The sequence below is a fragment of the Pseudidiomarina insulisalsae genome, from assembly GCF_003987065.1.
Taxonomy (GTDB): Bacteria; Pseudomonadota; Gammaproteobacteria; order Enterobacterales; family Alteromonadaceae; genus Pseudidiomarina; species Pseudidiomarina insulisalsae.
The window spans coordinates 1-57,671 of the sequence record NZ_PIPY01000005.1; the positions used below are offsets into that span (position 1 = coordinate 1).

Annotated in this window: 41 protein-coding genes and 1 pseudogene (1 of these 42 running past the window's edge); 22 read left to right on the forward strand and 20 right to left on the reverse strand. The window is 52.6% G+C overall.

The genetic code is table 11. The features are described from left to right. Window positions 1-176 precede the first annotated feature (176 nt). On the forward strand, window positions 177-470 hold the full coding sequence (locus tag CWI71_RS05345) for a hypothetical protein (RefSeq protein WP_126754247.1): 294 nt from the start codon (window positions 177-179) through the stop codon (window positions 468-470). A 340-nt stretch (window positions 471-810) separates the two neighbouring features. Continuing rightward, window positions 811-1,047: a hypothetical protein gene (locus CWI71_RS05350; protein ID WP_126754248.1), complete on the forward strand. Its 237-nt coding sequence runs from the start codon at window positions 811-813 to the stop codon at window positions 1,045-1,047. A 1-nt stretch (window position 1,048) separates the two neighbouring features. On the opposite strand, the pseudogene CWI71_RS05355 reads toward CWI71_RS05350, so the two are convergent. Continuing rightward, window positions 1,049-1,480 (reverse strand): annotated as a pseudogene (locus tag CWI71_RS05355) (integrase core domain-containing protein); the annotation flags it as partial. Beyond that, window positions 1,429-1,665, reverse strand: a complete 237-nt coding sequence (locus tag CWI71_RS12070) for a hypothetical protein (protein ID WP_198678747.1) — start codon at window positions 1,663-1,665, stop codon at window positions 1,429-1,431. The gene CWI71_RS12070 and the pseudogene CWI71_RS05355, both read right to left, overlap by 52 nt. Before the next feature lie 22 nt (window positions 1,666-1,687). Between CWI71_RS12070 and CWI71_RS05360 the strand changes: the two genes are divergently transcribed. The 3 genes from CWI71_RS05360 to CWI71_RS05370 all read left to right on the forward strand — a co-directional run bounded on the left by CWI71_RS05360 (window position 1,688) and on the right by CWI71_RS05370 (window position 5,032). Next, a complete protein-coding gene (locus CWI71_RS05360) occupies window positions 1,688-1,939 on the forward strand; it encodes a hypothetical protein (RefSeq protein WP_126754249.1) in 252 nt (83 codons plus the stop codon). 301 nt (window positions 1,940-2,240) lie between these two features. Beyond that, window positions 2,241-4,373 carry a DEAD/DEAH box helicase gene (locus CWI71_RS05365; protein ID WP_126754250.1) on the forward strand — a complete coding sequence of 711 codons (2,133 nt, stop codon included), beginning with the start codon at window positions 2,241-2,243 and terminating at the stop codon, window positions 4,371-4,373. A 32-nt stretch (window positions 4,374-4,405) separates the two neighbouring features. Beyond that, window positions 4,406-5,032 carry a DUF2290 domain-containing protein gene (locus CWI71_RS05370; RefSeq protein WP_157981068.1) on the forward strand — a complete coding sequence of 209 codons (627 nt, stop codon included), beginning with the start codon at window positions 4,406-4,408 and terminating at the stop codon, window positions 5,030-5,032. A 71-nt stretch (window positions 5,033-5,103) separates the two neighbouring features. On the opposite strand, the gene cysN is transcribed toward CWI71_RS05370, so the two are convergent. Together cysN and cysD are read right to left on the reverse strand one after the other, a co-directional pair. Continuing rightward, window positions 5,104-6,996, reverse strand: coding sequence for a sulfate adenylyltransferase subunit CysN (gene cysN / locus CWI71_RS05375; protein WP_126754252.1), 1,893 nt, complete (start codon window positions 6,994-6,996; stop codon window positions 5,104-5,106). Further along, complete coding sequence (cysD, locus tag CWI71_RS05380; RefSeq protein ID WP_275069789.1) at window positions 6,996-7,949, reverse strand: sulfate adenylyltransferase subunit CysD; 954 nt, start codon at window positions 7,947-7,949, stop codon at window positions 6,996-6,998. The genes cysN and cysD overlap by 1 nt, the downstream gene beginning before the upstream one ends. A gap of 255 nt (window positions 7,950-8,204) precedes the next feature. Between cysD and galE the strand changes: the two genes are divergently transcribed. Together galE and CWI71_RS05390 are read left to right on the forward strand one after the other, a co-directional pair. Continuing rightward, window positions 8,205-9,212 carry a UDP-glucose 4-epimerase GalE gene (gene galE / locus CWI71_RS05385; RefSeq protein WP_126754253.1) on the forward strand — a complete coding sequence of 336 codons (1,008 nt, stop codon included), beginning with the start codon at window positions 8,205-8,207 and terminating at the stop codon, window positions 9,210-9,212. A gap of 361 nt (window positions 9,213-9,573) precedes the next feature. Then, a complete protein-coding gene (locus tag CWI71_RS05390) occupies window positions 9,574-12,354 on the forward strand; it encodes a sensor domain-containing phosphodiesterase (protein WP_126754254.1) in 2,781 nt (926 codons plus the stop codon). 237 nt (window positions 12,355-12,591) lie between these two features. On the opposite strand, the gene CWI71_RS05395 is transcribed toward CWI71_RS05390, so the two are convergent. Then, complete coding sequence (locus CWI71_RS05395; RefSeq protein ID WP_126754255.1) at window positions 12,592-13,416, reverse strand: Clp protease/crotonase-like domain-containing protein; 825 nt, start codon at window positions 13,414-13,416, stop codon at window positions 12,592-12,594. Window positions 13,417-13,640: 224 nt separating this feature from the next. Between CWI71_RS05395 and CWI71_RS05400 the strand changes: the two genes are divergently transcribed. The 3 genes from CWI71_RS05400 to CWI71_RS05410 are packed head-to-tail and all read left to right on the forward strand — an operon-like array spanning window position 13,641 to window position 16,382. Further along, window positions 13,641-14,360, forward strand: a complete 720-nt coding sequence (locus tag CWI71_RS05400) for a hypothetical protein (RefSeq protein WP_126754256.1) — start codon at window positions 13,641-13,643, stop codon at window positions 14,358-14,360. Beyond that, window positions 14,360-15,298: a hypothetical protein gene (locus CWI71_RS05405; RefSeq protein WP_126754257.1), complete on the forward strand. Its 939-nt coding sequence runs from the start codon at window positions 14,360-14,362 to the stop codon at window positions 15,296-15,298. The genes CWI71_RS05400 and CWI71_RS05405 overlap by 1 nt, the downstream gene beginning before the upstream one ends. Further along, the gene (locus CWI71_RS05410; RefSeq protein WP_126754258.1) at window positions 15,285-16,382 is read left to right on the forward strand and encodes a hypothetical protein; all 1,098 of its coding nucleotides are present in this window, start codon (window positions 15,285-15,287) and stop codon (window positions 16,380-16,382) included. Before CWI71_RS05405 ends, CWI71_RS05410 begins: the two co-directional genes overlap by 14 nt. Here CWI71_RS05410 and CWI71_RS05415 read toward each other — a convergent pair. Next, window positions 16,379-16,993 carry a hypothetical protein gene (locus tag CWI71_RS05415; RefSeq protein WP_126754259.1) on the reverse strand — a complete coding sequence of 205 codons (615 nt, stop codon included), beginning with the start codon at window positions 16,991-16,993 and terminating at the stop codon, window positions 16,379-16,381. The genes CWI71_RS05410 and CWI71_RS05415 overlap by 4 nt on opposite strands. A 276-nt stretch (window positions 16,994-17,269) precedes the next feature. Between CWI71_RS05415 and CWI71_RS05420 the strand changes: the two genes are divergently transcribed. Beyond that, the gene (locus CWI71_RS05420; protein ID WP_126754260.1) at window positions 17,270-19,675 is read left to right on the forward strand and encodes a DUF748 domain-containing protein; all 2,406 of its coding nucleotides are present in this window, start codon (window positions 17,270-17,272) and stop codon (window positions 19,673-19,675) included. 2 nt (window positions 19,676-19,677) lie between these two features. On the opposite strand, the gene cysQ is transcribed toward CWI71_RS05420, so the two are convergent. Then, window positions 19,678-20,454, reverse strand: coding sequence for a 3'(2'),5'-bisphosphate nucleotidase CysQ (cysQ, locus tag CWI71_RS05425; protein ID WP_126754261.1), 777 nt, complete (start codon window positions 20,452-20,454; stop codon window positions 19,678-19,680). A gap of 255 nt (window positions 20,455-20,709) precedes the next feature. Here cysQ and CWI71_RS05430 point away from each other — a divergent pair, with 255 nt between their 5' ends. Continuing rightward, on the forward strand, window positions 20,710-21,411 hold the full coding sequence (locus CWI71_RS05430; protein WP_126754262.1) for a ZIP family metal transporter: 702 nt from the start codon (window positions 20,710-20,712) through the stop codon (window positions 21,409-21,411). A gap of 107 nt (window positions 21,412-21,518) precedes the next feature. Here CWI71_RS05430 and CWI71_RS05435 read toward each other — a convergent pair whose 3' ends face one another. The 7 genes from CWI71_RS05435 to CWI71_RS05465 form a co-directional block, all read right to left on the reverse strand. Continuing rightward, a complete protein-coding gene (locus CWI71_RS05435; RefSeq protein WP_126754263.1) occupies window positions 21,519-22,682 on the reverse strand; it encodes a cytochrome-c peroxidase in 1,164 nt (387 codons plus the stop codon). Beyond that, window positions 22,669-25,365 (reverse strand): TonB-dependent receptor, encoded by a 2,697-nt coding sequence (locus CWI71_RS05440; RefSeq protein ID WP_126754264.1) that lies wholly within the window; start codon window positions 25,363-25,365, stop codon window positions 22,669-22,671. The genes CWI71_RS05435 and CWI71_RS05440 overlap by 14 nt, the downstream gene beginning before the upstream one ends. Beyond that, a complete protein-coding gene (locus CWI71_RS05445) occupies window positions 25,337-28,078 on the reverse strand; it encodes an Ig-like domain-containing protein (RefSeq protein ID WP_126754265.1) in 2,742 nt (913 codons plus the stop codon). Before CWI71_RS05445 ends, CWI71_RS05440 begins: the two co-directional genes overlap by 29 nt. Before the next feature lie 219 nt (window positions 28,079-28,297). After that, complete coding sequence (locus CWI71_RS05450; RefSeq protein WP_126754266.1) at window positions 28,298-30,211, reverse strand: ATP-binding protein; 1,914 nt, start codon at window positions 30,209-30,211, stop codon at window positions 28,298-28,300. Next, window positions 30,204-30,944 (reverse strand): class I SAM-dependent methyltransferase, encoded by a 741-nt coding sequence (locus CWI71_RS05455; RefSeq protein WP_198678735.1) that lies wholly within the window; start codon window positions 30,942-30,944, stop codon window positions 30,204-30,206. Before CWI71_RS05455 ends, CWI71_RS05450 begins: the two co-directional genes overlap by 8 nt. A 75-nt stretch (window positions 30,945-31,019) precedes the next feature. Beyond that, window positions 31,020-32,378, reverse strand: a complete 1,359-nt coding sequence (locus CWI71_RS05460) for a sensor domain-containing diguanylate cyclase (protein WP_126754268.1) — start codon at window positions 32,376-32,378, stop codon at window positions 31,020-31,022. A 255-nt stretch (window positions 32,379-32,633) separates the two neighbouring features. After that, a complete protein-coding gene (locus CWI71_RS05465) occupies window positions 32,634-34,031 on the reverse strand; it encodes a serine hydrolase domain-containing protein (RefSeq protein ID WP_126754269.1) in 1,398 nt (465 codons plus the stop codon). An 818-nt stretch (window positions 34,032-34,849) separates the two neighbouring features. Between CWI71_RS05465 and CWI71_RS05470 the strand changes: the two genes are divergently transcribed. After that, a complete protein-coding gene (locus CWI71_RS05470) occupies window positions 34,850-35,536 on the forward strand; it encodes a transposase (protein WP_126754270.1) in 687 nt (228 codons plus the stop codon). 66 nt (window positions 35,537-35,602) lie between these two features. On the opposite strand, the gene CWI71_RS05475 is transcribed toward CWI71_RS05470, so the two are convergent. The 3 genes from CWI71_RS05475 to CWI71_RS05485 are packed head-to-tail and all read right to left on the reverse strand — an operon-like array spanning window position 35,603 to window position 38,763. Continuing rightward, entirely contained in the window at window positions 35,603-36,949 is a 1,347-nt protein-coding gene (locus CWI71_RS05475; RefSeq protein WP_126754271.1) for a diguanylate cyclase domain-containing protein, read from the reverse strand. 57 nt (window positions 36,950-37,006) lie between these two features. Then, window positions 37,007-38,380, reverse strand: a complete 1,374-nt coding sequence (locus CWI71_RS05480) for an MBL fold metallo-hydrolase RNA specificity domain-containing protein (protein ID WP_126754272.1) — start codon at window positions 38,378-38,380, stop codon at window positions 37,007-37,009. Beyond that, window positions 38,377-38,763: a hypothetical protein gene (locus CWI71_RS05485; RefSeq protein WP_126754273.1), complete on the reverse strand. Its 387-nt coding sequence runs from the start codon at window positions 38,761-38,763 to the stop codon at window positions 38,377-38,379. Before CWI71_RS05485 ends, CWI71_RS05480 begins: the two co-directional genes overlap by 4 nt. A gap of 213 nt (window positions 38,764-38,976) precedes the next feature. Here CWI71_RS05485 and CWI71_RS05490 point away from each other — a divergent pair, with 213 nt between their 5' ends. Beyond that, window positions 38,977-40,881 (forward strand): nucleoside-diphosphate sugar epimerase/dehydratase, encoded by a 1,905-nt coding sequence (locus CWI71_RS05490; RefSeq protein WP_241967638.1) that lies wholly within the window; start codon window positions 38,977-38,979, stop codon window positions 40,879-40,881. A gap of 28 nt (window positions 40,882-40,909) precedes the next feature. Here the strand turns inward: CWI71_RS05490 and csrA are convergent, their stop codons facing one another. Next, entirely contained in the window at window positions 40,910-41,098 is a 189-nt protein-coding gene (gene csrA / locus CWI71_RS05495) for a carbon storage regulator CsrA (protein WP_126754274.1), read from the reverse strand. Between the two features lie 363 nt (window positions 41,099-41,461). Between csrA and CWI71_RS05500 the strand changes: the two genes are divergently transcribed. Together CWI71_RS05500 and CWI71_RS05505 are read left to right on the forward strand one after the other, a co-directional pair. Then, entirely contained in the window at window positions 41,462-41,701 is a 240-nt protein-coding gene (locus CWI71_RS05500) for a hypothetical protein (RefSeq protein ID WP_126754275.1), read from the forward strand. A 72-nt stretch (window positions 41,702-41,773) separates the two neighbouring features. After that, the gene (locus tag CWI71_RS05505; RefSeq protein ID WP_126754276.1) at window positions 41,774-44,506 is read left to right on the forward strand and encodes a putative bifunctional diguanylate cyclase/phosphodiesterase; all 2,733 of its coding nucleotides are present in this window, start codon (window positions 41,774-41,776) and stop codon (window positions 44,504-44,506) included. A 94-nt stretch (window positions 44,507-44,600) separates the two neighbouring features. Here the strand turns inward: CWI71_RS05505 and CWI71_RS05510 are convergent, their stop codons facing one another. After that, complete coding sequence (locus CWI71_RS05510) at window positions 44,601-45,761, reverse strand: DcaP family trimeric outer membrane transporter (RefSeq protein WP_126754277.1); 1,161 nt, start codon at window positions 45,759-45,761, stop codon at window positions 44,601-44,603. A 285-nt stretch (window positions 45,762-46,046) separates the two neighbouring features. Here CWI71_RS05510 and acs point away from each other — a divergent pair, with 285 nt between their 5' ends. The 4 genes from acs to CWI71_RS05530 all read left to right on the forward strand — a co-directional run bounded on the left by acs (window position 46,047) and on the right by CWI71_RS05530 (window position 53,446). Further along, window positions 46,047-47,990, forward strand: a complete 1,944-nt coding sequence (gene acs, locus CWI71_RS05515; RefSeq protein WP_126754278.1) for an acetate--CoA ligase — start codon at window positions 46,047-46,049, stop codon at window positions 47,988-47,990. 5 nt (window positions 47,991-47,995) lie between these two features. After that, entirely contained in the window at window positions 47,996-48,646 is a 651-nt protein-coding gene (locus CWI71_RS05520) for a response regulator (protein ID WP_126754279.1), read from the forward strand. Window positions 48,647-48,756: 110 nt separating this feature from the next. Continuing rightward, window positions 48,757-52,983, forward strand: a complete 4,227-nt coding sequence (locus CWI71_RS05525) for a S8 family serine peptidase (protein WP_126754280.1) — start codon at window positions 48,757-48,759, stop codon at window positions 52,981-52,983. A gap of 19 nt (window positions 52,984-53,002) precedes the next feature. Continuing rightward, on the forward strand, window positions 53,003-53,446 hold the full coding sequence (locus CWI71_RS05530) for a hypothetical protein (RefSeq protein WP_126754281.1): 444 nt from the start codon (window positions 53,003-53,005) through the stop codon (window positions 53,444-53,446). Here CWI71_RS05530 and CWI71_RS05535 read toward each other — a convergent pair. Beyond that, complete coding sequence (locus tag CWI71_RS05535) at window positions 53,435-56,923, reverse strand: hybrid sensor histidine kinase/response regulator (protein ID WP_126754282.1); 3,489 nt, start codon at window positions 56,921-56,923, stop codon at window positions 53,435-53,437. The two genes, CWI71_RS05530 and CWI71_RS05535, sit on opposite strands and share 12 nt — an antisense overlap. A gap of 184 nt (window positions 56,924-57,107) precedes the next feature. On the opposite strand from CWI71_RS05535, the gene CWI71_RS05540 reads away from it, so the two are divergent. Further along, on the forward strand, window positions 57,108-57,374 hold the full coding sequence (locus CWI71_RS05540; RefSeq protein ID WP_126754283.1) for a DUF4212 domain-containing protein: 267 nt from the start codon (window positions 57,108-57,110) through the stop codon (window positions 57,372-57,374). A gap of 11 nt (window positions 57,375-57,385) precedes the next feature. Beyond that, window positions 57,386-57,671 carry the 5' portion of a sodium:solute symporter family protein gene (locus tag CWI71_RS05545; RefSeq protein ID WP_126754284.1) on the forward strand. 1,430 nt of this gene lie beyond the right edge of the window, so the window shows 286 of its 1,716 coding nt (coding positions 1-286); the start codon lies at window positions 57,386-57,388; the stop codon falls past the right edge of the window.

Here is a 57,671-nt window from a genome sequence, read left to right on the forward strand (position 1 = left end):
TCATGGCAACAAACTTGGCTTTCTCTTGCGGAGTATAACGACGACGACGTTGTTCGCCAGTAAAAATTTCAATGCGCTCCATAGACACTCCTTAAAGATAGGTCTAAGCCTATCGCTTAACTAATGAATGTCCGTTTTAAATGGGGGCTATTACAAAAAACAAGATGGAGAAATGAATGGAAGAGAAAGAGTTAAATCAGTCCCAGTCAGTTGAAAATGGCATTGCTGATGGCCCTAAAGTCTTGGCGTTTCTTTTTTACTTAATTTCCATATGTACTTTGGCATATGCTTTTGTTCTGGGATACCAAGACCCTAGTTATAGCACAGAGATTGTGGGCGGAGACGCATACAACTACATAATATTCACCAACCGGGCATTAATTTTTGCTACGTGTGGCGTCGCATCAGCGATTATCGGTTTGGGAGGTCAGCTTGCCGGGATAATGTCGATTCTAAATAGTCAAAAATGACGTTACATCAGTCTTAGTTAACTGGCTGTGTGCTCGCTGACACTTATTAATTGGTCAACTATGCAAGTTTCAGAATAAAGCGGTTCTACCCCGTTTCTACGGACGGCTTACAGGGGTAGAACCCATTACACCTCTGAAAATCAGTGCCTAGGTGTAGTTTTTGCTACGCATACTCTTATATGCCGATCCGCATATCGGAAATTGCATTACTGAAGCTGGTCGCAAATTAGACACCTTCTCATTGTTTTTGTTAGAAAGTATTGCCATCTTTGCTATGTATAGATTTTAAGTTTCTGATTTTTCCATGCGAGATAAGGTTTAGGTACTTAAGGACAAGAACATGATCATGACGAGCGTCAGGTTAAAATTGCTCAATTATGTGCAAAAGAAATCCCCAGAGAGGTTGCTTTGGACATTAGCTTTCGTCGCCGGAGCGGCATATGGGCTGGCGTACCTTATCGATATCGCGGGTAATCTTTCAATTTCCAGCCTCGCCAAAGTGCTGAACCCTCTCGCTGGTTTTATTCTTCTTGTTGGCCTGCTGCAATACATTGTGCGTGATATCAACCGCGAGTGACCTAAATGTTCACATGAGCTTGAGCTGGTTCAAATGAACTTGCCACTTTGATAGCGCGATACTCTCGTGGTGACATCATTTTTAATCCGCTGTGCGGATGGTAATTATTGTAATCCTCGAACCAGTCAGCCAACTGAGCCATTACCGTTGCTGCGTCTGGTCGGTCATTCATGTAGACATAATCACGTTTAAAGGTCTTTACGAACGCTTCAGCCATGCCATTACTCTGTGGGCTGCGAACCGGCGTCGTACATACCTTAAAGCCCAGTGCTCTGGCGAACTGCCGGGTTTCATCGGCAATATAGCAACTGCCGTTATCGGTCAGCCACTCCAGCTCTCTTGGTAAGACAGAAGTATCGCCAAAGCGCTTTTCAATGCTTTCTAAGAGTACATCCTGCACCATTGTGGCGCTAATGTCTTTGGTGGTGGCAACAGTAATTCCATCTCGGCTTCAGCAATCGCGCTCAGACCGTTGGTGCTTTTGCGAAAATCAACCGGCTGTTTATATAAATTAATGGCCGAAAGCTCGACGAACATCTTCATGCCGCAAGCGACTTCACCAGTTGAGCCAGCCAGTGCGGTTCGACATGCGGTAGCAATATCAGCTCCAGGCCCCACAGTTTAGCGTCCGAGCATCCTGGTGGCCTTACAGGACCTGCTGCGCCTGAACAAAACCGATCGGGTGCTCTTCGAGCAATTCGCGACGCTGTTTGGTAAAGTACGCCGGGTTAAATTAACGCTCAGCGCAAAATGCTTCCTGGGTTTGGCCGCCTTGTTCAAACGCCTCAAAAAGCTCAAATCATTGTGTGTGGCTGCTATGGGTACGATTCGTAAATCGGCTCGTTGCCTGGAGCGTGGTGACAAATTAGGCCATCTACAATATGCTGTCTAGGTGTGGTTGTAGCTACGTTTACGAAAGAACGATCTCTGATGATGCAGGGCGTTGTTCCCGGCTTGGCGGAGTGCGTGAAAGACTTTGTATTACTCTAAACGTAGCTTTCGATTAAATATTGGTAGAGTGCTGTTGAAAATCTTTATTTCGACTGTTTTTGCATATAATCTAAAATCCGGTAGCACACAGTTAACTCCGGATAGTCCCGGGGCCATACTTTTTCAGAGTATTAACATGTATATCGCTTAAGAAGATCATAGTGCGTTGGTTGCTAATCAAAGACTTCTAGTAAGGGTGCAAATTGATAAAAGTTATATGGGGCTCCAATAGAGATGCCCCACAAACATCGAAAATTCTAGCTGATAAAGTTGCCGGTCTAGGTGATATTGAAGGTTATTTGTATATAGGTTACCCGATAATTGGTACCCCCTCAGGAGCGATGAAATGCGACGCGCTTTTGGTGACAAAGACTCACGGCCTCGTTGCTTTTGACTTAGTCGAAGGTAGTGAACTGGGAGATTATGTTGGGCGCCAAGATGCATTGGCGACGATGCTTGAAGTCAAACTTAAGCCATTTCCAGAATTAAAAAATAGAAGGGAGCTAAAGTTTAGCGTTAATACCGTGACTTTTGCTCCCATTGCTAGAGGGCTGCCTGAAAATAGCGACCTTGATACTCATATCGCATCGGAAGATAAACTTCTTGAAGTTTTAGACAACTTTCAATGGAATTGTGATAGCGATGTTTTTTCACATTTAATCGCAGCTATCCAGCTTGTAACAAGCCTTCGAGGAGGGGCTTCCAAGCGCCACGTCGAGAAAGAAAATTCTTTAGGAGCAAGGCTGAAAAAGCTTGAAGAGACCATCGCTAATTTAGATCAGCACCAATCTGAAGCGGTAATTGAAAGTGTCGATGGTGTACAAAGAATAAGAGGACTGGCGGGCTCGGGAAAGACAATCGTACTTGCATTAAAAGCATCTTATCTGCACGCACAAAACCCAGACTGGAAGATTGCTGTAACATTTAATACTCGCTCACTCAAAGAGCAGTTTAAGCAGTTAATTAATAACTTTACAATTGAACAAACGGGTACTGAACCAGACTGGGAGCGCTTATATGTTATGAATGCTTGGGGAGCTCCAGGCATCCCAGATAATGACGGAATGTATCATAGGTTTTGTCTTGAAAACGAATGCACTTATTTCGATTATCAATCAGCGAAGTATAAGTTTGGAAACGACAGAGCGTTTGAGCGAGTCTGTGAACTTGCACTTACAGAAAGTAATGAACATCAGAGCCCAACTTTTGATGCGATTTTAGTTGATGAAGCGCAGGACTTTCCTTCTACGTTCTTGCGCTTATGTTATGAATCCCTGAAGAAACCAAAACGCTTAGTATATGCATACGATGAGCTTCAAAATTTAAATGGAACGTCAATGGCTCCACCCGAAGACATCTTCGGAACTGATAAGGATGGTAATCCAAAAGTCACTTTAGATACTGTAGCAGAGGGAATGGGCAAGCAAGATATAATACTTGATAAGTGTTACCGAAACTCTCGACCAGTCTTAACATCGGCGCACGCTCTGGGGTTTGGAATCTATAGAAATGAAGGGCTAATTCAGCTTTTTGACCAAGATAAGTTGTGGGAGGATGTTGGGTACACCGTGACTGATGGAGTCCTTGCTGGAGGTGAGGAGCTTACATTGGAGAGACATGAGAGTGCAAGTCCGGCATTCCTTGAAACCCATTCAAAATTAGACGAGTTGATTGATATAAGAGTTTTCGAAGACAAAAAGCAGATGAACTCAGCACTTGTTTCTGCTGTACGTAAAAATGTAGAAAACGATGAGTTAAGACCACAGGACATATTGGTTATAAATCCCGATCCATTTACGACGAAAAAGAACGTTGGCCCAATAAGAGGAAGACTAGCAGAGCTTGGAATCTCATCTGAACTTGCTGGAGTCAGTACATCTCGCGATGTCTTCAAACGTGATGGAGCGATAACCTTTACTGGAATATATCGAGCAAAGGGAAACGAGGCCGGAATGGTTTATGTTATAAACGCTCAGGATTGTAACAGTGCGTATACGCCGTCTCAACTTGCTTTGGCACGGAATCGTCTTTTCACCGCGATCACAAGAAGTAAGGCATGGGTGCGAGTTTGGGGTTTTGGGCCCAAAATGGAACAGTTAAAAGAAGAATGGCTCAAACTAAAAGACAATTCGTTTCGTCTCCGCTTCCGCTACCCAACTATTGAAGAGAAATCAAAATTAAGGTTGATAAATAAAGATATTAGTAACAAAAGTAAAGAGCCCCCCCATAAATATAAAAAGATTCTGGAAGAATTGAGTGTTGCGCTAGAGCGCGGCGATGTTTCTATCGACGAAGTTCCAGAGGCTTTAGTTAAGCAAATAAAGCTGTTCGAATGAACCTTCGGCAGGTTACGGAACAGTGTACTACGATGATTACTAGACTTACTACTGGTAGTCTTAGTGTACAATTCAAGTTTCCGTCAGAGAAACGTAGCGGTGATCTTATTGAGTATGGGGGATTAAAAGCACTGCGAGAATCTGCAGTGATGAAGTCAATACCTTACAAGGACATCTATGATAGCCTTATTGAAAACGATGCGTTTCACGTCAAGTTGATTGATGGTTCGTTGATGAGCTTTCAATACGCTTTTTTTGCAAATAGTGGAAAGCTAGCAAAACATAGACTTTTATTTTTTCCTAGCCCGAAACTCCCAGAGTATGACAGTAATTACAAAGATTACCTCGAAAATGATTTGTATATTGACGCAATGGAGCCGTCTCTGGTCAAATTTCCAGTTAGGTTTGACTTCGATCCCAAATACCAAAAATCACCATTTCACCCAGCATCACATCTTACTCTAGGTCAATATAAAAACTGCCGCATACCTGTATCAATGCCTGTGAGCCCTAGAAAGTTTACGCTTTTCATCATTAGGAATTTTTACCATACAAACTACCGACAATATAAAAATATGTACGATAAAAAAGATAAGTTTGTTACTCCAGTGGGTACGATTACAAGTTTAGAGCGAGATATTAGCCATTTTATTTTGTGATTTCCCCCATTCGACATTTGTCTCCTGAAGGTTATTATCTCAAAAAAAACTCTAATTAACTCTGTGTCAGTTTAGGGGGAGTGGACATACCCCCGCTCCCGCAAATACCCAACTACAAGCTCAACCGCATCCTCCACACGCATCTCACTCATATCCACCCGCAGCTCTGGCTGCTCAGGCGGCTCATAAGGCGAGCTAATGCCGGTAAAGTTAGCAATCTCTCCCCGTCGCGCCTTGGCATACAGTCCCTTACTGTCGCGCTGCTCGCAAACCGCAAGCGGCGTATCGACAAAAATCTCCACAAACTCGCCCTCTTGCACTAACTCGCGCACATAGTCACGGTTGCTGCGCAGCGGCGAGATAAACGCCGAAAGCACAATGGTGCCGGCGTCGACAAACAGCTTGGCCACCTCGCCAATGCGGCGGATGTTCTCAATGCGATCGGCCTCGGTAAAGCCTAAGCCGCGGTTTAAGCCGTGACGAATGTTATCGCCATCAAGCAGGTAGGTATGTTTTTCTAAAGCCAGCAGGCGCTCCTCGACCGCGTTGGCAAGGGTCGACTTGCCCGCGCCCGACAAACCGGTAAACCACAAAATAACCGGCTTTTGTTGCTTAATGGCCGCGCGCTGCGCTTTGCTAACGCTCGGCTCCTGCCAGGTCACCGGGCCTTTTCGCGGGGGCGTTGCCAGCTCGTTATCCGCCAGCGGCTTTTCGATTATGCCGGCGGCGACGGTGGCGTTGGTCTGCTTATCTATCAGAATAAAAGCGCCGGTCTGACGGTTTTGCTTGTAGCTGTCAAACACCAGCGGGCGCTGCGCCTGCAAATCCACCAGGCCAATTTCATTGAGCCCCAGTTGCTGCGCCTCCTGCTCTTTTAAGGTATTCATGTCAATGCGATAACGCACCCGCTCTGGGGTGACGGTAGCGCTCTGACTGCCCATTTTCAGCAGGTAATCGCGCTCGGTTTGCAGCGCGTCTTCGTGCATCCACACCAGCTTGGCGCGCAATCGGGCGCTGGTGTAGGGCAGGGCGTCTTTCTCGACCAGCATGTCGCCGCGGCTGATATCCAGCTCGTCGTTGAGCGTCAGCGTGACCGCCTGCGGTGCCTGCGCGCTTTGCAGCTCGCCGTCGAAGGTCAGAATGCGCGAAATGCTGCTCAGCTGACCTGAGGGCAGCACGCGCACAGTGTCGCCCACCTTTACCTCGCCCGAGGCCAGACTACCGGCATAACCGCGAAAGCCTGGGCCATCACCAAAGTTCGCGCGGTTCACCCATTGCACCGGAAAGCGCATGGCATTGCTTTTCGGCCGTTGAATGGGCAGCGTCTCAAGATACTCCAGCAGGGTGCGACCGCGAAACCAGGGCGTATTCGCACTCTTTTGCACCACGTTGTCGCCGTGCAGGGCGGCTACCGGCACAAAGTGAATGTCGGGAATGTCTAACAGCCCGGCAATTTTCAAATAGTCCTGCTGAATGTCTTTGTAGCGCGCCTGTGAAAAGCCCACCTGATCCATTTTATTGACCGCCACAATAATGTGCTTAATGCCGAGCGAGCTGACAATAAAGCTGTGGCGCTTGGTTTGCGCTTGCACGCCTTTTTCGGCGTCAATCAGAATAACGGCCAGATCAGAGGTGCTGGCGCCGGTGGCCATGTTACGGGTGTACTGCGCATGACCGGGGGTGTCGGCAATAATAAATTTGCGCTTGTCGGTGGCGAAATAGCGGTAGGCCACGTCAATGGTAATCCCTTGCTCGCGCTCGGCCTGTAAGCCGTCGAGCAGACTGGCGAAGTCGAGGTCGTCGGTAATTTGATCATCATACAAGGCCTGCGCGTCGTGCAGCAGACGGCCGATGAGGGTGCTTTTGCCGTCGTCGACATTGCCACAGGTAATAAAGCGCAGCAGCTCTTTTTGTTCGTGCTGGCGCAGGTAGTCGTCGATGCCAGGCCCGTGTGTTGTACTCATCAAAAGTAGCCCTCCTGCTTTTTCTTCTCCATAGAGCCGGCGCTGTCGCGGTCTATCACGCGTCCCTGACGCTCGGAGGTGGTGGCCTTGAGGGTTTCTTCAATAATTTCAGGCAAGCTGGTGGCGCTCGACTCGATGGCGCCGGTCAGCGGATAGCAGCCTAAGGTGCGAAAGCGCACCATTTTGGTTTGTGGCTGCTCGTTTGGACGCAGCGGCATGCGCGCGTCGTCGACCATAATTAAGGTGCCGTCGCGCTCGACCACCGGGCGTGGTTTGGCAAAGTAGAGCGCGGGAATTTCAATGTTCTCGGCGTAGATGTATTGCCAGATATCCAGCTCGGTCCAGTTGCTGAGCGGAAACACGCGGATGCTTTGTTGGGGCTTAATGCGGGTGTTGTAGATGTTCCATAGCTCGGGGCGCTGGTTGCGCGGGTCCCAGCGTTGCTGGGCATCGCGAAAGCTGAAAATGCGCTCTTTGGCCCGTGACTTTTCTTCGTCACGGCGCGCGCCACCGAACACGGCGTCGAACTGATGTTTCGTTAGCGCTTGTTTCAGCGCCTGGGTCTTCATAATGTCGGTGTGTGTTGCGCTACCGTGCGTGAACGGGCCGACGTTCTGCTTGATGCCTTCCGGATTGGTGTGCGTGAGCAACTGAAAGCCGTGTTTTGCCGCCATGCGATCGCGAAAGGCGATCATTTCTTTGAACTTCCAGGTGGTGTCGACATGCAGCAGCGGAAACGGAATTTTCGCCGGCGCGAAGGCTTTGCGCGCCAGATGCAGCATGACCGAGCTGTCTTTGCCCACTGAGTAGAGCATGACCGGCCGCGCAAACTCCGCCACCACCTCTCGCATAATGTGAATGGCTTCGGCTTCAAGCTGCTGTAAATGAGTCAGGCTGGCGGTCATAACGTGCTGCGCTGGTTGTTGTTTTGGTTTGCCGACATCATACCCCAGCGTTGGCGTGCGCGGCAATTGTGTTGATGCCCCCGCGCCATTTTTGGCGGCGCTGCGGATGCGGGTTGTGGATTGTGGGGGAAGCTGTGGGGCTCACTCGGGTGGTTGGTACATACACCGAGCGGGTGGCGGGTTGGGCCCGTAGTAGAACTACGGGCTACATTGAGAATGAGGTGACGTTTAAGAAGTGCGCAATTCTAAAATTTTGTGTTAAGTTGTTGGAATGTTATTTGTTTTCAGCAGCAAGGAACGTAAATGATCTTGGTGACGGGCGGTGCAGGCTACATCGGTTCTCATACCGTTGTGGAGCTAGTTCAGGCTGGTAATGATGTGCTGGTCATCGATGATTTGTCGAACGGTTCACGCACCAGCTTAAAGCGCGTTGAGCAAATCACGCAGAAGCCGGTGAACTTTGTTCAGGGTGATAGCGGCGATAAGGCTTTGCTGCGCAAGATTTTCTCGAATCACTCAATTGACGCGGTTATTCATTTCGCCGGTTTTAAGGTGTTAAACGAAAGCGTTGATGAACCGCTTAGCTACTACCGCAATAACTTCTGTGGCACGGTTGCCTTGTGCGAAGTGATGCAGGAATTTGGCGTGAAAAAGATGGTGTTTTCATCATCGGCAGCCGTGTATGGAACACCTAATAGCGTGCCTATTCGCGAAGACTTTCCCACCGGTGGCACTACCAATCCCTACGGCACCTCAAAATACATGGTCGAGCGTTTGCTTGCTGATATTTGCACAGCGTACCCAGAGTGGTCAGTAACTGCCTTGCGCTATTTCAACCCCGTCGGTGCGCATGAATCGGGCCTCATTGGTGAAGACCCTAACGGTATTCCCAACAATTTGGTTCCTTATATTGCTCAGGTTGCGGTGGGTAAGCTGCAAGAGCTTAGCGTTTTTGGCAACGACTACCCAACAGCTGATGGCACCGGCGTGCGTGATTATATTCATGTGGTTGATCTGGCGCGTGGGCATCTGGCTGCATTGGACCATATGACCCGCGGCTTCGACGCGGTGAACCTTGGTACCGGGCAGGGCGTGTCTGTGCTTGATATGGTCAAAGCCTTCGAGGCCGCGTCTGGCCGCTCCGTTCCCTGCAAACTAGTCGACCGCCGCCCCGGCGACGTCGGCGAGTGCTACGCCGACCCCAGCTACGCCTACGAGCGTCTAGGCTGGCGCGCCGAACTCACCCTCGACGACATGCTGCGCGACACCTGGCGCTGGCAGTCGCAAAACCCGGATGGTTATGGCTTGTAGCCCGCAGTTCTATTGCGGGGGAAGCTATGGGGCACACTTGGGTGGTTGTAATGTACACCGAGCGTGTGGCGGGTTGGGCCCGTAGTAGAACTACGGGCTACTCCTTGGGGCAGCGGCACTGAACCTGCAACTAGCGCTTTGATCTTATTCTTTTTTGATCAAAAGAATCAATAACCCCGTAAGCAAAGTGGATACTATGCTGTTCATCGGAAATAAGCAGAACGCAGCCGCTTATTTGTTTGGTTTGAAGCAGTAAAGTCTAATTTAGATATAGCTAATGAGCCGGTGCACCGAACCCTGACGTAGGCAACTACAACCAACGTGCTCGGTAGTCTTAGTCAGACAACAGAGGGGAGTATCTGTGCAGCAACACTCGCATGTATTCAAGGATGAGAACGAACTCAAAGTCTTTATTGAAGCCAATGCTTTGGATAGCTGCGATGGCTTATTGCAGATCCTGTCGGGGCTTGGGCGTACGGAGGTCGCGCCATTACTGGGAATGATCAAAAGCCATCTGCCGGGTTTCTCGATATTCGGCGCCTCGACCGCCGGCGAGATTATTGAGGGAAGCACGACTGAAAAAACATTGCTGCTAAACTTCATCGTATTTGAGAAAGGGACATCAGCCAGCCTCATCCGGCTGGAAAACCACACTCAGGAGCAGTTCTCTGTCCTCAAAGAACAGCTACGTGGCCTCAGTCCCAAGGCTATGATTATGTATACGAACCCCCTCGAAGATAGCCCGGAGCGATTTTTAACGGAACTCAAACAGTGCCTGCCGACAACGATTATTGCTGGCGCGAATGCTGCTGATAACTTTGCGTTTACTGAAACCTACACTATTTACCATGAACAAACCTTTACGACTGGCTCAGTTATCGCTGTTTTGTCGGGTGAACACTTAATGGCCAGACAAGAGTTTATGAACGGTTGGAGTGGTATTGGTCCGCAGTTCACCGTCACCAAGGCTGAGGATAATGTGCTTTATGAGTTAGACAACATGCCTTTGCTCACGGTTTATGAAAACTATCTGGGGCCACGAAGCAGAGAAAGCTTACCCGAGAGCGTGATGGAGTTTCCGTTTCTGGTGATACGGAACAAGATGAATGTTCTACGCGCCGCTATCGGCTTTGATGGTGAGGATATTATTTTTGGGGGGAAGTTTGAGGTTGGCGATAAAGTCATGCTTTCTTTTGCTGATCCTCACGAGCTGTTAGCCAGTACGCCAGAATTTGAGGCGACACCGAATGTGGCTACGCTAATATTTTCATGTGCTGCCAGAAAGTCATATCTCGATAAAGATATCGATCTGGAAATGGCTAAGATTGGGTCCAAATTAAAGGCTAGCGGCGGTTTTTTCTACGGTGAGTTTTATACCGATGACAGCGAATTTTCCTTACTAAACCAAAGCACGACCTTACTGTTCTTATCTGAGGGACATGAGCTGCCCGTCGCCCGTTCAGCGGGTATGAAGAAAAATTTAGAACCCAGCAAATTAAAGTCATTGGCGCACTTGGCCCGGACCACGGGGCAGGAGCTGGGGGAGACGGTCTATTTTCTCGAGCAGCAACAAAAAGCCCTGAACTATAACTCCATTGTGTCTATTACTGATCCGCACGGCGTTATCACCTATGTAAACCCTAGGTTCGAAGAGGTAAGTGGTTACAGCCGCAGCGAGTTAATTGGCAGTACTCACGCAATGGTGCGCCATCCGGAGACGAGTGGTAAATTATTCGCTGACCTGTGGCGCACCATTAAGAATAAGAAACCCTGGAAAGGGCTTATAAAAAATAAATGTAAAAGTGGTCGTTCCTATTATGTTCAGACGGTGATTGTTCCCATTCTTGATGAAAATGACGTTATTAAGGAATTTCTGAGTATAAGAAATGATGTCACCAATATTGTTGAAGCGCGACGCACCATTAAAGAGCAAACGCACGATCCCCTGACCGGGCTGCCAAACCGCGTCAAGCTAGTGATGGATTTGAAAAAGAAAGATACTAGTAAGGTTGGCGTTTTTGATGCGCGGAACTTCAAAACTATTAATGAGTATTGGGGCATCAGCCACGGTGACCAGTTAATTAAAAGCATTGCTGCAGAGCTGACAAAAGCTGCTGAAAAATACGAGCTTCGGGTGTATCAGTTATCCGGCGCGTCGTTTAGTGTCAGAATGAACGCTGGCAGTGATGAGTCGCAGTTTGATGCGATCTGCGAGAAGCTAAAAGCCGAGCTTGAAGAAATTGTTTACCAGGTTGAAGATGACCTTCACGAAGTTTTCTTTTGTGTGGGCATCGGCGACTCTTACGCCAAGTCAATGATATTGGCTGAAAGTGCGCTCGATGACGCCAAGGCCAATTATTACGGCTCATGGGTTGTTTCAAAAACGGAACAAGATAACGTGAAGTCCTCGTATTTTTGGATTGAAGAGGTCAAGTCGGCTTTAAAAGAGGATCGACTGCTACCTTTTTTCCAGGAAATTAGCTCGGTCAATCAGTCTGGCTCAATACGCAAATTCGAGGCCTTAGCGCGCATTAAAACGCAAAGCGGCGAAATTATTAGTCCGGGGGCCTTTCTTGATTCGCTTAAAAAAACGCCTTACTACGGAGAGCTTACGCGCAAAATCTTTAGCAAGGCGATGGCGATGGTAGCTGATTATGATTGCAAGATATCAATTAACTTGTCGCTTCGCGATATCCTGAACCACGCTACCACGGAGTTTATATTAGAGGAGCTACGCCGCAAGGGCGGCGAGCGGGTAGTTTTTGAAATAACCGAAACTGAAGCCATTCAGGAATTCGCGGCCGTCAAAGAGTTTTTCGAGAGTATCCGCGAGGCGGGCGCCGCGATTGCAATTGATGACTTTGGCAGCGGCTATTCTAACTTTGCTTACCTGGTCGAGCTTAAACCTGAGTTTATAAAAATTGACGGTTCAATTATTAAACTAATTGCCGCGGACGACAGCAGCCGAAAAGTTACTAAGAGTATTATCGAAATGGCGCACAGTCTTGGCATTAAGACCGTCGCCGAGTTCGTCAGCGACGCCGAGATCTACAAAATACTGGAATGGCTCAATATCGACTTTGTGCAAGGCTTCCACATATCCAAACCCCAGGAAACCCTTGCCGGCGTGAAGCGCCGGTAGCCGTAGCCCGCAGTTCTACTGCGGGGGGAGCTGTGGGGCACACCCGGGTGGTTGTAATGTACACCGCGCGTGTGGCGGCTTGGGCCCGTAGTAGAACTACGGGCTACGTTTGTTGATAAGTTCGCGGGCGACGGTTTTGTTGATTGTGCCTTGGTTCTGTACGCCCAGCGCGCCGGCTTGTGTCCATATGGTTTCATGCACGACGCCAGCCTGGAGCAGCAGTGACAGCGGCGGGTACTACATGTCGTCGGCACCGGCCTGATACATGACGTCGGTGAAACTCTTATCGGCACCTTGCTGCAAGAAGTAGTGCGCCATTTTGTTCTGTAGCCGCATGATCTCCTGTTCGTCATCAGGTTGCTGCACGTAGAGTTGAAACTGATGGAAGCCAAGCAGGGCATTGTCGCCCACTATTCTGCGGTCACCGCGCATAAACACGAACGTACAGGCTGAGGCGCAAAGATTGCTGACATAGGTGGTGAGTGGGCGCGTTGAGGTGCGCTCTGTATCCAGTATGGTGATAATACGCAGCGCCTCGTCGATGTCGCCGCCAATGCTGTCGAGCTTTAACACGTCGATGTTGGGGTGGCTTTGTAACAGCGCACTGACGTGATCGGAAATGGACAGCCCCAGTTCACCCTGAATGCTGAGGGTGGTGCCATCTTCCGAGACTTCCACCGTGTAGTTCTGCGTCTGCGCGCTGTGGTAGAGCTCAGTGGCCACCTGGCTGACAATGGCTAGGTTAGTGATGAGGGCGATAACGTTAACGATTAGTACTAGTTTGGTGATGGCAGGCCAGAAGCGCTTGCCTTGCTTACGGCGGGCATTGGCGCTGCGCCAGACACCGACTACCTGCCAGATGACTAACACCAGGGTCGCGAGTGTCATCAGTCCGATAAGCGTGACGCGGGTCTGCCAGGGCGTGCCGTCAAACGCGCCGCCGCTCAGCATAACGCGGCCTATCAGCGTTGTGACGAAATTCACCAGGATCAGGTTCACCCAGAAGGCGGTACCCAGCGGCAGCTCACCGCGCCAGTGACGCGCTATGTAGTTGTTTTTCATTTTTGTTATTTTTGTTTGGGACTGTAAGCATAGTACCTTTTTCAGGTAGTTTGACAATAGTCGGGTGCTCGTATTTCTAGCGCGAGTTAGCGTTCGCTGGTATTAATCTTCAATAGATGTTATACAACAAAGAGATAACATTAAGGCAAAAATGATTAAATATTGGCTTGTGTTTTATTCATAATGATCGGAAGCGCTATCTCTACAAAAATTGCGGGTGAAATATGTTCAAGGTATTGATTCAACAAAAAAGTCCATCATTGTACGCTGCGCTTAGTTTCATGTTCGCAGTAGTTTACTTATCTTCGGCCCACGCACAGCAACTCGACTTATCGTCTTCAGAATTTAATGAAGTTTACGCATCCAATGTTCCTGTGAGTGGACGCGTGCTTGTTGGTATTCAGATTGTATCTGCCGAGACATCACCCAACTTTGAAGTACAAGTGCCTAGCTCCTTTCAGGCCAAACCAATTTGTCTTCGCGTGCGATCACGCGATGGTACTTATAGCTCAGAAAACCAATATCAAGTTGTGGGTCAGCCAAATGACGGCTTGTATCAGGTTAATTATCCGACCAAATATATCTCAAAGTTGAATGACTTTTCTGATAATGAACTTGCGTTGCTTGCATTTCCGGGGATGTGCACAGACGATCAATTAGATACGTTGATGCTGTCTTTTCGGGGCGAGCAAATAGTCCTTGATGACGCCACAGAAGTGGTGTTGTTCGTTAACTCAGGGCGTAGTGCTGTGTTTGTGCAACTAAAGAATGACGAGCATGGCAAATCAGTTCGCTGCGACAGGATAGAGGAAGGCATTCGCACTGGGTACGATACTTTGTGCCGATTGAACTATAGTGATCTGACTAAGGTCAATGGTGCGGTTTTATTGCGCCGACAAGGCTCGCGTATGCTGCCCCCGATTAAGTTTCAAGTGGCCATCTGATGCGCTTTTCCTTTCTTCAGAATCGCCTATTTTTCATTTTATTTGTGCGCCATTTTAAAAAAATTAACGGAATCCTTTTGCTCCTCGGATTCTGTCTATTTCTTTTGATTACCTATGTTATCTTTGCCGATCGAGAAGCGATTTACTCAGTCAATGCAGAAACTGAGGTCGCGACTATAACCTTAATTGATGACCCGTTGAATCAATGGCAGTTACCCAGCGGGACTCTCACTCAAGATTTGATGGCGTTTGATCAAGCTCAGCAGCAGTGGACGGGGGCGGAAATTATTTTTCGTGCAAATGCTGATACCTCAGCCAGTTTTATGATCGATATTGCAGCAAATCAGCTAGCAATTGTTTTGCAAAGTGAGACTGCATCTGTTGGAACCATAATAGGAACTGGTCGAAGTAAGGCGTTGGGTTCCGATGTACTGATTAAGGTTCCTTTAGCGTCGAATGTCATCTTTCCCTTTTTCGGCGAGTTAGGTGTTGGTGAGGACGTCACCACGGGTGTCCGAACGACGCTTTTGTCGGGCTCCATCAACATCATCGAAAAAGAGTTGTTCAGCGATGTGCGCTACGTTGCTGGCGACTATCAAATGAACGCTGGCGATCGTGTGCTGTTATATAAAAATCACGAGGCAAATGAGTTGGTGAAACTGCGCGGTTATATACGCCTTGCCGACAAGGTTCTAAAGGTCTCTGCCAATGGCATCGCAGAGTTGGCGCGAGTCGAACGGTTGGGCAGTGAGGGATATTCGGTTACATCCTCTGTTTGGCGCCGTGTGATTAATGATCCGGTCTTAATGTCGATAACGACACTACTTGCCATTCTGTTATTACTGATGGAAATTATTAAACACATTATTGAATTGATTCCGCTATTACGCGCAAAGAATCAAGACGTGAAGGAACACCTTAACGATGAAGAGATTTAAACTTTTATTCGTATTGCTGTTGTGGCTAGGCAATTTAGCGAATGCAAATGCCAAAATTACCCAGGTACATGTAAGCGCAGGTGACGTTGGCCAAGGATTTCTAGTCGAACGCTTAGATCAGTGCTTTCTCGTCACGCCTGAACACGTAGTTAAAGATGAACTTTTCGGAAACTTGATTGGCGGTACTGATTTGCGTAGTCGGGGCGAGGCCTATCCGGTACAGACCTTTGGTTATGATTTGACCCTCATGGTGAGTTCTGGCGCATTAAATAGCGAGTGTGGAATTGCATTCTCCGGGCTACCCACAGAATTACCAAACCTTGTAAGTGGTGCCTCGCGACTGTCTGTTTCGAGTGTGAACAGCGATGGCAGTTCGACCGTTACCCCTGCCAATTTGCTTGACTCCGATTTGCTGTATTTGACTATTGACCCCAGTCACGAAAACATGATTTTTGCGCAAGGCATGAGTGGTAGCTTAGTGTTTTTCGAGGATACCCCAGTAGGAATGTTGCAAAGCGTCGATGCGGCTACCGGGCAAGGTCGTGTTTTACGAATGGATCGTTTAACTGAAACTTTGAAGCCATTTTTTGGAGCTTCGGCTGGGGTGGTAAAGTTTGAGGCTGCCCAAGCCAAGGATGAAATTGGTTCGGTAGACCTCGGCAGTTCGAGAAAGGCGGTGCCGCTGCAGTTGGTCTCTTGGTCGCATGAGCCCATTGCTGGTACGCGTGCTAGTTTTGCCATCGATAATGATAAAACTACCGAATTTAGGATGGCTCTTTATGATGCCTCACCAGTTATGCTGGAGTTCTTTCTCGGCGACGAACTGGTTGAGTTTTCTGAGGTAAAAATTGTCAGCCTTGTGAAGGAAGGGACCGCCCGCATCCGTGATTTTGAAATTTTAACTGCGCGCACATCTGAGGGCAGACGCGGCTGGCGAAGTCTTCACAGCGGCACCATGTTGCCTAACGAGAGCGAAAAACTGATTTCGCTGGTCCCCAGTGGGGCGAAACGAATGACTTTGGTGATTCGTTCAACGTGGTCCGAGGGGAGTGAACTCACGTTGAACGAATTGACACTGTTTTAGATGACGTTAATTTTGATGGGGACGCTTGCGTCTTTATAACCACGACAGGTAAGAGTTCCCTCAAGCACGGACTCGTCGTTGAGAGTGGTACTGATGTAGCAGTTGTCTTGTGATGCGTCGAGGCGAAGGCCAGAAATGCTGCCCTGTCCAGCCGACTGATGATTCTCATACCTGATGAAACGTGCGTTGAAGTTACCATTGTTGATAGAGTAGTTCTGGACTCTCAGCGTACGATTTTTTCCAAAGTTTGATATATAGGACTTAAACTGTTTTTCATCATCCGCCGTAATACTCAACTCAATATTAAGCTCGCCGGTTTCTGCAATTTTCTTCCTCAAAGCAATTGCACGCATTGTATCATCTACGCTCGCAAATCCTGCACTGTATGCCAGCTCACGCATAGCTAAGTCTTTTGACGACAACATCGCATCTAATGCTGCTAATCTCACAGTTTCATCAGCATGATTCAGCATATCTTTAAACTCTTTAATTTCTTTCGCGCGCTTCATAATCTCTTCCGCTGATTGCGCTGAGGCTGAATTCGGAACCGCTGTCATTAAACCAAATGAGACGCAAATAAGTGATAGTGTTTTTAGGGCTGTCGTTTTCATTATTATTCCTTTTTCTTGTTTCATTGAAGAACTATTCAACAATAATGTATTAACAGAATGTTGACAAGAATAAAGGTATTACTTGTTATCGGTTTACGCTCAGTTCTGAGTTTACGGCGTCTTGCCGCGTGAGAGCCCATTCTTGATTGCGCGTTCGCTGGATTGCCTTCTAATCTGGCTGAGACAATTAAGCTAGGGCCTTACCCACTAATTGAAGGAACCAATGATTAAATGGGCTACACTTGTTGCTAATGTTTTTTCAAATGGAGGCGAGCGATGGACAGGAGTTCGATGCAACGTTTGGGTTGTTACCTGCGCATGAAGTGGCTGTCGCCGCGGCGCGTGCGGTTCTGGCTGCTGGCGCTGCTGGTGCTTTATACCTTATTCGGTTTTTTTGGCCTGCCCTGGGTCGTTCAGTCTTTTGCGAAAAGCACCGTGCAGGAAGACTTTGGCCGCTCGTTGCAGATTGAGTCGGTGCAGACCAACCCGTTCACGTTGAATATTCAGGTGAACGGGCTTGCGCTTGCTGATCGGGACGGCTCTGAGCTGCTGGGCTGGGATGAGTTATTTGTCGACTTTGCCTGGTCGAGCATTACTAATCAGGCCTGGACCTTTACCATTATTCGCCTTGAACAACCGGTTGTGCACGAAGAGCGTTTTGCCTCGGGTGAGACGCGGTGGTTGCGGTTTGTTGGCGATGTTAGCAGTGATCAGACGACTACTGCACCCGCTTCAGAGCCGGCGGCGCTGCCGGCACTGCGGGTTAATAAGTTGCAGGTGAATGACGGCGTGGTGCGCTTTACCGATCATCTTGAGGGTGGTGCATCTGCGGAAGCATCGCAGGTGTCTTTGGCGCTACAGAGTCTTGGCCTGACAGTCACGGATTTTACCTTGCAGGAAGGCGCGCGCTTTCCGCTTCGTGTTAACGGCGAGCTGCGAGACGGCGGTACACTGACCTTTGACGGTAGCATGCAGGTGCTGCCGAACGTTGCGCTGGATGTGAATGCCGATGTGAATGCGTTAGCGCTGGCGCAGGCGGAGCCTTATGTGCGGCAGTTTGCTAATGTACGTCTTGAAAGTGGCACGCTTTCGCTGAACGGGCAGCTGTTAAGCGATGCGCAGCAGCCGCTGGCGTTTGAAGGCGCTGCCGGAGTTGACGGGCTTAGCGTGAAAAATGCTTTGCGCGATGAAGCGCTGATTGGCTGGCAACGTGTGGCGACCGAGAAAGTACGTCTGAGCCTGAAAGATCAGCAGCTACAGGTAGACCCTGTCACGGTGCAGGGTTTGACCGGGCGCATTGTTATTTACGAGGACCAGACTACGAACTTTGGCCAGTTGGTGGCAGACCGTCGCGCTGAGGCTGGGGCTGCGGCTGGGGATTCGCAGAGCGCTGACGACGGCTCTGACGAGGGCGCTAATGGTGAAGGTACTGCGCCGCCCCTGAGTGTGGCGGTTGCGCGCATTGATTTCAGCGACGGCGCTATTCACTTTGCCGATAACTCGTTGCCGCTGCCGTTTTCTGAGCGCATTCATACCTTGAACGGCGAGATCTCGACCTTGAATTCAAGCTCTGCTGAGCCTGCGAAGGTGACATTGCAGGGCGAGGTGGCTGAGTATGGCCTGGCCAATGTTGATGGTGCAATTCATGCCTGGCATCCGACGCGTGACACGCGCTTGCGGGTGAAATTTCGTAACCTTCAGGTTCCTGAATATTCGCCCTATACGGTGAATTTTGCCGGGCGCAAAATCGCTGGCGGTACCATGGATGTCGACCTGGATTACAGCATTGAAGACAGTCAGTTAGACGGTGAAAACAATCTGGTGCTGCATGACTTGAAGCTGGGCGAAAAAATGGCGGCAAGTGATGCGATGGATCTGCCGCTTGACCTTGCTATCGCACTGCTACAGGACAGTAACGGCGTGATTGATTTGTCGCTGCCGGTCAGTGGCGATGTGAATAATCCGCAGTTCGACATCGGCGCGGTGATTCGCCAGGCGATAGGTAAGGCGATTACCTCGGTGGTGACCGCGCCGTTTCGGTTTCTTGCCAACCTGGTCGGCGCGGGCTCTGAGGAGTTGAGTCAGGTTGAATTCGCCGCGGGTAGTGCCGAATTGCTGGCGCCGCAGCGACAGCGCATTGCCAAGTTACGCGAGGCCTTGCAGCAGCGTCCGCAGCTGGTGCTGGAGCTGGCCGGGCCTTATGAGCGCGACTTCGATGCGCCGGTCATGCAACGCCAGCAGGCCGCTTCGGACATGCAGCAACGCCTGGCCGAGGCGGGGCGCGCAGATGCCGACCCCGGGCTGACCCTGGCGGCAAATCAGGAGCTGCTGGAGGCGATGTTTTTGGCGAACTATCCGGGTATTCAACTTGAGATGGTGCGGGCGGACTTTACTTCGCCCGTTGGCGAGGATTCCGAAGAGGTGAACTTTGATGCGCTGGCGTACCGCAACTATCTGGCCGAGCGGGTGGTTGCTGCGCAGGTGGTAACCGATGCTGACCTTTATGAGCTGGCGAATGCCCGGGCGCAGGCGGTGCGCGACGCGTTGACGGGTGCGTCTGATGCTGCTGCGGATGCCGCGCCGGGCATTGCTGCCGAGCGCGTACGCATTATGCCGCCTGATGCCACCGATGCCATGACGGATGAGCGCATCGCCATGGAGGCCGAGGTCAGCGCCGGCTGAGGCTATTGCGCAATAAAGTGGGGGTTGAGCATGGATTCTTTTTGATTGTATTGCAGCGGGGTGCCGTCGAGCGTGCTGACGCTGCCGCCGGCGGCGAGCACGATGGCGTGCGCTGCGGCGGTGTCCCATTCGCTGGTGGGTCCAAGGCGCGGATAGCGGTGGGCTTTGCTTTCGGCGACCAGGCAAAGTTTCAGTGAGCTGCCCATGGAAATGAGCTCGTAGGGCTCAATGAGCTGATTGAGGTAGTCTTCGGTGGCCGCTGACAGGTGTGAGCGTGAGCCGACGATTTTAAGCGGTGTCGCGTTCAGCTGTTTGCGCGCTTCAATGCGATCGCCGTTTTTGTAGGCGCCCAGCAGCTTCGCGCCGCTGTACATAGTGTCAATGGCAGGCGCGTACACCACGCCGGCAACCGGGTTGCCGTTATGTATCAGCGCAATATTTACGGTAAATTCGCCGTTGCGCTTAATGAACTCTTTGGTGCCATCCAGCGGGTCAATCAGCCAGTAGGTCTGCCAGTTTTTGCGGGTGTCCCAGTCGATTGCGGCCGACTCTTCTGATAACTGCGGCAATTCTGCCAGTTCGGTCTCGCTGAGCTGTGTCAGCTCTGTTTTGATAATTTCATGCGCCTTCAAATCGGCCTGCGTCAGCGGACTTTCGTCGCTTTTCGTTTCCGTGGCAATACGCGCGCCAAAGTCCGGCGCCTCATAAATCTCCAAAATTGCCTCGCCCGCCTTGCGCGCAACGCCCTCAAGCTCGCGTAACGTCTGCTCTGTTATCATCGTATCGCCTCCTTTTTGCCTTAGCTTAGCACACACCGCAGCCCGCACTTCCACAGCAGGGGCAGCCCTCCCTCTTTTTCACCCCGACGCCAGAGGGGGCAGCCCCCGCTTGCGCCGCTCGCCCCCGCCAAATCTTTGTTAGACTATTGAACATACGAACTTTTTAACCTCTGCCCCAGTATGGGCAGAGGTGCACAAATTTTCGTGCTGGCAAAGAGGGGGCAGCCCCTGCTGGCGTAGCGGAGGTTACAGACTATGCTGATGAAAATGCTGCTTTTGACCTGGCTTGCAGGCCTTAGTGCTTTTGTCGGCGCGGTGCTGGCGAAATGGGAGGGCTTTGGGGGCAGTATTCTAAAGCAGAAGTTTATCCATGGCATTGTGGCTGGCGGTGGCGGTATTCTGCTCGCCGCGGTAATGTATGCGTTGTTGCCCGAGGCAAGTAACCACCTGCCAATATGGGCGGTGGCCCTGGCTTTTATGAGCGGCGGTGTGTTGTTTTGCATTATTGATCAGTGGCTGGCGCGAAAAGCCAATCGTGCCTCGCAACTGCTGGCGATGCTGCTCGATTTTGTGCCGGAAGCTTTAAGTCTGGGGGCTATGTTCGCGGTGAATCCGCGCTTTGGTATGCTGCTGGCGCTATTTATCGGTTTGCAAAATCTGCCCGAGGGCTTTAATGCCTTTCGTGAGTTGGATAATTCCAAAGTAACCGAGCGCCGTCTTCTTAGCGGTTTCTTTCTTGTTTCTTTTATCGGGCCAGTTGCGGCGCTTGCCGGCTATTTCTGGCTGGGCGATATGATGCAAACCACCGCTGTCATTATGGCCGCTGCATCGGGCGGTATTTTATATCTTATTTTTCAGGATATTGCGCCTGATTCGACCATGCGTCGCTATTGGACACCGCCGCTTGGCGCGCTCATTGGCTTTGTAATAGGCATGGTGGGTAACCAGCTTCTATGACCTCTGCCCGGTAACGGGGCAGAGCTCGCAGGTTTTTGCCCCTGCGCCAGCAGGGGCTGCCCCCTCTGGCGCAGGGGAGGACGAGCAGGAGGGCTGCCCCTGCTGGCTTAGAGGAGTTGCAGGAAGGCGAGCAGGGCGTCTTCTTCTTCGCGGGTGAGGGAGAAAGGGACGAGCTCGTCGGTGGTTTCAGGGTAGGGCTGCACCCAGGGCTGGTCGGCGGGGCGTCGGGGGCGCGGGCCGCCATGGCCGTATTGACGGACGATGCCGCGCAAGTTATCAAACAGGCCGTTATGCATCCATGGACGACTTTGCATCAGGCCACGCAGCATGGGCGTGCGAAACGCGCCAAGATTTTCGATGCGCTGGTCAATTTCCCAAAGCCCTAAATCTTCAAAACGCCGACCGTAATAATGAAAGCCTGTGACATGAAATTTCTGGTCCGACAGTAGTGGTCCGTTGTGGCAGCGCACGCAGCCGGCTTTGGTGCGAAACAGATCGAGACCATGTAATTCCTGATCGCTTAAGCTCGCCTGCGCAGTCGCCAAATCGCCCTGATCAACCGCGCGCAAAAACTGATCCAAGCGATTATCCGGATGGTCATATAAAGTCAGTGTGCGCTGAAAGGCGGCTAGTGCACGGGCAATGTGGGGCCAGCGAACGTCTTCAAATCCGGGGTAGTTCGCAGCAACGTGGGCGACAGCATGCGCGCGACTTGAGGCCATCTCCACCTCATCTTCCAAAGGCATATGCGCCTGTTGCACCAGATTTACCGCGCGCCCGTCCCAGAACAGTTTTTCCCATAAATGCACGTCGAGCAGGCTTTGCGCGTTGCGTTTGCCAAGTCGTCCCTGAACACCAGGTGTCACGCGCTGATCATCGGCAAAGGCGTGGCTGCTTTTGTGGCAACTGGCACAGCTGACGGTGCCGTCAAGAGATAGTCCGGCGTCATGAAACAGGCGCTTCCCTAGCTGCACCTGCGCGGGATCTTGCGCCGGCGGCTCAGGCAGCGCCGCCACATCTTCGCTCGCTCCTTCTGCCAGCTCGGGCCAGTGCTGCAACGGCTGCAGATAATCGGCCCATAAGCGCTCGTAGCGATTGCGGTCATTCAATGGCGGCACCGAAGATTGCGGAGCTGGCATCGCCTCGTCGGTTTTTGGCTGCGCATCGCTCTCATCGCCCAGAAAAAGCGCGCCGCCGACCAGCAATAGCTGGAACAGCAGCGGCAGGGAGAGAATGGTCATTAGCGTCAACTTGAATTTAACGCCACGCATAGCTCACTCCAAACCAGAACGAACGCCCGGTTTCAATGCCCGCCAGGCCAGGGCCGACGCTGTAGGTCCGCGAGTTGAGCAGGTTGGAAACCTCGAAGCTGAGGTTAATGTCATGAGCTGTGCCCAGCTTCAATTCGTACTCAAAATTGGCATTGAGTAAGGTGCGTGCCGGGCGCTCGACGACCTTATAAACCGCGTAGCTCAGGGCGTTGATATCACACTCGCTACAGATCTCGTCACCGCGCGATATTTCGCGTAGGGCGCCGGTCGCTTCAGCGCTTTCGTAGGTTCCGACATAGTTGGCGATGAGCGTTGAGCTAAAACCGTCAAACCAGTCGCTGCGCAGCGATACCGTGGCGGTCAGCGGTCGGCTGAAGTCGTCCTGACGGCGGGTCAGATCATCGAAGCTGAGCAAGCGGAAGTTGCTGCGTCCGTCGTCACCTGTGGTTTGCAGGAAGACAATTTCATCCTCGGGAACGGCGTCAACGCTGTCGTCGTAGGATTCTGCTGAGCTCTCATTCTCGGTGAAGCTGGTATGCGCCCAGAGTCCGTGGCGGCCGAAGTCTCTTTGGTAAGAGAGTGTCAAACGCTGGTGCGAGCCTTCGCCTTCGTTGCCCTGCAGGATTTCGGTGTAGCCGTCGCGGTCGATGGCGTCTGCGCGGGTGAGCAGGTCACGCCGCCAGCGTTGCACGGCTTTGATGCTAAAGACGCCCCCGGCGATGCGTTGCTTCCAGGCCAGCGTCGCCTCGTCGCTGTAGGGCGTGTCGATGTTATCGAAGCTGTAGCGGTAGCGCGGCGCCTGCGCTGAGGTGCGCCAGTCCTGCACGACACCGTTATTCAATGAGCGGTATTGGGTGATATAGCCGCGTTGTTGCTCACGGATTTTGTAGGTCAACACGTTGGCGCTGTAGTAGCGGTTGGCACCAACGACCAGGCGCGCGCTGCCAATATCGACACCGGCTTGCAGGCGCGGCGCGAGATTCAGATTGCCAAGGAAATCGTCATAGTCGGCGCGCAGTCCCAGATTAAATTCCCAGTTTGCGAGGCTGACATTGTGTTCCAGGTAGGCCGCGTACTCTTGCAGTTGCACGTCAATATATTCGAGTGGGTACACGCGGCGGTACTGGAAGAACTGGCCGCGGGTGAGCAGGTTTTCCTGATAGGCCTGCAAATGCTCGGGGTTGGCGAAGTCAATGCTGCCGCCAAGGCGCTCTGCCAGTACATCAAGCGGCACTGCATAGGTTTGCTCGATGCAGTCGAGCGTCATGCCGCGGCAGTCGATGTTGGCGTCGCGAAAAGGCGCGTTGTAGACCAGTCCAGTTTCGGTGCGACGGCGGGAAAGCTCCAGATAATTGCTTTCCAGACCGAGTTCCAACTGATGGTCGCTGTTACCCCAGCTCCAGGCGTCGAACTTAGCTGAGCCTCGCCAGGTCAATGTCTGCTGCTCTTTGTCGATATCGCCATATCCGCCCTCGACGCTGAACGGTACTTCGCCGACATTCAGCCCCCACGATTTGCCGGCAGCGCGGTACCAGGGCAGATATACGTTGGGTGCGGTGCGGCTGTTTTGCGAGGTCGCGTAGGAGAGCGAACTGCGAAAGAGGGCTGCCCCCTCTTTGTGACGGGCGGAAATGAGCAAGGTCTGCCCTCCGCCTTCGATGTCGAAGCGTGAGTCTTTGACGTCGGTGAGCAGGTAGCCGCCTTCATAAGGTGAGTGGGTGGCGGACAGGCGCACTTCGTCGAGGCCCCAGGCGTAGCTGGTTAACGCAAGACGCGCGCTGACAGATTCGCGCGCGGTGGGTTCGTTTTGTCGCAGCGAGTACTCGGTCATGGTCGAGGTGGTACGACTGAGCGCCAGATCCAGCGCGTAATCGGCGCCAATGGGCGTACTCGCGCTCAGGCTCAGGGTGCGTTTGCTGAACTGCGGCGCCTCAAAGGCCTCGCTATCGGTTTGCGCGGCGTCTTCACCGTTATAATCGCGCTCGTCGATCACGCGGTACTGGTTCCAACTCGACTCGCTGCCGCGATAGCTTAACGTAACACTCGGCTCGCGCGGCATGCGCTGGCGCGGCTGCACGTCGACCACGCCACCAGCAAAACCGCCAAAGCGCGCCGGCACGTTGCTGTCATACACGGTAACGTTATCGACCAGCGACTGATTGATGAAGGTCGCCTGCGGATGTCCCTGCACGTCGTTGATTTGCGCGGGCGAGGCGCTGCTTGCGGCCGGGTCAAGGCGCGAATTATTGTTCACGCCGTTAAAGTAAAAACCGGTCTGCCAGGGCTGCGCGCCGGAAATCGACAGCAGTTGCGCGCGGATTTCGCCTTGTAAATCGGCGCTTAGCGCACTGTCGGAACTTTGTACGCCCGGCAGCGTCAGCAGCATATCGGTAATGTTACCGTTGCCTTGCGGCAGGCCGTCGAGGTAGTCGCGCGAGAGGTTGTATTCGCCGGCCAAAGTCAGGCTCTCCGGCGCGTAGCGGTGGCCTTTTACGATGATGCGCTCGAGTGGCTCAACGGCTGACGAGCCCTGAGCTTCGCTCGGGTCGGCCGTGCTCTTTGCCTCGGCAGCCGCGCTCGCAGTTTCGGCGGCGACGACAGCCGCACTACTAAGTAGCGCGGCAATTGTCACAGCGAGCAAACTCATGCGCGGCTTAGCCCAATGGGGTTGGGTCGTTCGCATCTTCTACTCCGTCATTGTCTGCATCGTTGTCGGTGGCAATGTCATTGTCAGCCAGCTGCTCTTCAGTTGCGCTGACCGCAAGGAAGTTGGCCAGGCCGTCCTGATCGGTGTCGACTGAGGCAACAATACTTGCCGGGAAGTCGTCTTGCAGCGCCTGAAGCTCGCTGATAAGTGCTGTCAACGTCAGACGCTCGGCGCTACCAAGGGGCAATTCGTTCAGTAGCTCTGATGCGAGTGAGTACTCACGAATAGCGGCAAGTGCCAGGGTCACGTCGGCTGCCTCGTCAATCGCGTCGACTTCGGGTAATTCGCGCATAGTGGTAGCCAGCGTCCGTGCCAGCGTACCGTTAAGCAGACGGCTGCGCGCCATGAAATCGGCATACTCAGGGTGGTTATAGGCATTGCGCCGTAAGGTCTGTAACACCGAGTAGCGGGTCAGCACCATGGCTGAGTCGCTGTCAAAGCTATTAAAAGTTGCCGCTAGTTGTAATAACGCATTCGCGCGCTCAGGAGCTGTCAGACTCTCATTGTTCTGCGCCTGGTTCAGTGCCGACTCGATGGCATTCAGCGCGCCGGTGTAGTCGCCGCTATAGGCCCGCACTTGCGCGACCTCAAGTGTGAAATCAAATTGGTCGGCGGAGGTTGTCGGCAGGCTGGCAAAGGTCGTCTCCAGCGTGTCGAGCAGGCTCAGGGCCTGACTGCTCTCACCCAGCGCCTGCCATGCAGTGACTGCGTCAAAGTGAGCATTCACGACATCGCTCAGCGAGACATCGCCTTCAACGGTATTGAAGTAGGTGGTCGCCATGGTTTCGCAGGCCGCAGCGGCGGCTGTCGCGTCAAGGCTGTCGATTGACTGATACAGTTGTACATATTTCAGGCAGCCGCGGGTGCCGGTCATATACAAGGTCGCGCCACCGTTTTCTGCAGCATAGGCACTTGAGGTCAATACTGACAGGCCTTCGGTGAAAGCTTGTGCGGCCTCATCGGTGTAGCCGAGTGCGAGTAATTGGGCCCCCAGGTAAGGCGAAGCTGGCGTATTCTGGGTCAGTTGTACCTGCAAGTCGCGCAAGTCATTGCCGAACTCGGTCTTCAGTTGAGAAATGGCGTCATTGACGCTGCCGCCGTTCAGTACGAGGGCAAGGGCGCTGGCACCTGATACCGCATCTTCGGCGCGTGAGTAAAAAATACTGTCGCTTGGGATCAGCTGAAACGGCACATTTTCTGATACCGGCAGCTCAGGATATAAAATCGCAAAAGCGGCAGAGGCGTCCACTAAAGGGAAGGTGTAATCGGCCAGGCTAACTTGCGCGTAAGCTTTGGCTTCGCGAGCGTAATTAGCGTCGTAGCTGACGTCGCCGTAGTAGCTGATGGTTTCGGCCAGTTGCGCACGCGCGGCTTCGGTGGCGCCGACCAGAATGTAGTATTCGGTGGCCATGGCGCTGTAGAGCGGCGCGAGTTTATAGGCGCGTTCGCCGGCGTAGTCGCCACGGGTCAGAAGTTGATAACCGGTGTTGGCCACAATAGTCGTGAAGCGGTCGATGGCAGTGATGGCTCGGGTGCGATTTTCTGGTGTACGTTGCTGCTGATAGTGTTCAATGGCGCCTCTCACCTGATTGCGATAGGCGGTGACCAAGCGTCCGTAGGCAGTTGAGTATTCGTTTTGCGCGCCACCGATGGTGCTGGTGTAGACGTTCAGTTGCTGAATGGTCTGTTCAGCGCCGGCCTCGTCACCGGCGTCGATCTGGCGGTTCAACAAGGTCAATAGGAAGAGGGCGTCGGTGGAGGAAATGTTTTCCAGACCGTTATCGGCAATAAACTGCGCGTATTCTTTTAATGCGTCGAGACGGGCGGCGCTGGCGAGGTCAGGTTCATTGGCTTCCGCGTAGGCATCGCCGAGATCTTTCAGGGTCACGGCGCGCGCTTGTTGCCCGGTAATGTGATGGTTGAAAAGGCGTTCGACTTCGGTGTCGAGACCAGCGCGGGCGTACCCCTGTAGCAATGCGCTGTAGGCGTTGGCGCTGACAATGTCGTCATCAATTTGCTGCAGACGTTGCTCTGCGGCTTTTAAGTGTGACTTGTCAGAGCGGTAATAATAAGCGGCTTTTTCTTCGTTGGTGCTATAGGCCGGCTTTAGCGTGACGGTCGCTGTGGTGGTCGCCTGACCGTCGCTGATATCGACTGCGAACGACTGGTTGGGAAGCGTCAAAGTGTCGATGGCCAGTGTGAACGTGCCGTCGCTTTGTAACTGTAGCGTGCCGCTTTCGGGAGCGTTCGCGAGTGTGAAGGTAAGGCTGTCGCCGTCGACGTCGGTGGCGTTGATTTGACCTTCAATCAGGTTGTCGGCGGCCACTTCAATGGTTGATTGTTGTAGCTGCGGCGCGTCATTGACCGGGGCTACGTTGAAGCTGATGGAATAGCGCGTATTGCCGGCTTCGATGAGGACTGAATCAGTGCCGTTGTAGTCTTGATCTGGTGTGTAGGTGACGAGTGCGGCGCCGACACTTACTTCGCCGTTTTGTGGCGCGGTGATGACAATGGGCGTGCCGCTGAAGTTGATGGTTTGCTGCCAACTCGTGTCCTCGTTGAGCTGCGCTTGGATAGCCTCAAGCTCAGGTTCGTTGTTATCGCTGCCGCCACCGCAAGCGGTGAGTAAAACTGAGGTGGTTAGCAATGCCGCCAGCTTCATGGGTGAGTTTAAGTTGTTATTTTTCATGGTTGAATAGCCCCCGAAATTGAATTTCGACGGATCTTAATGCGAATTATTCGTATTTGCAACCGAAGTTCTGTTTTTTTTCTTGGGCAGAGGTCTCGGTTTTTCGCCCCTGCGCCAGCAGGGGCTGCCCCTGCTGGCGCAGGGGCGGTGCGCAGGGGAGGTCTGCCCCGGGCGCAGGTCTGCCCCGAAAAGGGGCTGCCCCCTCTGGCGTGGTGGGGGTTAGGCGAGATAGCTGAGCGCGAGGTCGTGCAGGTCGGTGGCGGCGATCTGGCGGAACTGGCAGGCGTCGGGGAGCAGCGCGCGGGGGCGCTCGATGGGTTTGGCGCTGTTGCTGACAATGGCGAGTTGCTGTCGGCATACGGGGAGTAGGGTTTTACAAAGCTCAAGATGCAAGTGTTGTGGTAACAGTCGTTCGGTAAACACCAGTAGGTCGATATTGTCGAAAGCAAGGCCATTTTTGCTGATGTCGCCGTCGCGCACGTGCAGTAACAGGCTGGTCACGGCCGGGTCGGTCAACAGCGCCTGGCAGGCGGTAAACGCTGACTGCGCGCCGGAAGCGTCGGCTAATACATCGGCGCCAATGCCCATGCCTTCGGAGGTGATCCAGCCCAGGCCCGGCACCTTGCGACAACTGTCCACAAGCTCAGCCAGCGAGTCCTCACCGACCACCACAACCACAGGAATGCGGGGGTTCAGCGGCAAGCGTGCCTGCAAGACGTCGCGGTAAAGGTGCAATGCGGTGGTCGCGCCCAAATCTGGCTGTGCGTTCACCTCGCAGATGTTAGCGCCCACTTCGCGCCACGAGCGTGAGATATCGTCAATCAGCAGGTCAATGCCGGCAATGTCGAGGCGCAGGGCACGCGCTGCGCGTTCAGCTAACGCGGCGTTATCCGGATGTAGCCGGTCAAACACCGGCACCGGCCTGCCCCCGGTGGCGACGTTAGCGATACTGCTCAGGCGCACGAACTGTCCGCGCTCGGGCACACTTTCAGCATTAAGCCCCTGCTTTGCCAGTATATGCCGGGCCTCATCGTCAAGGCGCAACGGTTTCAGGGTTTGCCGTGGGCCAACGCGGCGATGCAAGGTTAAATTCTCCTGCTCAATAAGCCGGGCAACATTCAGCTGCCCGTCCCCAAACACACCGCCGGGAACCCGCTCGACCGCCCACACCGCTTTGCCATCGACGACCGTCACACGATAATCGCGGCCAGCGACGTGTTGCTCGACCATCACCCGCTCAGAAGCCTCCGCAGCCTTTGCAAACGCCGCGCGCACTTCGTTCGCGTTGGTCAAATTGGCCGTAACCGCTTTACCGCCATCACGATTGGACGGCTTGATGACTACCGGAAAACCGACCTTTTCAGCAAATTGCAGCGCCTCGTCGGCGGATTCCACAAAGCTGTTTTCCGGCACTGGCACGCCCGCTTGCCGTAAGCGCAGGTTGGTCACCAGTTTGTCGCGGGCCAGCCGTACGGAGATATTAGCGCTATCGAGGGAAAAAGTATGTTCAAACCAATGCGAGTTGGCACCAAAGCCGAACTGCGTAATAGCACCGTTTAATGGGATCACCGGAATATTAAGTTCAACGGCAGCTTTTAAAAATAGCGGGCTAAGGCTTTGTTTTTGAGAGCTTCTCACCTGCTCCAGAACCTCCAGAAGCTGACTCTGACGAATAGTATAGTGGTTACTGAAAAGTGCTTGATTTAAAAAGTCGATGACGATCTTATAAGCTTGCGTACAAATGACCGGATTACAGTGGGGCACCGCTTGCACCACCGTTGAGCTCAACGAACGCGCGCCAAAAACCACCGCCGGCGCATCGAGTAACGGATACTTTAAATATTCAAGAATATGCGTCGCGGTCAGCGCGATCTGTCGCACCAGCTGCTCCCAACTGGCAACAGGCGTGTGTGACGGGTCAATTGTCACCTCATCGACCTTGGCCAATACACCAAAGCCGTCAAAAAATGCCCGCAACTGCGCGCCGGTTTGCGGCTGGCTAAGTTGTGAGGCGAGCGTCGGGCTGCCGCGCAGGCCCAATACTAAGCTTGGTTGGCGGCGTCCTTTCCAGTAACCAGGAATGTATTTTTGCGAAACGATGCCAAGAGACTGTGCCTTATTCTTGCTAGTCATGGGTCACCGCCGTGATCGTGGTTAGCTGCCAATGCATGCCGACAGTGCCGTCGGCGAAGTGAGTAAAGCCCAGATAATCGTCAATGGCAGCAACGGTTTGCGCAGGGCTGGCACTTTGTAAGTCAAACAGTTGCCAGCAAAAGTCACCCAGTTGTTCTCGTGTCGCCAAGCGCCAGAAAAACTGCTGCTGCGCCACCTGCTCGACGCGAAAACCTGCAGCGGTTAGTAAATGCGGCGTGTCGTCATTGAGATAAATGCCCTCATGGCCGGTGCTGTTATGAGCGCCAACAAACTCATCCAGAAACTTTGCCACGGGCGAGTCTTGCTGTACATCAGAGAGCACCAGGCGGCCACCCGGTTTGAGTACCCGCGCGATTTCAGCAAATAACGGCCGTTTGTCATCGAGGTGATGAACGCCGGCAAGGCTTACCGCGCAGTCAATTGAGTTGTCAGCCCACGGCAGGGGCAATAAAGGTACCGAGGTTGCAGCGTTGTTGCCGTGGTTAGTAAAGCTGGCGCAGGGCTCATGGCCCAGCCATTCGCAGTCAGGGGGCAGATGTCGCGCCAGATAACCGCCGCCGGCGGGAATGTCAGCGACGCGCATGGCCCCGACGATAGCTGCGGCCTGAACCAGTTGCGCGAATTCTTCATCGCGCGCTTTAGGAAAGCGGGTCATGGCACGTTCGTAGGCAGTCCCTCGTGTCTCGAAGTGCTCGGTATAACTTCTCGCCATCGGGTTCATGTCCTTTGCAGCTGCTTACGTCTGCTTATCATTAAGTAAACAAAAATTAAATGCAAGACTGCCGTGTCAGCTATCCGCCCAGGTAACCTGGTTGCGGCCGTTTTTCTTGCTCTGATATAAGGCAAGGTCCGCCTGTTTGTAGGCTGCGCTGAGACTTTCGTCCTCGCCGACCGCGGTCGCGCCGATAGAGACAGTGAGGCTTAGCTCGGAGTCGTCAAACGTAATACGCATCCGGTCGATTACGGTGCGAACAGTCGCCAGCAATTGCTCAGATTTGTTCCGTGGAATATCAGGCAGTAACAGTGCGAACTCTTCACCGCCGACACGTGAGCAACAATCAGTGGAGCGCACTATGCCCGAGAGTTCACGTGCGACCCGTTGCAACACAAGGTCGCCGACGTCATGACCATAGGTGTCGTTGACTTTCTTGAAGTGATCAAGGTCGACAAGCGCTAAACAGGTAATATTTGACGTCGTGTTGGTGCGCGCTTTGATATCTTCAAAACGCTCGGTTAAATACAGGCGGTTGGTAAGGCCGGTCAGAAAATCGGAATAGGCGAGTTGCTCCAAGCGCTTCGTCTTCGAGCTGTTGAGTAAAACAGTCTCGATAGCCGAACAAACGAGGCTCACCAGTTCAATCTCTAGCTCAGAAAATGGTGTAATGCGTGGCGTTGGATTGCTGAAGCTAAGCGTGCCCCAGGTTTGTCCGTTCACTCTGATCGGGAAGCCGATGTAACTTTCAGCTTCGAGCTCTTTGGCGCAGGGGTGGCTTTGGAAGTCGTCGTTGTCGGTAATACTCTCAATGGCGACGACTGCTTCTGCCTCAAGTACCGTTGAGCAATAGGTCGTGTTGACGTTGAAGCACGTGCCAGGAGCAATTGGCTCGCCAGAAGTGTGAATATATTCAACGATATAGTCGTCTTTAATGATGCGGCTGGCGATACCGGTTTGCGCATTCAGATAGTGGCATCCCAGGCGCAGTAACTTGTCGATTCGATCGAGCGACAACGTTTGCGATTGCCGGTGCACGACATCATGGACGGCACGCAATACCTCAGCAGCACCGGCGTACTTGGTAATGTCATTGATCAGCGTGAAAAAACCATGTACCTCGCCGGTGTGCTCGTCACGGTTGGGGATATAGCGCACATCAAGTTGCAGGCGACGGCCGTCGCGCAATCTGATTTCATCTTCAAAGTGGAGTTCTTCACCTTTCAGTACCCGCTGGTGCAATTTCGATACTTTGGCGTAGGATTGGGGGCCAACAATCTCCCCAATCGACTTTCCTTTAATGTCCTGTAGCGAGACACCGAAAAAGGCCTCGAAAGAGGAATTCACAAATCGATAGCAGCGGTCATTATCCACAAACGCAAAAAGAAAGGGCAACGAATTCGCGAATTTTTCAAAGCTGTGGTCGAGTTTCATCCAGGCCTCATTGTTGTCATTTGCTCGTGATGGCACTTTCTTGCGTACCAGACTGATTGGGCGCTGGCGCAGGGGCGTTTATCTAGCTTCGTACGAGTATTAGCATAGGAGCGTTGAGGCTTAGATTCAAATCCGGGGCTCGCGTTCTCGTCGACGCCAGCAGGGGCAGCCCCCCTTCGCCCGCACTGCCAGCGCCAGAGGGGGCTGCCCCCTCTGGCGCGGCTCGATTTTTTACCGAGGTCTGCCCTTGTTAGATTATTTCTTATGGTTTTGGAAGCTTTCAATGATGCTGGCGAAACGATAGTCGTGTTGGTCGCTCACCAGATAATAGATATGGTGAGGATCAAGGAATAGCACGATGATGCCACCGTAGCCGCTAAGGAACGGGTACCATTTTTCGCTTTCCGGATGTTGCCAGAACCAGATGCTATCGCGATAGCGCAGGTTGCTGTGACCGGGCACGGGGTGAGCCTGCTCCGGCTGACCAAGGATATCGCTGAACCCGAGGTTCATCGGATCGTGCTGGATAAAGTGCGCGAGCTTCACCAGATCATGGGGAAGCAGGCTTAGACCATAGCCGCCCCAGACTTGCTGGCGATCATCTTTGGTAGTATCAATGCTATACGCCAGCGGGCTGAGCTCAAGCGGTTGCCAGATGTGTTCGTATAAAAGCTCATCAAGACGGCCTTGCTGTTGTTGTTTCAGATAGTTTTGCAGCGCAGTGGCCAGTAAATAGGTGCTTGAACTCTGATACACCATGGGAATGGGGTGTTCCGCCTGTGCCTTATAGCTGCACGCATGCTTAAGCTTATCGGCGTGACTGCTGGGAGTGAAAAAGTTATTAACCGTGGCTTCTGCCGCCTCGTCTTTGCCATAACCACGATCCATGAAATGCCCGGTGCGCATGTTCAGTGCATCGCGCAAACTCACCGACTGCCAGGTTTCCCCTTCACAGACGGTGCCCCAGGTATTCATCGTTTGTGTGAGTAACGGCGTATCGCTTTGTTTTTCCAGCAGCATCGCGGCATTGGCGGCGATAAATGTTTTGCTCAGCGAATAAGCCGGCACCGCCAGCCAAGGCTGTGATGAGTAGTGCACCAGCAGTTGGCCGTCACTGTCACTTTGCGCCCATCCGTAAGTGGTGGGGTATTCCTGTTGATCCGGTTGATACATGGTCGGGCGCGCCTGTGCTTGCGGTGGCTGCGGTTGCCAGGGCGCGTCATGCAGTGGTTGGGGCACCATGGTAAGATCCGGCGCGTGTTCCGACGTTTCACGACCAATTACTTTAATCTGTACGTTTCCCTGCCAGTCGTATGCGGCATAGGAGCAGGTCTGTGCATGTAGCTGATAGTTAGCGCTAACTTCCTGCCCTGGCTTTAGCGCACCTATTTCGAGATCCCCTGGCAATTCAATGTTGCCGTTATGCAGACAATTGGCGTTGTATTCGCGTAGCGCGAACGACAGGGCTTCGCCGGAGCTTGGCGTCAGCGCCAGGCCAAAAGGCTCATGCGCGGTGAATCCGCGTTGGCCAGCGACCCATTGCTGGTGCTCGGCCGAACTTGCCGATTGCTGCAGACGTAGCTCTGTATTTGGAAACTCCGGTCGGTCGAACTGCAGCTGCAAGGTTAAAATGACTGCACTGGTTAGTATCATCTGTTGTCCTCCTTCTGCGAGCGCTTGTTTGCGACTGACAAAAAATTGCGAAAGCGGATAATGAAAATTCTTCTGTATGAAATAGCGTAGCTGATTTTGCGCGGACAAGCAGAATGAGGTCGCTTGAGGATACTGTGTGACTGGTTTTTTTTCGGCTGGATATCACGGTTAATGTACGAAATTTGTTCAAAAATTTATACGTTATTTCCTAAAAACGGCTTGTCAGCGAAAAAAATTATCATTACTCCATTACCTCTGAGCCCTTGTACCATGCGGCCTAAGTGCTAAATTAGTGACCGATGAGAGAGAGTGCTGTAAATAACTGGTTAAAAAGTTGTACCTTTCGGTATCTTTTTGATGTATCTTATTTTGCAAATGACGTTTCACATTGTTTTCGAATATTCGTAACAAACGTGTTCGTTGTTTTGTGAAGGCTAAGGAGCCCGACTCCTTAGCTTTCAGCGCCGGACCAAGGATGGTTCTGTCATGGAGGGCAGAGGCGCAAAGGTTTTGTTTGTTACGAAGGGAGGGCTGCCCCTCCCTTCGCGACAGGGAACCACTACCTACCTCTGACCCGACCACGCTAATCCTCGACTTATTCCCCCAGTCGCAAATCGAGTATTTTCACGAAAACCTAAGTGACACCGCCCCGTAGCCCGTTGTCTTGCATAACACGCTTACGCCACAGCGTGCCTCAATCTAGCCCACCCCCAGCCGGGGCAGATGTCACCACAACCCCCCGGCTGCGCCAGAGGGGGCAGCCCCTGCTGGCGCAGCCGGCTGTTATACTGACCTCTGAGCGCAACAGGGAGGTCGCTATGCCAAATCGTAGAAGGAATGACGTGCCGGGGGTGGCGCTTCATATTACGCAACGTGGTAATAATCGGCAGCTGATGTTCAGGGAAAATGAGGATTATCAACGTTTTGCAGGTATGCTGATCCGCTACGCCGAGCAGTACAATATGGTCGTGCACGCCTGGATGTTGATGCCGAATCACATTCATCTTCTGGTAACCCCAAGTGAGCGGAAGATGACGGGGCGGATGATGATGTGTACCACGGGCTCTTATACCCAGTACTACAACTCAAAATACCGCCGCACGGGGACGCTCTATGAGAAGCGCTATTTCTCGGCGCTGGTCGATTACGACGAGTATGTGATTAATGTTTATAAGTACATCGAAATGAACCCGGTCAAAGCCGGGCTCGTTACCCATCCGCGTCACTGGCACTGGAGTTCTTATCGCCATAATGCCGAGGGTATCTTTTCATCTATGCTGGTGCCCCACCTTTCCTTCTTGAAGCTTGGCATCACGCTGTCTGACTGCCGCAAAGCCTATCGCCAGCTGATTGCGGCGACCAATGTAGATAGTGACGACTACGACAAGCTGCGCGAACAGATTCGGGACGCTCAGACGCACCAGTCGGTGTTCGGCGGCGAGGAGTTTCGGGCGGCAATGAGCAAGCAATTAGGCTTTGAAATAGAGAGGGCAGAGGTCGAGTGATTTTTTGCTTGCGCCAGAGGGGGCTGCCCCCTCTGGCGGAGCCAGGGGGGTGGGGGAGGTCTGCCCTTAGGTGGTGCGGCGCTTTTCTTGGTACATTTTTTTATCGGCGTGGGTGAGTATTTCCTGGGCGGAGATATTTTCGCCGGTATAAATGTAGGAGCCGATGCTCAATGAGGGGTAGATTTTGTCACCCTGCCATTCGAGGGGGTGGTTTTCGACAGTTTGGCGAATTTTCGCCACTTTATCGCGCACGCGCTCGGGATCGACAAGGCGGTGCAAAATCACCAGAAACTCATCGCCGCCCACACGCGCGACTTCGTCATAAATGCGAATAGACGCGCGCAGCTCATTGGCAATCAGCCGCAGCAATTCATCGCCAGCCTGATGGCCATACACATCATTTACTTTCTTGAACCCGTTCAGGTCGATATTCAGCAAGGTAAAGTGCCGGGGGCGGCGCGACGCGAGCTGCCGATTCAAAACTTCCATAAAATGCCGCCGGTTCGGCAGGCCCGTTAGCTCGTCCTGCCGCGCGACACTACGGTGTATTAAGGTTGAGCGCCAAAAGGTTAGCAGTGATAAAAACAGTACGCCGGCAATCACCCAAGCGATGATACGGGCGATGTGACGCTGCCAAAAAGGCAGGTTGTCAATTGTCAGACCATACTTGGCAGCGAGCAGCCATTCGCCATTGGGTATGGCAATAGGCAGTTGAATGTCAGCCTGATTAAAGGTCTCGACACTGCCAAAAATAACTTCCCGGTCGTCATCTGATTCAATGTGACCGCGCAGCGCAATCTCCGCGCCTGAAATACTATTCAGCCCGACTAATTTAATAAACTCGTCAAAATCTATCACGACACTAATAGTACCCCAATAGTCCCGATTCTCAGGGACGTCGGTAAAGATCGGAAAGCGAGCGATAATGCCTTTCCCTCCCTGAACCAGATCAACAGGGTTGGTGACATAGACATCCTGTAATTCAATCGCGCGCAGGACCGTCATGAATTGCTCGGGGTTAGTTCGAAGATCAAAGCCAATTGCCGAGCGGTTACCTTTTTCAGGGTACACATATTGAACGACATTATTTGGCGCGAGGCCGATATTGCGGGCGATCTCAGATTTTTTATCTAAACGCCGCGCAATAGAAGGCCAGTCGCGGATAACTTGTTCAGGGGCGAAACCAACGACGGTCGCCATACTATCGGCAATATAGGTCTCGCGAAAAATGAGGGCTTCAATACGTGCGCGGACTAAGGCGACTGACTTATTCAGGTCATTGCGTTGTTCGCGTAGCAATTGCTCTTTGTAAAGGCTGTGAACCGCTTCGGTTCCCCAGTAGGCAATGGCAATAAAAACCACGGAAAACACGGCAAACAGGGCTCTTTGACGCTGCCCAAACGTGAATTTCATAAACGATTCCAATATACAGTTTGTTATAACCTAGCGAATGTAGGCTTATTAGGCAACTCAAATGCTAGTGGGGTCAGCAACCGCAGCAACACCATGCGCGCACAGTAACGCCGCCAAAGAAACGCGTGCGTCACGGTCACCATGAATCAGCCGCACACTCCCCACCGAAGTCGCCTGCAGCACAAAATCCAGCAATTCCTGTTGATCAGCATGAGCAGAATACCCACCCAAGGTATGCACGCCGGCACGGATCGTTACGCGCTCGCCGTCAAGCTCAACATAACCGCCGGCAGGGCCGTACTGTTGAATAACACGCCCCGGTGTACCGGCCGCCTGATAGCCAACAAAGAGCACATCGGTACGCGGATCGGGTAACAGCGCGCGCAGATAGTTGACCATGCGCCCGCCGGTGCACATGCCACTGGCGGCAATCACAATGCAAGGCTCACCGGAACTGCGTAAAAAATTCACCACCCGCTCATGTTCTTCATGGCTGCGCACGGTATGCAGGCGGGCAAAGTCCAAAGGATTGCGCCCCGAGCGATGGCGCGCCAGGGCTTCGGCGTCCCACAAAGAACTCAGCTGACTATATAAAGAAGTAAACTCGGCCGCCATTGGCGAGTCCAGAATGACCGTCATTTGTGGCCAGATGTCGCCGGCCGAGGCAATCAAATCCTCGATCTCGTAAAGCAGCTCTTGCGTGCGACCAATACTAAAGGCCGGTATCAGCACCGTACCCCGGTCTAAAACACAGCGTTCAATGACAGAACGCAACCGCTGCGCGCGGTCCTCGCGCGACTCATGATTACGATTGCCATAGGTACTTTCTAAAAATAACAAATCAGCACGTTCAAGCGGCGTAGGATCAGGCAACAGGGGCGTGTTGCGACAGCCAAGATCACCCGAAAAAACCACGCGATAGCTACTCTCAAGCCACTCAAACTCGACATAAGCTGAGCCTAAGATATGCCCCGCCTGGCGAAAACGCAGTTGCACATCAGCCACATCAAGTGCCTGCCAGGCGTCATAATCCAGCGGCCGCAATAATGAGCGTAACAATGTCAGCACCGATGAAATCAGCTTGCGATCACGGGTCAGGCCTATTTTCAGTGCGTCCTCAATAACCAACGGCAGCAATAGCGCCGTGGCATGAGTGCAATAGATAGGACCGCGAAATCCGGCCATTAATAAATAAGGAATGCGTCCGACATGATCAATGTGCGTATGGGTAACGATAAGCGCCCGCACGAAACTGATATCAAACTCAATGGCCTGAGTGTCAGCATCAGCACCACGCCCTGAGGTTTCGGCGCCCTGAAACAAACCGCAATCGATAAGAACGGACTGATTACGAGCAAGAAATAACTGATGGCATGAGCCAGTGACACCGGCAAAAGCGCCGTGATGAATAACCTTGGGCGGCTGTTTCAAAGCCGCGAGCGCCTGTGATTACCACCAGGCAGGTCAGCACTGGACTCTTCCAGGTCGGGTCGCAATGCCGCGCGTTCCACCAGCCCGATGCAAAACACCAAGGTGGCGAGCAGCACCAGCGCCACAGGAGCTACAAAAGTGGTCAATTGCACATAAGCCGAGTCGCTGCCGGTCATGATCAGGTTATCGTGTAGGGCCAGAAAACCGCAAGAAATGAAGAAGACACCGCCGACAATACAGGCTAAATCAATGCGATCGCGGCGGTAACAAAGTTCGTAGTAACTCACCAGCGCCAGACCCGCACAAAAATAAGCCAGTGTCGCGCCGCTCCAGATAGCGATGGTTGCAGCTAATAATATGCAAATAAGAAGAACGGTCTTCATGAAATTGTGGTCCTGCGTCCGTGTGAGCAATATTCACATCCGAGTCACAAAAACATAACACGAGATATGTGGATTCGCCAGATATTTTATCCAATTTTTTTCACAGACTTTTAGCATCTTGTCGCAAATCCTTGTCGATGCCCCGCAACGAAGCTATAATTCGCCCTCTTAAAAGGAAGCCACAACGTTTATGTTACCGGGATGTAAAGACCTGTGAAATTACTTACCGCTCTACTGCAATTGCCGCGCTCAGCCAAACGCACGGTCAGCGTGATTGTCGATATTGCTGCTATCAGCTTCGCCCTCGTTGTCGCCATGCTACTTAGTAAAGATCAGCTGATCCCCAACGATCTTTTGGGTTGGTTAGCGGTCTATTGCTGGCTGATCATCGGCTCGGTTGCAGTGTATGTGAAGCTAGGTTTGTACCGGGCCATTGTACGCTATGTCTCCGTGCGCGCCTTCGGTGTGGTTTTGATTGGCGCAGTGTTCTCGACGTTGCTGCTATGGGCGCTGGTCACTGCTTTTTCGGTGAATCTGCCGGCCACCGGCATTGTGAACTTTGGCCTGACCGCGCTGCTTATTATTGGTGGCAGCCGCTTTGCTATGCGTGAATTACATCATCGTCTGGTCAGCCGCAAGAAGCTGCCGGTGATGATTTACGGCGCGGGCTCCGCGGGACGCCAGCTGGCACAGGCGCTGACCAATGGCGAAGAGTTCGCGCCCGTTGCTTTTATTGATGATGATCCGACCCTGCAACGGGCCTACTTGCTGGGCATACCGGTGATCGATCCGAGCCAGATTGAAGCGGCGGTCAGGGACAACCGCGTTGAGCGGATTCTGCTGGCATTACCCAGCGCGCCGCGTTCAAAACGTAAGCAGATTCTAGAGTCGCTGGAAGTATTAAACATTCGGGTACTGACGGTGCCGGGGATGGCCGACATGGTCAATGGCGATATGGCGATTGACCAGCTGCAGGATGTGCGCATTGAAGACCTGCTTGGCCGCGACCCCGTTGACCCGGATCCAATGCTGATGCAGCAGCATATTCGCGACAAAGTGGTGCTGGTGACCGGGGCCGGCGGCTCCATTGGCTCAGAACTGTGCCGTCAGATTATTCAACAGCGTCCGAAAGCGCTTGTTTTGTATGAAATCTCAGAGTTCGGTCTGTACAGCATTGAGCGCGAACTACGGGAAATGCAGCAGCGGCTGAACCTGCAAAAAGTAGCGATTTACCCGATTATCGGCACCGTGCAGCGACAAAATCGCATTGAAGCCGTGATGCAGTCATTCAGCGTACAGACGGTTTATCACGCAGCGGCGTACAAACATGTGCCTTTGGTCGAATACAACATGGTCGAAGGCGTGCGCAACAATGTCTTTGGTACGTTGCATACCGCTGAGGCAGCTATGCATGCAAATGTTGAGTTGTTCGTACTGATTTCAACCGATAAAGCCGTGCGTCCGACCAACGTTATGGGTACTACCAAGCGTCTGGCCGAGCTGGTGCTGCAAGGCCTGGCAAAACGTAATGGCAGTCGTACGCGGTTCTGCATGGTGCGCTTTGGTAATGTTCTGGGGTCTTCAGGTTCAGTAGTACCACTGTTTAAGCAACAGATTGAGCAAGGCGGTCCGGTGACCGTAACGCACCCCGATATCACCCGTTATTTCATGACCATTCCTGAGGCCGCGCAGCTGGTGATTCAGGCTGGCACCATGGGCGATTCCGGCGCGGTGTTCGTGCTCGATATGGGCGAGCCGGTACGAATTGTCGACATGGCCCGCAAGATGATTCACCTGAGTGGACTTGAAGTGCGCTCTGAAGCGCATCCGGACGGCGACATTGACATCGCCTACACCGGGCTGCGTCCCGGCGAGAAGCTCTATGAAGAGTTGCTGATTGGGGACAACGTGGTGGCGTCCGATCACCCGCGCATCTGTCGCGCTCATGAGCGTGCGCTAGAGTGGCCGCAAATGCAGCAGTTACTCACCCAGCTGAACGAAGCCTGCCAGAACTTCCAAATTGATACCCTAAGAGAACTATTGCTGAATGCGCCGACTGACTATCAACCAAGCGATCAGACCATTAACGATCTGATCTGGCGCAAAATGCAGGACTGAGATCGCACGGGTGCGGTCTCATCCTCTTTTACAACTCGCTGAAGTCTTTTTCCTGCTCCCGCTGAATGCGGTAATACACTTCTTCACGATGCACTGGTACTTCGCGTGGTGCTTCAATCTGCACGCGCACCTGCGAACCTCGTACATCGGCAATGGTAATAGTGATGTCGTCACCGATCTTCAGTGACTCGCCAGCTTTGCGACTTAAAATGAGCATGGGGCTATATCCTTATATATTCTTATTATTCCAAAAAACGAGAATGTTTTATTTGTAATCGCTTCCGAGTATAGCCGATTCCTAATCAAAGTCTTGTCTTTTTAGCGCAAAAGATACAACTTTTACCGAATCCATTTACCTGTTTTCATGAAAGTTTTATGCCCGTAGATGCAACATCTACCTACTGTCTAAACTTTGATATGCAGATCCTCATATTTATGTCACTTCAAAGATTTGGTAAAAATCCACTAACGTTTAGTGCGTCATAATCGTACAAAAGTTTATAGAAAAAGCAACAAACAACAGGTAAAATGGCACTTGTTTGAGTACTCCACATCAGCAATGTAACCAAGAGTAACGACGATGAAAGGACTGAAGAAAACACGGAAAGTGGTGCTTTATCGGGGTGACGAGGCCGTTTCGAACTTCTCTCAACATATTACGGACTCACTGGTTGCATCATTGCGCTCCATCCGGCGCGAGTTTAAGCGCAATCCAACGCTCACCCACGCTATCGTTACCGATAGCAAGGGCCGTAAATGGACAGTATCGCGCAATTTGTCTGATCTTGGCCTGCTTTGGCTGGCATTCCGCATTAAGTAAAACTGCTATTCAAGCCTAAAAATTTGTGTTTATATGGAACGGTAACGTTAACTTAAAGTTTTGAACTGGCCGATGAAAATAATAAACACAGACATACAGGCTAGAGCTGTCCTACAACTGGTCACCGCCACTGCGCTGGTGTTCGCCGGGCTGTTGATTTTTAGTTATCGACTGTTCGAGCCGACCCAGCAATTGCTGTATCACTCCATAAGTTCTTCTTTCCAGCTGGTTATGATAGGCATCGGCTTAAGTGTGCTCTTGCATATTTATCGGCGCGAGAAGCCTTACTCCCGCTGGTGGGCGTCGCTGTTCGCCGCGATCGCCATCCTTGGTATTGTCGATGGCCTGGCCGGTAGCCGTTTTGATAATTTCAGTGCGCAGATTCCCTGGTTTGCTTACCTTGCCTTTTTGCCCGTCGCTGTCGGCTTACTCATGCAGTTCCCCCGAGCTGGTGAGCGTCGCCCATGGCAAAACCTCACGCTGAAGCTGGGTGCCGGTTACGGCCTTGGCCTGGCCGTGGTAGGTTCTGCCTTCTTTATTATGCACTTGTTTTTAAAAGCACCATTACTCGCCAAGCATCCAACCGGCAGCCTGGTGGTCTGTGTCGCCGCGTTATTGTCGGGCGTGGCATTTTATGCGGCCAGTTATCGGGGGCGGCGGCCCTTACCGCGCCTCTCGCCGACATCCGCTACCTTTACTACCCTAGCGATTCTGACGGTCATGGTGTTTGGCGTCGGTATGTTTCATACCGAAATGTCCGACCTGAAGCGCGACGGCGAACGTGCCATTCAGCAGTTGCGTGACAGTCGCACCGCCATGGGTGAGAGTATTATCGAGTTATTTGAGCGGCTCGGTGAGCGTTGGGAAAACTATCCTTTGGACGAACACAGTGAGTTGATGGAAATCGATATTGACGCCTATTTGCGCCATGTCGACTATCTTGACTCGCTAATGTTGGTTAGTCCTAACAATCGGGTCGTATTTGAGCGCATGAAACCCTCGCGTAGCAGCTACTTTGAGAAAGTCATGTCCGATCCGGTTATCATACGAGCGCTTGACGAGGCTGCGTCACAAACTCAGTTGATGGTGCCGGAGTTTGGTGCCAATGAGCTGACCGCGAAGCTGATTATTCGTATACCGGTCAACTTTCGTGACCCGCAGACATTAGGTGATAGCGGACTCTACTCCATTCTGGCAGTGCTTGACGTGCGCGCCATGCTGGGTACTGCCATGCTCAATACCTATAGTAGCGATATTGAAACCTATACCTTAGTGACCCCAGGTCGCTGGATGGACCGCGCTGGTTTCTGGGTCACGCAGCCGACCGCAGAGTATCTGGATAATAAAGCGCTCAAGCTGCACGAAAGCGGTTTATCGATGTACTACAGCAAAGATGTCCCGACCCAGGCGTTTCTCTATCGGCTCGACAACCTGCAGGAAACCTCAAATCTACAGATGCTAATCATCGTTGGTTGCATCGGTTTGGTGCTGCTCGTAGTACTTGCGGTCGAACGAAATGTATCGCTGGAGGTACAGGGGCGTCAGTTATTTTACCAGGCACATCATGATGGCCTGACCGGACTTTGGAACCGCGACAGTATTGAGGAATTTATAGGCACCCAGTTCCATGACACGCAGGACGTGAGCGTGCTCTTTATTGATCTGGACGGCTTCACGCTTATTAACGACAGTCTTGGCCTGCATGTTGGCGACGCCATTTTGAATCAACTGGCCGAACGACTCCAAGCGGAACAGCCGCGGCGCAGTGAGCTGGCGCGCTTTGCCAGTGACGAATTTATTCTGGTGCTTGAGGGCATGACCCAGTTCCCGGAACGGGTGAAAAGTCTGGCGCAAGACATTATGAGTACTGTGGCGCAGCCTTACCGGGTAGGCGAGCATAAGATTTATCTGACAGCTAGCATTGGTGTGGCGCATCAGACCGATGACGTGCGCACGCCGCTGGAACTTATTCAGCGTGCTGACATGGCGATGCACCAGGCGAAGAAACTCGGCTATAACTACTTTCTTGAATACGACAACAGCATGGCGCGGCGCTTACTATCCACCACCGCCATGCGCAGTCGCTTGCAGGAAGCGATTGAGCACAACCAGCTAGAGTTACATTACCAGCCCATTGTGCGCTCGAACGATCAGCAAACGGTACAGGTCGAGGCGTTACTGCGCTGGCCGCAAACCGACGGCAGCTTCATTGCCCCGGCGGAATTTATTCCGCTGGCAGAAATGACCGGGCAAATTGTGCCCTTAAGCGAATGGGTGTTCCAACGCGCGTGTGAGGACGCAGTGAACTTACAGCAGCGCGACCCAAAATTAAGGGTCTCGGTGAATATCTCTGCGTTGCACTTTAACCGTGCTAACTTCGTTGATTTCGTTCTGAATACTTTGAACGAAACCGGCTGTCGCGGTGGCTGGATTGAGCTGGAGATGACCGAAAGTATTTTGCTTGAAGGGAGTCAGAACGCTATCGAACGCCTGCAAACACTGCGTCGGCATGGTATTAGCATTGCCCTTGATGACTTCGGTACCGGCTTCTCAAGCCTAAGCTATCTCAAGCGCCTGCCAGTCGATGTGGTGAAGATAGACCGCAGCTTTATTGCTGGTATTCGCCATCATAAGAGCGACAGGGTGTTGATTGAAGGGGTCATCCGGATCGCGCAAAGTCTTGATTTTGCGGTACTGGCTGAGGGCATCGAAACGCCGCAGCAGGCCGAGTTTGTGACGGATCTTGGGTGTAATTATATGCAAGGCTACTTCTTCGGCCGCCCCATCCCGCTCGAAAACCTTTGAACTACAAGAGCGTTACTGGATACTGGATATTAGTTACTGGCAAGTGACGGCTTTCCAATATCCAGTATCCAGTAACGAATAACGCTTTTGCTTTTTAAAAGCTGTACAGGGCCATGAATTGCAGGCGCGTCATATCGCCGTCTGTGCCCGATTCCAGTTCCCGCGTTGCCCGCGACAGCTCCGCTCCGAAAGTCAGGTTTTTCACCGGTGAGTACATGACATTCGCGCCCAGGCGCTGGGTGAACTTAGTGGTGTTGACGCCGGTCAGGTGAGTGTCCTTGTCGGCCCAGCCCCGGCTAAAAACCAGGTTGCTGCGGGTTGTATCATTCCAGACATGGCGGTAGGCCAGCGTGACCCCGCTGGCGTCAATGGCTTCAAGGTCGCCATTGGCGTCAATGACGGCGCTGTTGAAGGTATTCAACCCGAGATAGCGCCCAAAACCTGAACCGGTCTGAAACGAAGCGCGCAGATCATGCTTGCCTAACTGCCATTTGGCGCCCAGTGAGATGCCATAGCCTGCGGTGGTTTCGTCGTCGCCGTTGTTATCGGTGTCATAAGCCAGCTGGCGTACCAGACCAGCAATGCTATAAGTCACAGCGCCGGTTATGCCAACATATTTGGCGGTCAGGTCGGGCATAATGCCATCACTTGAGGTAATACGGCTGCCACCACCAAAGGGCGTTACCGTGGTTTCGGGGTTTTCCAGCGACACGCTGAAACCACCCTGGGTGTAGCGTAGTTGCGGCTGGCGGGCGAAAATAATGCCGTCAGTGGCACCGATAAAGTCCACCGATTCGGGCAAGATGGTTAAATTCTGAAAGTTCGACCAGGCCTGACCTACCAGCCAATTGCCGTAGGTGAAATAGGCCTGGCGCAGACGCGGTGAGTAGGAGTTGGTGATGCGCTCGTCGCCCACCGGCACTGTCATAAAGTCGAGCTCAATGCGGGCTGTTATGGCTTCACCATTATCCAGAACCTGACTGACATCAAAGAAAAAGCGCGACTGGCGCGCGTGAAAGTCACTGACGATGTCGTCGCCATTGCCGCCCACAGGCGTAGTGCTGGGAATGTAAAACTGGCGGCCGATAAAGCCACTGGCAGGCGCGTTACCATCTTGATAATCTGACATAAATGCGTCGAGTTTTATGTAGCCGCTGAAGTTCCATTGCGGGTCTGCGGCGTGTGCGGGCGTCATGGCGAGACCGCCTAATACGGCACTGGCGAGCAGTGTTTTTGTTAGTGTTTTGGGCAGCATTGCGGTGCTCCTTGATTCGTTAGCTGATTCTGTTTTGCACGAAAAAGCATCGAATGCTTAGGTGAAATAATCAATCTAGACTATGGTCTAATGGTCGCCCGCACCTAAATGCCAGAAGGTAGGTAAAATCAAAAGCGTTGTTGGTTATTGGATAGTGGTTATTGGGGGGTACTTCAACCACTATCCAATAACTAATATCCAGTAACTAATATCCAGTAACTAATATCCAGTAACTAATATCCAGTAACTAATATCCAATATCGCATTAGCAGTTCCGGAGGTTTTATGCAGCATAATGTTTACCCAGTACCGGCGGAAGTCAAAAGCCGCGCGCATATTGATAACGATGACTACCAGAAAATGTATCAGCAGAGTGTGGACGATCCGGAAAGCTTCTGGCGCGAGCAGGGGCAACGTATCAGCTGGTTTAGTCCATACTCGAGAGTGAAGAACACCAGCTTTCAACCGGGCGATATCAGTATTAAGTGGTTTGAAGATGGTACGTTGAATGCGTGCTACAACTGTGTTGACCGGCATTTGGCTGAGCGTGGTGACAAGACGGCGATCATCTGGGAAGGCGATGACCCGTCGGTGAGCGAGGAGATTAGCTATCAGCAGCTGCATGCTGAGGTATCCCGTTTTGCCAATGGTCTGAAGAAGCTTGGTGTTGAGAAGGGCGATCGCGTGGCAATTTATATGCCAATGGTGCCTGAAGCTGCTTATGCGATGTTGGCCTGTGCCCGCATTGGTGCGGTACATACGGTTATTTTCGGCGGCTTCTCGCCCAATGCGATTGCCGATCGGGTCAACGACTGTGGTGTTAAAGTGGTGATTACCGCTGATGAAGGCCGTCGTGGCGGCAAGACTACTGCGTTGAAAGCCAATGTGGATGAAGCGCTGAAAGACGACCGTTGCCCGACGGTAGAGCACGTAGTGGTGGCGAAGGTCACTCATGGCGATGTAGCGTTTGATGACAGCCGCGATGTCTGGTGGGATCAACTGATTAAAGATGTACCAACCGAATGCCAGCCGGAAGTGATGAATGCTGAAGACCCGCTGTTTATTCTCTATACCTCAGGCTCGACGGGTAAACCGAAGGGCGTGCTGCATACCACTGGTGGTTATATGGTGTGGGCGTCGATGACACACGAGTATGTGTTTGATTACCACGAAGAAGATATTTACTGGTGCGCGGCCGATGTGGGCTGGATTACCGGGCACTCGTACATTGTTTATGGCCCGCTGGCTAACGGCGCGACCACGCTCGTGTTTGAAGGTTTGCCCACTTATCCGGGCGTGGGTCGTATTGGTGAGGTGATTGACAAGCATGGCGTGAACATTCTTTATACCGCGCCAACAGCGATTCGCGCGCTTATGGCCAAAGGCACGGCAGCAGCCGAGACCAGCACCCGCGAGTCGTTGCGTATTCTGGGTTCGGTCGGTGAGCCAATTAATCCGGAAGCCTGGGAGTGGTATTACAATGTGCTCGGTGACGGTCGCTGCCCTATTGTGGACACCTGGTGGCAAACCGAGACCGGCGGCATCATGATTACTCCGCTGCCGGGTGCGACTGATTTGAAACCAGGCTCAGCGACGCGACCGTTTTTCGGCGTCCAACCGGCGCTGGTGAATGCCGACGGTGAAGAGCTTGACGGCGCTGTCGACGGCAATCTGGTGATTAAAGATTCCTGGCCGGGTCAATCGCGTACCCTATGGGGCGACCATGAGCGCTTTGAGCAGACTTACTTCTCCGCTTATAAGAACTTATATTTCTCAGGCGATGGCGCGCGTCGTGACGAAGACGGCTATTACTGGATCACCGGCCGCGTCGATGACGTGCTGAATGTTTCCGGGCACCGTTTGGGCACCGCTGAGATTGAAAGCGTGCTGGTCGAGCACCCGGCGGTATCTGAAGCGGCGGTAGTCGGTTACCCGCATGATCTGAAAGGTCAGGGTATTTATGTTTACCTGATTGCGATGTCAGGCACTGAAATTACTGATGAACTGACCAAAGAGGTTCGTGAATGGGTACGCAAAGAGCTTAGCCCCATTGCTACCCCTGACTTTATTCACTGGGCGCCGGACTTACCGAAAACCCGCTCGGGAAAAATTATGCGTCGTATTTTGCGCAAAATTGCGGCCAATGAATTTGAAAACCTGGGTGACACCTCTACGCTCGCCGATCCGGGTGTGGTAGATTCGCTGATAGAGAATCGACTGAACAAATAGCACCCATGGCTAAATTCCTTATCGCTGATGATCACCCGTTATTTCGCGAGGCGCTGCAAGGCGCCCTCGCGAATCACTATGCCAATTTGCAACTCAGAGAAGCGGGCGATCTGGAAGCGACACTCAGCGCGCTCAATGACGATGACGACGTCGACTTGTTGTTACTTGATCTGCACATGCCAGGTAGCGGTGACTTGTATGGCCTGATCCGCATTCGGGAGGACTTTCCGTTGTTACCGGTCGCGGTTATCTCGGGTTCGGAAGACGCTGCGGTGGTGGCAAAGTGCATCGGTTTTGGCGCTTTGGGCTTTATTCCTAAGTCATTGTCTTCGGGCAACATTGCCGAAGCCATCGACGCCATTATGCAAGGGGATACCTGGGTGCCGGAACAGGTACGCGGTCGTCTTGATAGTGTCAGCGCCGAAGATCAGGAGCTGGCGCGTAAAGTGGCTGATTTAACCCCGCAACAATATCGTGTGCTTTACCTGTTGCACGAAGGTCTGCTGAACAAACAAATTGCCTATCAGCTAAATATTACCGAAGCGACGGTCAAAGCCCATATTACGGCCATTTTTCGTAAACTTGGCGTGTACAGCCGCACGCAGGCGGTGTTATTGGCCGAACGATTGCAATTAGAAGCCCCGGTAAATTCCTAAATGTAAAATTTTGTAACATTCTTAACACAGAAAGGCTACCTTCTCTTTATCTCTTCGTGCTAAGTTTAAAAAAACGATAATTATAAAAACCACACAGCAGGAAGGATAAAATGGCAACCCAAACCACTGTTTTACGCCCCGCGGCTCTCGCCGTGGCGGTCGTGTCAGCTCTGGTGGGTACTGCAGCCGTAGCACAACAGGTACAGCAGCAACCCACGCAAAGCCCGCAATTAATTACCCAGCATCAACTGGATAAGCGCGATAAGAGTGCCACCAAGATGGTACGTGACTATGCCGTCACGCGCTTTATCGTGGAGCTTGAAGATCCTGCTGCTGCAGTTTACAAAGGCGGCCTGGCCGGCTTCGCACCCACCAGCCCGAAAGCAACAGGGGCGGCGCAGTTACAACTGAATTCGACACCGGTGACCAGCTATCAGCAGCATTTGTTAGGCAAACAGAACGAGGTGGCGCGTGGCTTACGTGCTAGGGTCGGCAACCTTGAGGTAAAACACCACCTGACGCTGACCTTCAACGGTCTGGTTGTTGAAGTTCCGGAGCAAGTCAGCGATGAAGCTGCGCTACGCGCACACCTTGCACAAGTGCCTGGCGTGAAACGCGTGTACGAAGACAAGAAGTACTACGCCAACACGGCCACCTCGATGGATCTGATTAACGCACCGGCGGTCTGGAGCGCGTTGGGTGGACAAGCGCAGGCTGGTCGTGATGTTAAAATCGCGATTATCGACAGCGGGATCGATCCAGAACATCCCATGTTTGCTGACAATGGCCATCCTACCGTTCCACGCCCGTCTAAAGCTGATTATTGCACTACCAATATAAGTTTCTGTAACGACAAGATTATTGTCGCGCGCTGGTATGAGCCCCAGGGGGAGGTAGACGCTAAAGAAACTGAAAGTCCGTTAGACATTAATGGCCATGGTACCCATGTTGCTGGTATAGCCTCAGGTAATCCCGCCACAGTAACTTTTGACGGTGCTAGCTTGAACCTAACAGGTGTTGCGCCGGGTGCTCACTTGATGGTTTATAAAGCACTTTTTGATGGTCCTCAAGATAGTCCTGCTTCGGGAAGCTCATCGCAGCTACTTCCCGCGCTTGAAGATGCTGTAGCGGACGGAGCTGATGTGATTAATAACTCATGGGGCAGTGGTCCGGGTGGAGATCCCGCTGACAGTCCCTATCGGGATGCCTTTGCAGCTGCTAGAGAGGCCGGTGTATTAACGGTTACAGCTGCTGGGAATGCGGGTCCGGGCGATCGCACCATCGCTTGTCCAGGTTGTATTGAGGATGGCTTGACGGTCTCTAGCAGTCAGCACGGCGGTGACGTAAAATCTATTATAGAAACAGGTGCTTTCAGTGAAATTTACGCGAAGCCTGGCTCTGGTAATTTTACCATTAATGAACCTATTACAGCGTTGCTGGCATTGGCTGCAAATAGCGGCGACAATCTCGCCTGCTCGAGTTTTGCCAGTGGCACTTTCAACCAGCAAATTGTGGTGGTTCAGCGCGGTAGCTGTAACTTCAGTACTAAAGCCAATAATATTCAGGCGGCCGGCGGGTTGGCGATGATTGTTTATAACAACGAGCCAGGTATCGTTAGAATGAGCATGGGCGAGGCAACTTTACCTTCGGTATCCATCACCCAGCCGGACGGTCAGGCAATCATAGCTGACTGGCAGAATGGTGACACGGCTACTATCAATATACCGCAGCGGTATGTAACCGATAATCTGGCCGATACCATGTCTGATTTTAGCGGCCGTGGCCCTAATGGTAACTCGACCTTTCTGAAACCTGATCTAACTGCACCAGGCAGTGACATTATTGCGCCCTATCTAAATTCTTCTTATGTTGAGTTAGATGGCACGTCGATGGCATCACCGCATGTTGCCGGTGCCGCTGCGCTGGTGCTAGATACACGGCCGAACCTTACTGCTGAACAATTGAAGTCAATTCTTATGACCTCCAGTGACAGCGGTTTACGAGATGATGATCTTATTTCAGCGACCACGCCTTTTGATCGCGGGGCCGGACGATTGAATCTTGAAGCCGCGCAAGCGACCCAAGTGGTGGTGGATACGCCGTCGTTAGCCAATAACGCCTGTTCACTGGGCTGCGACTTTACCCGCAACTTTACCAATATTGGTAATGCTGCGGTAAGTTTTAGCATTGAAACCAGTTTCAATGATCCGAATATCTCTGCAGTCGTAGATCAGGGCCTGTTGGCGCTCAACGCCGGTGAAAGCGGTAGCCTGACCTTCTCAATCGACACTCGGTTTGCCGCCGAAGGCTGGCATTTCGGTGAGGTGCTGTTAACCAGTTCACCACATCCGACCCTTCGTTTACCGGTCGCGGTGTATGCCAGTTCATCGGACAATGAAGCGATTGTAACTGCCGCGCACACTTCAGGTGAAGTTGCCATCGATGCGCCAATTGGCGTGCAGGCCAAAGGTGCACTTGGTAGTGGTGAGACGCCGGTGACCTTAAGCGTTACCTTACCTGATGGTGCGATACTTGATGAGAGCTCAGTAATTGTCGATGAGACGCTGTCGCAACGTACCAGTCTGACTATCAGTGCCGGTGAAATTGTCTGGCAAGGCAGTCAAAATGACGAGCCTGATATTCAGGAAATAGGCTTAAGAAACGGACTTTTTTTTGCAGGAAAAACAGTAGCGCAACTCACGGGTAACCAAATTGATAACCCTGTGTGCACTGAATATTGTGATGATGAGGTATTCTCATTACCAATCGAGAACTTAGGAGGGATTTATCTTGATGGAGTGCAGTATAACAATTTAGTGATTTCAGCCAACGGTATTATCGGTGCAGGTAGTATCGGAAATGATTTTGCTGACAGTGCTTCAAATCAAGCGATTCCTGATGAAAGTCCTCCCAATGCTTTCTGGGCTCCATTTTGGTCAGATCTCGAAATTGGTTTAGATGCTGGCGGCGGCCAGCTTAATATTGCTGCTGTTAAGGTAAATGATACAAACTGGCTCGCGATTGAGTTCGAAAACGTCCGCGAATATGATGACGACTCAGGTGATCGCTACACCTTTTCGCTCTGGGCTGAATTAGGCACCGACAACGTTTACTTTAACTACATTGACCTGCCAGCAGGTGCGCCAGCCAACCTGACCATTGGTGCGGAAGCGGCAGCCGATGCGCTAGGCGTGATTGGTGCACAGTACTATTTTGATGGTCTTGGTACCTATCCGGCAAATGCTGATGTGTTACTGGCGCAGGTCGAGCGCGGTGCGCGTGCCTCGGTGGTGATTGACTTCACCATGCAGGTCGACACTATTGCCGATGCACCGGACCGCGTAGTCACCACCGGCCGCGACGAACCGGCGACCATCGACCTCAGCACGGCATTTGCCGAAGCAGGTCGTGACCTGCTGACGCTTGTGAATGTCAGCGACGCTAACCGCTCGTATGACGCAGTATTACCGCAGGTGATCGAAGCGGACGGCGCGGTACTTGCTGAGATTGTTAGCGAACCCGGCAATGGTACGGTGGTGGTAACTTCAAATAATAATCTGACCTATACCCCGGCGAGTGGTTTTGTCGGTGACGACAGCTTTACTTATCGCGGCGTCGATAGCGCCGGACAGATGACCACGGTGGGGACGGTGGAAATTAGTGTCATCAATAACCCTCCTCAGGCGGTTGTTGAAGAGGTGGAGGGCCCGCAGGAAGCCGATACCACGTTGGAGCTTGATGCCAGCGGCAGCAGTGATCCGGATGGCGATACATTAAGCTTCAGCTGGACTCAGGTGTCGGGCACCAGTGCCGCCATCGCTGATGCGGATCAGGCTATTGCCAGCATTGTTGTACCTGCGGTGGATAGCACAGAAACCGCTGTATTCGAGGTAACGGTCTCGGATGGTACGGACAGTGATACAGCTCAGGTTCAGGTCATTTTTCAGGGACCCAACCGGGCACCAAACGCTTCCGCCAACAGCGCGCTGCGTCGCGTGCCCAGCGGCCAGGCGGTGACTTTAAGCGGCTCAAGTAGTGGCGATCCTGACGGCGACGTGCTGTCGTACAACTGGGAACAGGTGTCAGGCCCGGCGGTTGAGTTATCCAGCCCGGAAGGCGAAACCACTCAGTTCAATGCGCCGAGCGTAAGTACCGAGCAGGACCTGGTGTTCCGCCTGACCGTCAGCGACGGTGAGCTGTCCGACACTGATGAGGTAACTATTACCGTGTATCCTCGTGAAGAAGATGCCGGTGAGGAGTCATCGGGTAGTTTCGGTGCCTGGTTAGCCTTGTTAGGATTACCACTGATATGGCTGCGTCGTCGGACGCAGCGTTAAGCGAAAAGGGAGTAACGCGATGAAACTAGCTTTATCAGCAGTAGCGGTTATGTTGTTGTTGGGCTGTGGCGGTCCGCAACAACCCGCCGCCGACGAGCAACAGCAGGTGACCACGCCAGATGAAACGGTCGCTAATCCGGAGCTGGTGGATAACCGCGCTAAACTGGCTGAATTGGATCAGCAGATCCGCTCGATGGTCGGTATGGCATACGCCGAGAACATTGAGCAGTGCCGGTTGGCGGAAGTTGGCCACCGTCCCTGTGGCGGCCCGCAGTATTACATGGCGTACTCAACCGCCACTGTCGATGAAGCGGTATTGCAGGAGCTCATTAACGAGCACCTGCAGTTACAAATCGCCTATCAGCGTGATCACGACATTGTCGGCACCTGTGAAGTGATTCCACGTCCGGCGGTGACCTTACAGGGCGGTCGCTGCGTGGCAGTTAGTGCCTCAGACCGCTAATTTTTGCAGGTGGCGCAACAGTGCTTTCAGCTGCGCCGGTTTTACCGGCTTGGCAATAAACAGCAACTGTTGCTCACGCGCCAGTAAACGTACCTGGTCATCGCGCATGGCGGTGACCAGGGCTCCTTTTAACTCTTCTCCCCAATAACCTCGCAAGGCTTTCACCAAGCTTAAGCCGTCATGCTCATCATCACCCAACTGATAGTCCAGCAACACGCCATCGGGCGCCTCATGTGTACTGGCATATTGTAATGCCGTGGCACTGCTGGTGAAGGTCTCAACAGTACAGCCCCATTTTTCCAGCAGGGCGCGCAGAGCGCTGAGATTTTCCTGATCGTCATCCACGCACACCAGCGTCAGTTGCTCATTAGGCATACTGGTATCGTGGGCGGACGATGGCAGTTCGACCTGGTCCGCGGCGCCGCGCGGCACCGTGACCATAAAACAGCTGCCTTTGCCTTCCTCACTGGTGAGTTTAAGCTCACAGTGCAGCTGTTCACTCATACGCTTGGCGACGCTCAGCCCCAGCCCGACGCCTTCAACACGGGTGTTCTGGCCGCGATAAAAGGCATCAAAAATCCGATGGCGCTGCTGTGTAGTAATGCCCGGGCCGGTATCCCAGACCGCAATCTGGAACGCATCGCCGCGTGGTCGCACGCTCAGCAGAACCTTGCCCTGAACCCGATTGTACTTAACCGCATTGGAGAGAAAGTTCTGAATAATGCGGCGCAAGTACGTCGGGTCGGTGTAAATCACGGCTTCACGCCAGTGACTACGCAACTGAATCTCACGCTGCTGGGCGAGAACCTGATATTCGTTGAGCAGCGGCTGCAAAATACTGCTCAGCTTCACATGGCGAAAGCTTGGCTGCAGCGCGCCCTGGTCCATTTTGGCAATTTGCAGCAGGGTACTGAGCAGATGTTCGGTCGACGTCAACGCGGTATCGAGCTTCGCGCTCAACTGCTGATTGTGCGGTGTCAGTGTGCTTTCATCGAGCGCCGACAAATACAGCCGCGCAGCGTTCAGAGGCTGCAGTATGTCGTGGCTGGCCAGGGCGAGAAAACGCGTTTTTGAAGCATTGGCCTGCTCGGCTTCTTGTTTGGCTTGTTTAAGCTCGACTTCAACTTTACGCCGCCGATCGATCTCTTCAGTTAATTCATTATTAATTTCGCGAATTTTGCGTTGCCGCAGGTGAACGCGCTGCTCCAGATCAATGTTGGCCTCTTCCAGTGCCTGGGCGGTTTCCACGTGTTCGGTGATATCGGTAAAGCTGGTGACAAAGCCGCCATTAGGCAGCGGGTTGCCGACCATTTCAATCACCCGGCCGTCACCGCGACGGCGGATGAAGCGATGCGGTGAGCCCATTTGCATGTAATTTAAACGTTTATTGACCAGCTCATCGATTTCACCAGGGCCGCATTCGCCGCGCTCGGCGTTGTAGCGGATAAGGGTGGCAATGGGTTGGCCGGGCTTGACCATGCCGTCGGGATAGTCAAACAGATCAAGGTAGCGCTTGTTCCACGCCACCAGGCGTAATTCGGCATCGACCACACTGATGCCCTGCGCCAGGTTCTCGAGCGAACTGAATAAAATGGACTGCTGGGTTTGCAGCGCCTGAGTGGTGTCGTCAAAAAAGTGTACGACCTCTTCCAGGTGCAAACGGCGATCGCGTAGCGCTGCTTCAATTAACGAGCGGGCGGTGGCGGCACCGAGTACCCCGGTTAAGGCGCGCTCGACGTAATCGATAAACTCGCGGCTGGCGACATCATCTTTGTTGCTATCGTCAAGCATGGCCTGTTGTGCGTCATTGAAATAGGCCAGTAACTGGCGGGTGCGCTGCTCGCCGACGAAGGTTTTCAGCAACAGCAACATGTCGCCGTTGGTGGCCTGATGATGGCGGCCGATGGTGTGCTCCTGCACCGCCGTGCGCGGTTTAACAAAAGCCATGGCCTGAATGCGATCAACCAGGCGCGCCTGGGCCAGCAATGAGAAGACAATATAGGCGGCGCTGTTTAATAACAGGCTTATCACCGTGCCCTGAGTAATAATGCTGGTTTCGCTGCTCTCGTGGGGTAAATACATGGGCAGCGCCACGCTGAACAGCCATGCCAGCAGACCTGCACCTAAGCCGATATAGACGCCGCGGGCGTGGCCCCGCCGCCAGTACAAGCCGCCGATAATGGCAGGTAGCAATTGCAGCACCACTGAGAATGCCAGCAAACCGATACTGACCAGGCCGGTGTTGGCGGCCCACAGGTAATAGCACAAATAAGCCAGCAGCAGGATCAGCGCGATAGCGACGCGGCGAATAAACAACAGCCGGCCCTGAAACGAGCGCACTTCGGTTTGCCCTGCGCCAGCGCTACGACTGAAGGTGAACGACTGGCCGCGCTGTAAAATGAGCGGCATGATGACATCGTTGGTGATCATGGTGCTAAGCGTTACCGAGGCGATAATAACCATGGCAGTCGCGGCCGAGAAACCACCGATAAAAATAACCACCGCTAACCAGGTTTGCTGTTGCAGCAAGGGTAACTGCAGGGCAAAGGTCGAGCCGTCAACGCCACTGCCCAGGACCAGATTTCCCGCCAGTGCAATGGGCACGATCGCCGCTGCAACCAGCATGAGGTACAGCGGAAAACCCCAGCGCGCGGTTTTCAGATGGCCCACATTGACGTTGTCGACCACGGTGACGTGAAATTGGCGTGGCAGGCATAAGATGACGCCTGCAGCCATGAGCGTCTGCACAATAAAGTCAAACTCACTGAGCGCCTGCCATGACCACTGCGTGCTCTGGGGCTGACGTAGCTGCTGCCACATGGTTATCGGCGACACGTCGCTAAATACCGACCAGGCAAACCACGCAGCGGCGAGTAACGCGACAAGTTTGACCAGCGACTCAAAGGCAATCGCCAGAATCATGCCGTTACGGTACTCGGTCACCTCAATGTGGCGGGTACCAAAGAGCATGGCGAATACCGCCATCAGTGCCGCCGCGGCCAGTTCGTTAATCGAGAACTGGGTCAGCGCGGTGGTGTTCTCGGTAAGTACCATGAACGTCATACCCACCGCTTTTAACTGCAACGCAATATACGGAATAGTGGCGAGCGCGGCGATGAGTGTGACAAAGAGTGCCAGGCGCTGGCGCTTGCCGTAACGGCTGGCAATAAAGTCGGCGATGGAGGTGATGTTTTGCTGTTTGCTGACCGAGACCAGCTTCTCAACCAGCGGTAAGCCGAACAAAAATAACAAAATCGGGCCCAGCAGTATGGGCAGATAAGCCCAGCCAAAGCTGGCGGCATTGCCCACCGCGCCGTAATAGGTCCACGATGTGCAGTAAATTGCCAGCGACATGCTATAAACACTAGGACGGTAACTCAGACGGTTGGCCCAGCTGCCGGGCTTATCGCCCCAGTGGGCGACGGCGAACAGTGATGCCACATAGGCAAGGGCAGCGACAATTAGCAGTAAGGTCATGGGACTTGGGCTTCCGGCGTTTTCTGACACTGCTGACAGTAGCCCGAGCTGCGGGCAAGGGTCAAGCACGACCATGGTCGTAAGGTGTTCGACCAATGTCGTATTTCTTGGTGGCAGATTGCCGACTAGATTGCTAAATGCATGAAGCAAGAATAACAATTAACAGAACAACCTGGAGGGCGTTATGGCTTTCAAGAGTGAAGAACTCGCTAAAGCCTACTGGCGCGAGAATATCGGACTGGTATTAAAGCTACTGGCAGTCTGGTTTATCGTGTCGTATGGGTTCGGCATTATCCTGGTCGACTGGCTTAATCAGTTTACCTTTTTCGGCTTTAAACTGGGCTTCTGGTTTGCCCAGCAAGGGTCAATTATCACTTTCGTCATTCTTATTTTCATTTACGTGAAACGCATGGCGGCGCTTGATAATAAATACGAAGTTCACGAAGACTAAGGGGCCGACATATGGATATTCAAACGCTCACATTTATTATTGTCGGTCTGACGTTCGCGCTTTATATTGCCATTGCTATCTGGTCGCGTGCGGGCTCCACCAACGATTTCTACGTTGCCAGCGGTGGCGTGCATCCGGTGATGAACGGTATGGCTACGGCCGCCGACTGGATGTCAGCTGCGTCGTTTATTTCGATGGCCGGTATTATCGCCTTTGCCGGTTATGACGGCAGTGTCTATCTGATGGGCTGGACCGGCGGCTATGTGTTACTGGCGCTGTGTCTGGCACCTTACCTGC

Bases quoted from the DNA above. Each gene is read 5' to 3' on its own strand.
- CWI71_RS05345 (WP_126754247.1), top strand. From the start codon at position 177: ATGGAAGAGAAAGAGTTAAATCAGTCCCAGTCAGTTGAAAATGGCATT.
- CWI71_RS05350 (WP_126754248.1), top strand. From the start codon at position 811: ATGATCATGACGAGCGTCAGGTTAAAATTGCTCAATTATGTGCAAAAG.
- CWI71_RS05370 (WP_157981068.1), top strand. From the start codon at position 4,406: ATGATTACTAGACTTACTACTGGTAGTCTTAGTGTACAATTCAAGTTT.
- cysN (WP_126754252.1), bottom strand. From the start codon at position 6,996: ATGAGTACAACACACGGGCCTGGCATCGACGACTACCTGCGCCAGCAC.
- galE (WP_126754253.1), top strand. From the start codon at position 8,205: ATGATCTTGGTGACGGGCGGTGCAGGCTACATCGGTTCTCATACCGTT.
- CWI71_RS05395 (WP_126754255.1), bottom strand. From the start codon at position 13,416: ATGAAAAACAACTACATAGCGCGTCACTGGCGCGGTGAGCTGCCGCTG.
- CWI71_RS05400 (WP_126754256.1), top strand. From the start codon at position 13,641: ATGTTCAAGGTATTGATTCAACAAAAAAGTCCATCATTGTACGCTGCG.
- CWI71_RS05405 (WP_126754257.1), top strand. From the start codon at position 14,360: ATGCGCTTTTCCTTTCTTCAGAATCGCCTATTTTTCATTTTATTTGTG.
- CWI71_RS05410 (WP_126754258.1), top strand. From the start codon at position 15,285: ATGAAGAGATTTAAACTTTTATTCGTATTGCTGTTGTGGCTAGGCAAT.
- CWI71_RS05415 (WP_126754259.1), bottom strand. From the start codon at position 16,993: ATGAAAACGACAGCCCTAAAAACACTATCACTTATTTGCGTCTCATTT.
- CWI71_RS05420 (WP_126754260.1), top strand. From the start codon at position 17,270: ATGGACAGGAGTTCGATGCAACGTTTGGGTTGTTACCTGCGCATGAAG.
- cysQ (WP_126754261.1), bottom strand. From the start codon at position 20,454: ATGATAACAGAGCAGACGTTACGCGAGCTTGAGGGCGTTGCGCGCAAG.
- CWI71_RS05430 (WP_126754262.1), top strand. From the start codon at position 20,710: ATGCTGATGAAAATGCTGCTTTTGACCTGGCTTGCAGGCCTTAGTGCT.
- CWI71_RS05435 (WP_126754263.1), bottom strand. From the start codon at position 22,682: ATGCGTGGCGTTAAATTCAAGTTGACGCTAATGACCATTCTCTCCCTG.
- CWI71_RS05440 (WP_126754264.1), bottom strand. From the start codon at position 25,365: ATGCGAACGACCCAACCCCATTGGGCTAAGCCGCGCATGAGTTTGCTC.
- CWI71_RS05445 (WP_126754265.1), bottom strand. From the start codon at position 28,078: ATGAAAAATAACAACTTAAACTCACCCATGAAGCTGGCGGCATTGCTA.
- CWI71_RS05450 (WP_126754266.1), bottom strand. From the start codon at position 30,211: ATGACTAGCAAGAATAAGGCACAGTCTCTTGGCATCGTTTCGCAAAAA.
- CWI71_RS05455 (WP_198678735.1), bottom strand. From the start codon at position 30,944: ATGGCGAGAAGTTATACCGAGCACTTCGAGACACGAGGGACTGCCTAC.
- CWI71_RS05460 (WP_126754268.1), bottom strand. From the start codon at position 32,378: ATGAAACTCGACCACAGCTTTGAAAAATTCGCGAATTCGTTGCCCTTT.
- CWI71_RS05465 (WP_126754269.1), bottom strand. From the start codon at position 34,031: ATGATACTAACCAGTGCAGTCATTTTAACCTTGCAGCTGCAGTTCGAC.
- CWI71_RS05470 (WP_126754270.1), top strand. From the start codon at position 34,850: ATGCCAAATCGTAGAAGGAATGACGTGCCGGGGGTGGCGCTTCATATT.
- CWI71_RS05475 (WP_126754271.1), bottom strand. From the start codon at position 36,949: ATGAAATTCACGTTTGGGCAGCGTCAAAGAGCCCTGTTTGCCGTGTTT.
- CWI71_RS05485 (WP_126754273.1), bottom strand. From the start codon at position 38,763: ATGAAGACCGTTCTTCTTATTTGCATATTATTAGCTGCAACCATCGCT.
- csrA (WP_126754274.1), bottom strand. From the start codon at position 41,098: ATGCTCATTTTAAGTCGCAAAGCTGGCGAGTCACTGAAGATCGGTGAC.
- CWI71_RS05500 (WP_126754275.1), top strand. From the start codon at position 41,462: ATGAAAGGACTGAAGAAAACACGGAAAGTGGTGCTTTATCGGGGTGAC.
- CWI71_RS05505 (WP_126754276.1), top strand. From the start codon at position 41,774: ATGAAAATAATAAACACAGACATACAGGCTAGAGCTGTCCTACAACTG.
- CWI71_RS05510 (WP_126754277.1), bottom strand. From the start codon at position 45,761: ATGCTGCCCAAAACACTAACAAAAACACTGCTCGCCAGTGCCGTATTA.
- acs (WP_126754278.1), top strand. From the start codon at position 46,047: ATGCAGCATAATGTTTACCCAGTACCGGCGGAAGTCAAAAGCCGCGCG.
- CWI71_RS05520 (WP_126754279.1), top strand. From the start codon at position 47,996: ATGGCTAAATTCCTTATCGCTGATGATCACCCGTTATTTCGCGAGGCG.
- CWI71_RS05525 (WP_126754280.1), top strand. From the start codon at position 48,757: ATGGCAACCCAAACCACTGTTTTACGCCCCGCGGCTCTCGCCGTGGCG.
- CWI71_RS05530 (WP_126754281.1), top strand. From the start codon at position 53,003: ATGAAACTAGCTTTATCAGCAGTAGCGGTTATGTTGTTGTTGGGCTGT.
- CWI71_RS05535 (WP_126754282.1), bottom strand. From the start codon at position 56,923: ATGACCTTACTGCTAATTGTCGCTGCCCTTGCCTATGTGGCATCACTG.
- CWI71_RS05540 (WP_126754283.1), top strand. From the start codon at position 57,108: ATGGCTTTCAAGAGTGAAGAACTCGCTAAAGCCTACTGGCGCGAGAAT.